The organism is Stenotrophomonas sp. SRS1 (genome assembly GCF_026130205.1).
Taxonomy (GTDB): domain Bacteria; phylum Pseudomonadota; class Gammaproteobacteria; order Xanthomonadales; family Xanthomonadaceae; genus Stenotrophomonas; species Stenotrophomonas rhizophila_B.
Map to the genome: position 1 here is coordinate 112704 of NZ_JAINFD010000005.1, position 55565 is coordinate 168268.

56 protein-coding genes, 5 tRNA genes and 1 pseudogene (2 of these 62 cut by a window edge) are annotated in these 55565 nt (G+C 66.1%); 12 read left to right on the forward strand and 50 right to left on the reverse strand.

Going from position 1 to position 55565, the window contains the following annotated elements; translation table 11 throughout:
- From alaS to rlmE, 14 genes are all read right to left on the reverse strand, one after another.
- Nucleotides 1-1294, reverse strand: partial view of an alanine--tRNA ligase gene (alaS, locus tag K4043_RS17525; RefSeq protein WP_265310082.1) — the beginning only. It extends 1355 nt beyond the left edge of the window; only the first 1294 of its 2649 coding nucleotides appear in the window; it begins with the start codon at nucleotides 1292-1294; its stop codon lies off the left edge, out of view.
- A 107-nt stretch (nucleotides 1295-1401) separates the two neighbouring features.
- The gene (gene recX / locus K4043_RS17530; RefSeq protein ID WP_265310083.1) at nucleotides 1402-1893 is read right to left on the reverse strand and encodes a recombination regulator RecX; all 492 of its coding nucleotides are present in this window, start codon (nucleotides 1891-1893) and stop codon (nucleotides 1402-1404) included.
- Nucleotides 1894-2003: 110 nt separating this feature from the next.
- Nucleotides 2004-3044: a recombinase RecA gene (gene recA / locus K4043_RS17535; RefSeq protein WP_123728917.1), complete on the reverse strand. Its 1041-nt coding sequence runs from the start codon at nucleotides 3042-3044 to the stop codon at nucleotides 2004-2006.
- Nucleotides 3045-3248: 204 nt separating this feature from the next.
- Nucleotides 3249-3899, reverse strand: coding sequence for a transcriptional repressor LexA (gene lexA / locus K4043_RS17540; protein ID WP_121041795.1), 651 nt, complete (start codon nucleotides 3897-3899; stop codon nucleotides 3249-3251).
- 585 nt (nucleotides 3900-4484) lie between these two features.
- On the reverse strand, nucleotides 4485-6164 hold the full coding sequence (gene ubiB / locus K4043_RS17545) for a 2-polyprenylphenol 6-hydroxylase (RefSeq protein WP_259260298.1): 1680 nt from the start codon (nucleotides 6162-6164) through the stop codon (nucleotides 4485-4487).
- A 36-nt stretch (nucleotides 6165-6200) separates the two neighbouring features.
- Nucleotides 6201-6695, reverse strand: a complete 495-nt coding sequence (locus tag K4043_RS17550) for a CinA family protein (RefSeq protein WP_019183317.1) — start codon at nucleotides 6693-6695, stop codon at nucleotides 6201-6203.
- A 173-nt stretch (nucleotides 6696-6868) separates the two neighbouring features.
- Nucleotides 6869-8179, reverse strand: a complete 1311-nt coding sequence (hflX, locus tag K4043_RS17555; RefSeq protein WP_265310084.1) for a ribosome rescue GTPase HflX — start codon at nucleotides 8177-8179, stop codon at nucleotides 6869-6871.
- A gap of 26 nt (nucleotides 8180-8205) precedes the next feature.
- On the reverse strand, nucleotides 8206-8487 hold the full coding sequence (hfq, locus tag K4043_RS17560; protein ID WP_123728913.1) for an RNA chaperone Hfq: 282 nt from the start codon (nucleotides 8485-8487) through the stop codon (nucleotides 8206-8208).
- Between the two features lie 107 nt (nucleotides 8488-8594).
- Nucleotides 8595-9548, reverse strand: a complete 954-nt coding sequence (gene miaA / locus K4043_RS17565; protein WP_265310085.1) for a tRNA (adenosine(37)-N6)-dimethylallyltransferase MiaA — start codon at nucleotides 9546-9548, stop codon at nucleotides 8595-8597.
- Nucleotides 9548-10447: a dihydropteroate synthase gene (gene folP, locus K4043_RS17570; RefSeq protein WP_265310086.1), complete on the reverse strand. Its 900-nt coding sequence runs from the start codon at nucleotides 10445-10447 to the stop codon at nucleotides 9548-9550. Before folP ends, miaA begins: the two co-directional genes overlap by 1 nt.
- A gap of 57 nt (nucleotides 10448-10504) precedes the next feature.
- A complete protein-coding gene (locus K4043_RS17575; protein ID WP_123728911.1) occupies nucleotides 10505-10996 on the reverse strand; it encodes a hypothetical protein in 492 nt (163 codons plus the stop codon).
- A gap of 119 nt (nucleotides 10997-11115) precedes the next feature.
- Nucleotides 11116-11301 (reverse strand): hypothetical protein, encoded by a 186-nt coding sequence (locus tag K4043_RS17580; RefSeq protein ID WP_123728910.1) that lies wholly within the window; start codon nucleotides 11299-11301, stop codon nucleotides 11116-11118.
- A gap of 100 nt (nucleotides 11302-11401) precedes the next feature.
- Nucleotides 11402-13345 carry an ATP-dependent zinc metalloprotease FtsH gene (gene ftsH / locus K4043_RS17585; protein WP_184997060.1) on the reverse strand — a complete coding sequence of 648 codons (1944 nt, stop codon included), beginning with the start codon at nucleotides 13343-13345 and terminating at the stop codon, nucleotides 11402-11404.
- 53 nt (nucleotides 13346-13398) lie between these two features.
- Complete coding sequence (gene rlmE, locus K4043_RS17590; protein WP_123728908.1) at nucleotides 13399-14031, reverse strand: 23S rRNA (uridine(2552)-2'-O)-methyltransferase RlmE; 633 nt, start codon at nucleotides 14029-14031, stop codon at nucleotides 13399-13401.
- A gap of 65 nt (nucleotides 14032-14096) precedes the next feature.
- Here rlmE and yhbY point away from each other — a divergent pair, with 65 nt between their 5' ends.
- Together yhbY and K4043_RS17600 are read left to right on the forward strand one after the other, a co-directional pair.
- The gene (gene yhbY, locus K4043_RS17595; protein WP_123728907.1) at nucleotides 14097-14402 is read left to right on the forward strand and encodes a ribosome assembly RNA-binding protein YhbY; all 306 of its coding nucleotides are present in this window, start codon (nucleotides 14097-14099) and stop codon (nucleotides 14400-14402) included.
- 13 nt (nucleotides 14403-14415) lie between these two features.
- A complete protein-coding gene (locus tag K4043_RS17600) occupies nucleotides 14416-14790 on the forward strand; it encodes an Mth938-like domain-containing protein (protein ID WP_123728906.1) in 375 nt (124 codons plus the stop codon).
- Between the two features lie 52 nt (nucleotides 14791-14842).
- On the opposite strand, the gene K4043_RS17605 is transcribed toward K4043_RS17600, so the two are convergent.
- From K4043_RS17605 to surE, 4 genes are read right to left on the reverse strand one after another with little or no spacing between them, the layout of a single operon-like run.
- Nucleotides 14843-15625: a peptidoglycan DD-metalloendopeptidase family protein gene (locus K4043_RS17605; protein ID WP_265310087.1), complete on the reverse strand. Its 783-nt coding sequence runs from the start codon at nucleotides 15623-15625 to the stop codon at nucleotides 14843-14845.
- Nucleotides 15622-16236, reverse strand: a complete 615-nt coding sequence (locus tag K4043_RS17610; protein ID WP_123728904.1) for a YqaA family protein — start codon at nucleotides 16234-16236, stop codon at nucleotides 15622-15624. Before K4043_RS17610 ends, K4043_RS17605 begins: the two co-directional genes overlap by 4 nt.
- Before the next feature lie 19 nt (nucleotides 16237-16255).
- A complete protein-coding gene (locus K4043_RS17615; protein ID WP_123728903.1) occupies nucleotides 16256-16933 on the reverse strand; it encodes a protein-L-isoaspartate(D-aspartate) O-methyltransferase in 678 nt (225 codons plus the stop codon).
- Nucleotides 16930-17709: a 5'/3'-nucleotidase SurE gene (surE, locus tag K4043_RS17620; RefSeq protein WP_123728902.1), complete on the reverse strand. Its 780-nt coding sequence runs from the start codon at nucleotides 17707-17709 to the stop codon at nucleotides 16930-16932. Before surE ends, K4043_RS17615 begins: the two co-directional genes overlap by 4 nt.
- A 186-nt stretch (nucleotides 17710-17895) precedes the next feature.
- Here surE and K4043_RS17625 point away from each other — a divergent pair, with 186 nt between their 5' ends.
- Nucleotides 17896-18435 carry a Smr/MutS family protein gene (locus tag K4043_RS17625; RefSeq protein WP_123728901.1) on the forward strand — a complete coding sequence of 180 codons (540 nt, stop codon included), beginning with the start codon at nucleotides 17896-17898 and terminating at the stop codon, nucleotides 18433-18435.
- Nucleotides 18436-18464: 29 nt separating this feature from the next.
- Here the strand turns inward: K4043_RS17625 and truD are convergent, their stop codons facing one another.
- The 9 genes from truD to K4043_RS17670 all read right to left on the reverse strand — a co-directional run bounded on the left by truD (nucleotide 18465) and on the right by K4043_RS17670 (nucleotide 26039).
- A complete protein-coding gene (gene truD, locus K4043_RS17630; RefSeq protein WP_265310088.1) occupies nucleotides 18465-19508 on the reverse strand; it encodes a tRNA pseudouridine(13) synthase TruD in 1044 nt (347 codons plus the stop codon).
- Nucleotides 19505-20002, reverse strand: coding sequence for a 2-C-methyl-D-erythritol 2,4-cyclodiphosphate synthase (gene ispF / locus K4043_RS17635; RefSeq protein WP_265310089.1), 498 nt, complete (start codon nucleotides 20000-20002; stop codon nucleotides 19505-19507). Before ispF ends, truD begins: the two co-directional genes overlap by 4 nt.
- 37 nt (nucleotides 20003-20039) lie before the next feature.
- Nucleotides 20040-20738: a 2-C-methyl-D-erythritol 4-phosphate cytidylyltransferase gene (gene ispD, locus K4043_RS17640; protein WP_265310175.1), complete on the reverse strand. Its 699-nt coding sequence runs from the start codon at nucleotides 20736-20738 to the stop codon at nucleotides 20040-20042.
- The gene (gene ftsB, locus K4043_RS17645) at nucleotides 20735-21085 is read right to left on the reverse strand and encodes a cell division protein FtsB (RefSeq protein WP_265310090.1); all 351 of its coding nucleotides are present in this window, start codon (nucleotides 21083-21085) and stop codon (nucleotides 20735-20737) included. Before ftsB ends, ispD begins: the two co-directional genes overlap by 4 nt.
- 4 nt (nucleotides 21086-21089) lie before the next feature.
- On the reverse strand, nucleotides 21090-22376 hold the full coding sequence (gene eno / locus K4043_RS17650) for a phosphopyruvate hydratase (protein ID WP_121041757.1): 1287 nt from the start codon (nucleotides 22374-22376) through the stop codon (nucleotides 21090-21092).
- Nucleotides 22377-22445: 69 nt separating this feature from the next.
- Entirely contained in the window at nucleotides 22446-22862 is a 417-nt protein-coding gene (locus K4043_RS17655) for a hypothetical protein (RefSeq protein ID WP_260232178.1), read from the reverse strand.
- The gene (gene kdsA / locus K4043_RS17660) at nucleotides 22859-23689 is read right to left on the reverse strand and encodes a 3-deoxy-8-phosphooctulonate synthase (RefSeq protein ID WP_088433181.1); all 831 of its coding nucleotides are present in this window, start codon (nucleotides 23687-23689) and stop codon (nucleotides 22859-22861) included. The genes K4043_RS17655 and kdsA overlap by 4 nt, the downstream gene beginning before the upstream one ends.
- A gap of 67 nt (nucleotides 23690-23756) precedes the next feature.
- Complete coding sequence (locus K4043_RS17665; RefSeq protein ID WP_123728895.1) at nucleotides 23757-25421, reverse strand: CTP synthase; 1665 nt, start codon at nucleotides 25419-25421, stop codon at nucleotides 23757-23759.
- A gap of 378 nt (nucleotides 25422-25799) precedes the next feature.
- Entirely contained in the window at nucleotides 25800-26039 is a 240-nt protein-coding gene (locus K4043_RS17670; protein WP_088433184.1) for a hypothetical protein, read from the reverse strand.
- Between the two features lie 163 nt (nucleotides 26040-26202).
- Between K4043_RS17670 and parE the strand changes: the two genes are divergently transcribed.
- Complete coding sequence (gene parE, locus K4043_RS17675; RefSeq protein ID WP_265310091.1) at nucleotides 26203-28092, forward strand: DNA topoisomerase IV subunit B; 1890 nt, start codon at nucleotides 26203-26205, stop codon at nucleotides 28090-28092.
- 127 nt (nucleotides 28093-28219) lie between these two features.
- Entirely contained in the window at nucleotides 28220-28792 is a 573-nt protein-coding gene (locus tag K4043_RS17680) for a GNAT family protein (protein ID WP_265310176.1), read from the forward strand.
- A 105-nt stretch (nucleotides 28793-28897) separates the two neighbouring features.
- Here the strand turns inward: K4043_RS17680 and K4043_RS17685 are convergent, their stop codons facing one another.
- Together K4043_RS17685 and K4043_RS17690 are read right to left on the reverse strand one after the other, a co-directional pair.
- Complete coding sequence (locus tag K4043_RS17685; protein ID WP_176989624.1) at nucleotides 28898-30019, reverse strand: inorganic phosphate transporter; 1122 nt, start codon at nucleotides 30017-30019, stop codon at nucleotides 28898-28900.
- Between the two features lie 13 nt (nucleotides 30020-30032).
- Nucleotides 30033-30659 (reverse strand): DUF47 family protein, encoded by a 627-nt coding sequence (locus K4043_RS17690; protein WP_121041743.1) that lies wholly within the window; start codon nucleotides 30657-30659, stop codon nucleotides 30033-30035.
- 281 nt (nucleotides 30660-30940) lie between these two features.
- On the opposite strand from K4043_RS17690, the gene K4043_RS17695 reads away from it, so the two are divergent.
- Nucleotides 30941-32251 carry a hemolysin family protein gene (locus K4043_RS17695; protein WP_123728891.1) on the forward strand — a complete coding sequence of 437 codons (1311 nt, stop codon included), beginning with the start codon at nucleotides 30941-30943 and terminating at the stop codon, nucleotides 32249-32251.
- Nucleotides 32235-32891 carry an exopolysaccharide biosynthesis protein gene (locus K4043_RS17700; RefSeq protein ID WP_123728890.1) on the forward strand — a complete coding sequence of 219 codons (657 nt, stop codon included), beginning with the start codon at nucleotides 32235-32237 and terminating at the stop codon, nucleotides 32889-32891. Before K4043_RS17695 ends, K4043_RS17700 begins: the two co-directional genes overlap by 17 nt.
- A 76-nt stretch (nucleotides 32892-32967) precedes the next feature.
- On the opposite strand, the gene K4043_RS17705 is transcribed toward K4043_RS17700, so the two are convergent.
- From K4043_RS17705 to K4043_RS17720, 4 genes are all read right to left on the reverse strand, one after another.
- The gene (locus K4043_RS17705) at nucleotides 32968-33477 is read right to left on the reverse strand and encodes a pyridoxamine 5'-phosphate oxidase family protein (RefSeq protein ID WP_265310092.1); all 510 of its coding nucleotides are present in this window, start codon (nucleotides 33475-33477) and stop codon (nucleotides 32968-32970) included.
- Between the two features lie 96 nt (nucleotides 33478-33573).
- Nucleotides 33574-34566: an LLM class flavin-dependent oxidoreductase gene (locus tag K4043_RS17710; RefSeq protein ID WP_265310093.1), complete on the reverse strand. Its 993-nt coding sequence runs from the start codon at nucleotides 34564-34566 to the stop codon at nucleotides 33574-33576.
- A 138-nt stretch (nucleotides 34567-34704) separates the two neighbouring features.
- Nucleotides 34705-35457 carry a sulfurtransferase gene (locus K4043_RS17715; protein ID WP_123728887.1) on the reverse strand — a complete coding sequence of 251 codons (753 nt, stop codon included), beginning with the start codon at nucleotides 35455-35457 and terminating at the stop codon, nucleotides 34705-34707.
- A 49-nt stretch (nucleotides 35458-35506) separates the two neighbouring features.
- Complete coding sequence (locus K4043_RS17720; RefSeq protein ID WP_123728886.1) at nucleotides 35507-35872, reverse strand: DUF6164 family protein; 366 nt, start codon at nucleotides 35870-35872, stop codon at nucleotides 35507-35509.
- A 67-nt stretch (nucleotides 35873-35939) separates the two neighbouring features.
- Between K4043_RS17720 and K4043_RS17725 the strand changes: the two genes are divergently transcribed.
- Nucleotides 35940-36380, forward strand: a complete 441-nt coding sequence (locus K4043_RS17725) for an FKBP-type peptidyl-prolyl cis-trans isomerase (RefSeq protein ID WP_265310094.1) — start codon at nucleotides 35940-35942, stop codon at nucleotides 36378-36380.
- Between the two features lie 10 nt (nucleotides 36381-36390).
- Nucleotides 36391-37638 (forward strand): TIGR03862 family flavoprotein, encoded by a 1248-nt coding sequence (locus tag K4043_RS17730; RefSeq protein WP_265310095.1) that lies wholly within the window; start codon nucleotides 36391-36393, stop codon nucleotides 37636-37638.
- A gap of 107 nt (nucleotides 37639-37745) precedes the next feature.
- Here the strand turns inward: K4043_RS17730 and K4043_RS17735 are convergent, their stop codons facing one another.
- The 9 genes from K4043_RS17735 to K4043_RS17775 all read right to left on the reverse strand — a co-directional run bounded on the left by K4043_RS17735 (nucleotide 37746) and on the right by K4043_RS17775 (nucleotide 48097).
- Nucleotides 37746-38225 (reverse strand): GNAT family N-acetyltransferase, encoded by a 480-nt coding sequence (locus tag K4043_RS17735; RefSeq protein WP_265310096.1) that lies wholly within the window; start codon nucleotides 38223-38225, stop codon nucleotides 37746-37748.
- Nucleotides 38222-39844: an FMN-binding glutamate synthase family protein gene (locus K4043_RS17740; RefSeq protein WP_123728882.1), complete on the reverse strand. Its 1623-nt coding sequence runs from the start codon at nucleotides 39842-39844 to the stop codon at nucleotides 38222-38224. Before K4043_RS17740 ends, K4043_RS17735 begins: the two co-directional genes overlap by 4 nt.
- A 31-nt stretch (nucleotides 39845-39875) precedes the next feature.
- Nucleotides 39876-41162 carry a nucleotide sugar dehydrogenase gene (locus K4043_RS17745; protein WP_123728881.1) on the reverse strand — a complete coding sequence of 429 codons (1287 nt, stop codon included), beginning with the start codon at nucleotides 41160-41162 and terminating at the stop codon, nucleotides 39876-39878.
- Between the two features lie 305 nt (nucleotides 41163-41467).
- Nucleotides 41468-41923 (reverse strand): BLUF domain-containing protein, encoded by a 456-nt coding sequence (locus K4043_RS17750; RefSeq protein ID WP_265310097.1) that lies wholly within the window; start codon nucleotides 41921-41923, stop codon nucleotides 41468-41470.
- A gap of 107 nt (nucleotides 41924-42030) precedes the next feature.
- Nucleotides 42031-43032 (reverse strand): TraB/GumN family protein, encoded by a 1002-nt coding sequence (locus K4043_RS17755; RefSeq protein ID WP_265310098.1) that lies wholly within the window; start codon nucleotides 43030-43032, stop codon nucleotides 42031-42033.
- Nucleotides 43033-43240: 208 nt separating this feature from the next.
- Entirely contained in the window at nucleotides 43241-45490 is a 2250-nt protein-coding gene (locus K4043_RS17760; RefSeq protein WP_265310099.1) for a methyl-accepting chemotaxis protein, read from the reverse strand.
- Nucleotides 45491-46046: 556 nt separating this feature from the next.
- Nucleotides 46047-46133: transfer RNA gene (locus tag K4043_RS17765), tRNA-Leu, on the reverse strand.
- 66 nt (nucleotides 46134-46199) lie between these two features.
- Nucleotides 46200-47609, reverse strand: coding sequence for an oxygen-independent coproporphyrinogen III oxidase (gene hemN, locus K4043_RS17770; RefSeq protein ID WP_265310177.1), 1410 nt, complete (start codon nucleotides 47607-47609; stop codon nucleotides 46200-46202).
- 44 nt (nucleotides 47610-47653) lie between these two features.
- Nucleotides 47654-48097 carry a group III truncated hemoglobin gene (locus tag K4043_RS17775; protein ID WP_265310100.1) on the reverse strand — a complete coding sequence of 148 codons (444 nt, stop codon included), beginning with the start codon at nucleotides 48095-48097 and terminating at the stop codon, nucleotides 47654-47656.
- Between the two features lie 182 nt (nucleotides 48098-48279).
- Between K4043_RS17775 and K4043_RS17780 the strand changes: the two genes are divergently transcribed.
- Both K4043_RS17780 and K4043_RS17785 read left to right on the forward strand, forming a co-directional pair.
- Nucleotides 48280-48573, forward strand: coding sequence for a hypothetical protein (locus K4043_RS17780; RefSeq protein WP_259260261.1), 294 nt, complete (start codon nucleotides 48280-48282; stop codon nucleotides 48571-48573).
- A gap of 68 nt (nucleotides 48574-48641) precedes the next feature.
- Complete coding sequence (locus K4043_RS17785) at nucleotides 48642-49664, forward strand: 4Fe-4S dicluster domain-containing protein (RefSeq protein WP_265310101.1); 1023 nt, start codon at nucleotides 48642-48644, stop codon at nucleotides 49662-49664.
- Nucleotides 49665-49714: 50 nt separating this feature from the next.
- Here the strand turns inward: K4043_RS17785 and K4043_RS17790 are convergent, their stop codons facing one another.
- From K4043_RS17790 to K4043_RS17820, 7 genes and pseudogenes are all read right to left on the reverse strand, one after another.
- Nucleotides 49715-49963 carry a hypothetical protein gene (locus K4043_RS17790; RefSeq protein WP_123728874.1) on the reverse strand — a complete coding sequence of 83 codons (249 nt, stop codon included), beginning with the start codon at nucleotides 49961-49963 and terminating at the stop codon, nucleotides 49715-49717.
- A 209-nt stretch (nucleotides 49964-50172) separates the two neighbouring features.
- Complete coding sequence (locus K4043_RS17795) at nucleotides 50173-50631, reverse strand: BLUF domain-containing protein (RefSeq protein ID WP_123728873.1); 459 nt, start codon at nucleotides 50629-50631, stop codon at nucleotides 50173-50175.
- Nucleotides 50632-50782: 151 nt separating this feature from the next.
- A complete protein-coding gene (locus K4043_RS17800) occupies nucleotides 50783-52840 on the reverse strand; it encodes a PAS domain-containing sensor histidine kinase (RefSeq protein WP_265310102.1) in 2058 nt (685 codons plus the stop codon).
- Nucleotides 52830-54335: pseudogene (locus tag K4043_RS17805) on the reverse strand (ATPase domain-containing protein); the annotation flags it as partial. The pseudogene K4043_RS17805 and the gene K4043_RS17800, both read right to left, overlap by 11 nt.
- Nucleotides 54336-54461: 126 nt before the next feature.
- Nucleotides 54462-54535: transfer RNA gene (locus K4043_RS17810), tRNA-Cys, on the reverse strand.
- Between the two features lie 77 nt (nucleotides 54536-54612).
- Nucleotides 54613-54688: transfer RNA gene (locus K4043_RS17815), tRNA-Gly, on the reverse strand.
- Between the two features lie 146 nt (nucleotides 54689-54834).
- A tRNA-Gly gene (locus K4043_RS17820) sits at nucleotides 54835-54910 on the reverse strand.
- A gap of 204 nt (nucleotides 54911-55114) precedes the next feature.
- Here K4043_RS17820 and K4043_RS17825 point away from each other — a divergent pair.
- The gene (locus K4043_RS17825; RefSeq protein WP_265310103.1) at nucleotides 55115-55468 is read left to right on the forward strand and encodes a hypothetical protein; all 354 of its coding nucleotides are present in this window, start codon (nucleotides 55115-55117) and stop codon (nucleotides 55466-55468) included.
- 90 nt (nucleotides 55469-55558) lie between these two features.
- Here the strand turns inward: K4043_RS17825 and K4043_RS17830 are convergent.
- Nucleotides 55559-55565 (reverse strand) — tRNA-Gly (locus tag K4043_RS17830) (it continues 69 nt past the right edge of the window).

Below are 55565 nucleotides of genomic sequence, written 5' to 3' on the forward strand. Positions count from 1 at the left end.
CCATCGCGGCGTTGAAGGCGACCATGTCCACCGTCATATCGCGTTCGCGGGCGATATCGGCCGTCAGATCGACCGGGAAGCCGTAGGTGTCGTACAGGCGGAACGCATCCGCGCCCGGGATCACGCCGTTGCTCACCTTTGCGGCCACGTCGTCGAAGATCTTCATGCCCGAATCCAGCGTTTCCGCGAAACGCTCTTCTTCGGCCTGCAGGGCGCGCACAACCGTGTCGACCTGCGCCGGCAATTCCGGATAGGCCACGCCCATCTGCTCGACCAGCGTCGGCACCAGCTTGCTGAAGAACGGCTGGCGAACACCGAGCATCCAGCCATGGCGCAGGGCGCGGCGGATGATCCGGCGCAGCACGTAGCCGCGGCCTTCGTTGGATGGCAGTACGCCATCGACGATCAGGAACGAGCAGGCGCGGATGTGATCGGCGATCACGCGCAGCGACTTGTTCTCCAGATCGGCCATGCCGGTCAGTTCGCTGGCCTTGCGGATCAGCGCCTGGAACAGGTCGATTTCGTAATTGGTGTGGACGTGCTGCAGGATCGCGGCCAGACGCTCCAGGCCCATGCCGGTATCCACGCACGGCGCCGGCAGCGGCACCAGCGTGCCATCGGGCTGGCGGTCGAACTGCATGAAGACCAGGTTCCAGATCTCGATGAAGCGATCGCCGTCTTCATCCGGCGAGCCCGGCGGACCACCGGCGATATGGTCGCCATGGTCATAGAAGATCTCGGTACACGGGCCGCACGGGCCGGTCTCGGCCATCTGCCAGAAGTTGTCCGACGCGAACGGTGCCCCCTTGTTGTCGCCGATGCGCACGATCCGCTCTTCCGGAATGCCGATCATGTCGCGCCACAGCGCGTAGGCTTCGTCATCGGTCTGGTACACGGTGACCAGCAGGCGCTCGGCCGGCAGCTTCCAGACCTGGGTCAGCAGCTCCCAGGCCCAGGCGATGGCGTCCTTCTTGAAGTAATCGCCGAACGACCAGTTGCCCAGCATCTCGAAGAAGGTGTGGTGGCGCGCGGTGTAACCGACCTGGTCCAGATCGTTGTGCTTGCCACCGGCGCGCAGGCAGCGCTGGACGTCGGCCGCGCGCACGTAGCTGCGCTTCTCGGCGCCAAGGAACACGTCCTTGAACTGCACCATGCCGGAGTTGGTGAACAACAGGGTCGGATCATTGCCCGGCACCAGCGGCGCCGACGGCACGATCGTGTGGCCTTTGCCCTTGAAGAACTCAAGGAAATCGCTGCGGATCTGGGAGGTAGTGAATTTGACGGATGCGTTCATGGGGGGCTGGCTTTGTGCGGGCCGGTCAGTCCCTGGCACGCAGCCCCAATGGCCGGGTGTCAATTGCAGGACCGCCGAAACCACAAAGGGTATCAGGCCCGGGCCGCTCAGTCCTCAGGGTCGTAACGGGTGGCCTGGCGGATGCTGTCGCCGGGGAACCCCCGGCGGGCCAGAAGATCGGCGGCTTTGCGCCGTGCAGGCAGTTCCTGCGGGCCGGCCTCGCCAAAACGGCGGCAGACCAGGTCGCGAGCGTTCTCGGTCCAATCGCCTTCGAAGGTGTCCATGGCGGCAGCGATCTGGTCGCTGTCCAGGCCATGCGTGCCCAGTTCGGCGCGGATGTGGATCGGGCCGTAGCCGGTGTTGGCCCGGATCCGGACCAGATTCTCGGCAAAGCGGGTGTCATCCTGCCAGCCGGCCTCGGCCAGCTTGCTGACCGCGGCTTCGGCGGCCTCGTTCTCGATGCCGCGGGCCTGCAGTTTGCGGGTCAGCTCTTTACGCGAGTGTTCGCGGCGCACCAGCAGCCCCAACGCCCGCTGGACCGGCGTCTGTTCCTGGACACGGCGCTTGCGCCGGGGTGAGGGGGCTTCGGAGTCTTGCATGGCAGCGGTCCATTACAGTGCGCCGTCCTTGGCGCCATCCCGTCGGGGATTCTTGAAGCTGCAGGACAGGGCGAGCGTCACTGACGGCGCTGCCCTGCCCCGCAGGAAACTCACTCGGCGTCGTCTTCCGCCTCGTCGCCGCCTTCACGCACGGCTTCTTCCGGCTGGAACTTCTCGCGCAGCTCGGCTTCCAGGCGCTGGGCAATCTGCGGGTTGTCGCGCAGGTAGCCGCGGGCGTTGTCCTTGCCTTGGCCGATGCGCTCTTCGCCGTAGCTGTACCAGGCGCCAGCCTTCTCGACCAGCTTGGCTTCCACGCCCATGTCGATCAGTTCGCCTTCGCGGCTGATGCCTTCGCCGTACAGGATCTCGGTGATGACCTGCTTGAACGGGGGCGCCAGCTTGTTCTTGACGACCTTGATCTTGGTCTGGTTACCGATGATCTCGTCGCCCTTCTTGATCGCGCCGATGCGGCGGATGTCCAGGCGGACCGAGGCGTAGAACTTCAGCGCGTTACCACCGGTAGTCACTTCCGGGCTCTGGCCCGGCATCATGACGCCGATCTTGTGGCGCAGCTGGTTGATGAAGACCACCAGGGTGTTGGAGCGCTTGATGTTGCCGGTCAGCTTGCGCAGCGCCTGGCTCATCAGACGGGCCTGCAGGCCCGGCAGCTGGTCGCCCATTTCGCCTTCGATTTCGGCCTTGGGGGTCAGCGCGGCGACCGAGTCGACCACCACGATGTCCACCGAGCTGGAACGCACCAGCATGTCGGCGATTTCCAGCGCCTGCTCACCGGTATCGGGCTGCGAGAGCAGCAGGTCGTCCACGTTGACGCCCAGCTTGGCGGCGTAGATCGGATCCAGCGCGTGCTCGGCATCGATGAAGGCCGCAGTACCGCCCTTCTTCTGGCATTCGGCGATCGCCTGCAGGGTCAGGGTGGTCTTGCCCGAGGATTCCGGACCGTAGATCTCCACGACACGCCCCTTGGGCAGGCCACCGATACCGAGAGCGATATCCAGCATCAGCGAACCGGTGGGGATGACCTCGACCGCTTCGACGACGCGGTCGCCCATGCGCATCACGGCGCCCTTGCCGAACTGCTTTTCGATCTGGCTCAGCGCGGCGGTGAGGGCGCGCTTTTTGTTTTCGTCCATCGGAGTGGTCCTTGCAGAGGTCGTATCGGTGGAGGTGCTGTCTTTGGAAGTCTTCTTGGCCATGGGTTCACTTTAAGGCTGGCGTATCGCACGGGCTGAGATTCTGCCCGGCGTTCGGAAAAAAATTATCGGACATCCGTACCAACCTCAGCAAAACCAGAGATGTGCCACAAAAGACCGCGCGTGATTCAAGGGGGAACAGGGTCAGCGGTTGGGCCGCAGCAACCCGCAATAGAGGCCTTCGATGGCGAAGTCCTGGTCGGGCAGCACTTCGATCGGCTTGTAATCGGGGTTGCGCGGCAGCAGGCGGATCCGGTCCTTGCCCATCTTCAGCAGCTTGACCGTGATCTCGTCATCGATGCGGGCCACCACGATCTGGCCGGAACGCGCGTCGCGGGTGCGGTGCACACCGATCAGGTCGCCGTCGAAGATGCCCTCGTCGATCATCGAGTCGCCCTGCACTTTCAGCAGGTAGTCCGGCGCGGGCGAGAAGAACACCCGGTCGAGCACCACGAAGTCGTCCGAGCCGATATCCGCGCCGATCGGCAGGCCGGCCGCGACCCGGCCCAGCACCGGCAGGCGCAGGACGTGGTCCGGCAGCGCCGAGGCGGGCAGCGATTCGGGCAGGCCGTTCTGCAGCGCCGGTGCCTGGACCAGCCGGATGCCGCGGGCCTGGCCCGGGATGCGACGGATCGCCCCGGCCTGCTCCAGCGCTTCCAGATGGTACTGGGCTGCGCGGACGCCCTTGAAGCCGAACGCACGGGCGATTTCCGTCTGCGACGGCGGTGCGCCATCGGTCTCTATACGCTCGGCGATCAACTGCAGGATCGCCTGCTGGGTATCGGTCAGGTCCATGGTTAGTAGTATTACTACTAACGATGCGGACACGCAAGTGCCCGCAGAGGAAGAGCAGATAGGAGAAGGGTGGTCCACGCCCGACCGAAGCCGTCAGCAATGCTTGTAGCCACCGACCGTTGGTCGGTGACCGCGCGCAGCGCGGCAATGCCTGACGGCGCGGGCGCATGTCGCTTGCGGCCATCTCTCCGGCGTTTAGCCTCTGCCATCTCTTGGGTCAGGCATTCGTGGGGGCCGGATGAGGGGCAGCCACGCATGGCGTGGCTCTACCGGTGGAAGCGGTGACGGACCGGAGCAGACACGCATGGCGTGGCTCTACCCGTGGCAGCGGTGACGGGCCGGAGCAGACACGCATGGCGTGGCTCTACCCGTGGCAGCGGTGACGGGCCGGAGCAGACACGCATGGCGTGGCTCTACCCGTGGCAGCGGTGACGGGCCGGAGCAGACACGCATGGCGTGGCTCTACCCGTGGCAGCGGTGACGGGTCGGTCAGGAAGGAGCGTCCGACCAACGGTCGGACCTACACGGAATCCCCCGCTTGAGCGGGAGATTCCGGGGATCCTTCGGATCCCAGCGGCAAGAACCCTACGGGTTCTTGCCGCTGCGCCAGATCGAAAACAGGATCCACACGCCACAGAAGCCGGCACCGATGAAGCCGGCCACGCCAAGCGCGAGCAGCCAGCGGCTGGAGATGCCACCGACGCTGTGCATGACGATCGAGGAGCCGATGATCAGCGCGGCGGTCACGATGCCCATCACCAGCCGGTTGGCGGCGCGGTTGACCTGGTCGCCGAAGCCCTGCAGCGCGGTGGTTTCGATCTTGAGCTGGAGCCGGCCGCGGCGCGCCATCTGCAGCAGCCTACGCACGTCGCGCGGCAGGTCGCCGACCAGATCCATCACCCCGACCAGGCTGCGCTTGCCGCGCTTGAGCATCGCGCCGGGCGAGTAGCGCTGCCACATCACCCGCTCCAGATACGGACGCGCGGCACTGGCCATGTCGAACTGCGGGTCGAGCTGGCGGCCCATGCCTTCCAGGGTGAGGAAGGTCTTGATCATCAGCGCCAGATCGGCCGGCAGGGTCAGCGCGTACTGGCGCAGCAGCTGGGTGATGTTGCCCAGCATCAGGCCCATGTGCAGGTCTTTCAGCGGCACCCCGCGGTACTGGTCCACGAAGGTGCTGATGTCCTGCTGCAGCCGGGACTCGTCCACCTCCACGCCACCGGCCCAGTCCAGCAGCACGTCGGCCACCTGCTCCGGCTCCTGGGTGACCAGACCATGCAGGAGCTGGGCGACCTGGAAACGGCGCTGCTCGGAGATCGCCCCGACCATGCCGAAATCGATCACGCCGATGCGGCCGTCACGCAGGTAGATGATATTGCCGGGGTGCGGATCGGCGTGGAAGCAGCCGTCCTCCAGCACCATCTTCAGCACGATGCGCGCGCCGGTACGGGCCAGCTGCACGCGGTCCAGACCGGCCGCATCGACACCGGCCAGATCACGGCCGGGGATGCCGTCGACGAAGTCCTGCACGTTGAGGCTTTCGCACGTCCACTGCCAGTGCACGTTGGGAATCAGGATGTCATCGCGGCCCTGGAAGTTGCGCGCGATGCGCTCGGCATTGCGGCATTCGGCGGCAAAATCCAACTCCCGACGCAGTGACACCTGGAACTGCTGTACCACCTCGGCCGGGCGGTAGCGCTGCATGTCGGGCAAGCGCGCTTCGACGATTTCAGCCAGCCGCGCCAGCAGCCGCAGGTCGGCTTCGATCACCTCGCGGATGCCCGGACGACGGATCTTCAGCACCACGGCGGTGCCGTCATGCAGCGTTGCGCGATGCGCCTGTGCCAGCGAGGCGGCGGCCATGGGCGTTTCATCGAGCCACGCGAACACCTCGGTCGCCGGTGCGCCCAGATCGCGTTCGAGCTGATCACGCACCTGTGCGTAGGGCAGCGCAGGCACGGCATTCTGCAGTTCGGAGAACTCGGCGATCCAATCCGGCGGGAACAGATCCACGCGGGTGGCCAGCACCTGGCCCAGTTTGACGAAGGTGGGGCCCAGGTCTTCCATCGCCCGGCGCACGCGCACCGGCGCGGTCATCCGCAGCATCTGCTGGGTGTCGTTCCAGTGCAGCAGCCGACCGGCGCGTTCGAGCACATCGGCCAGGCCGATCCGGCGCACGAGGTCGCCGAAGCCATAGCGGATCAGGACCGACGCGATTTCCTGCAATCGCCCCAGGTCACGCACGGTACCCAGCGTTTCCCACATCGGCCCACTCTCCTGTCAGCACACCCGGTCAGGATGTCACAACAGCGGGAAGATTCCCGTCAGCGCCTGCTGCACGGTCTGCCGCCGTATGGCTTCGCGGTCGCCATCGAACTGGAACAATTGCGCACGGGCATAGCCGCCACGGCCTTTCCAGCCGATCCAGACGCTGCCGACCGGTTTGTCCTCGCTGCCGCCGCCAGGCCCGGCAATGCCGGTCACCGCCACGGCGATGCCGGCGCCGGAATTGATCAGCGCACCGGAGACCATTTCCAGCACGGTCTCGCGGCTGACCGCCCCGAACTGTTCCAGCGTCTGTGCGCGCACGCCGAGCAGGCGTTGTTTGGCTTCGTAGCTGTAGACCACCATGCCGCAATCGAAGAACGCCGAGGAGCCGGCGATATCCGTCATCGCCTTGGCGATCCAGCCGCCACTGCAGCTTTCGGCGGTCACCAGCTGCAGCGAGGCCTGCTGCAGGCGCTGGCCCACGTCACTGGCGAGGGCGCCCAGCTCGGCGTCGGAAGGAACGGTCATGGGGGATCCTGGATCAACGGGGGGACGAACGCCCCCTTGTTTTAGCCGAAATCGCGGGTGATGTCGTGTGTTGGGAGCCGGCCAGCGGCCGGCACTACCATGCGCGAAGCCTCGCCCATTCTCGAAGCCCCGCCGGGACCATCATGGGCGCCGGCCAGTGGCCGGCACACCCCTCACCACTCCGGAAGCTTCTCCGGGAGCATCGCGCGGATCGGTTCGCCGCCCTCGCCGGCCGCCAGCTTCTCGGCCTCGGCGATCGGGATCTCGACCTGGAGCAACCAACCGTCTTCGTCGGTGACTTCGCTGCGCACGACTTCCAGCTGATGCAGGCGCGAACGCAGGCGGCCGGCACTCGGCGGCAACCGCAGCTCGCCGCTGACGTGCTGCAGGCCCAGGCGCTTGCCCAGCACGGACTGCAGCAACGGCAGGCCAACGTTGTCGCGGGCGGAAATCCAGACCCGTTCACGGCGCGCGTTGTCGGGGATGCCGTCCTGACCATCGTGACGCACATCGGCGCCGTCGATGCGGTCGATCTTGTTGAACACCAGCAACTGCGGCAGATCGCCCGCGCCGATCGCGGTCAGCACTTCATCCACCTGTGCGATGCGCTCCTCACGGTGCGGATCGGCGGCATCGACCAGATGCAGCAGGAAGTCCGCTTCGCGGGCTTCGGACAAGGTGGACCGGAACGCGGCCACCAGATCATGCGGCAGGTCGCGCACGAAGCCGACGGTGTCAGCGAGCACGACGCTGCCGCCCGGCAGTGCAATGCGGCGCACGGTCGGGTCCAGCGTGGCGAACAACTGGTCCGCGGCGTAGGCCTCGGCACCCGTCAGCGCGTTGAACAGCGTCGACTTGCCGGCGTTGGTATAGCCCACCAGCGCCACGCGTGGCAGCTCGCTGCGCAGGCGGGCACGGCGCATCTGGGTGCGCTGCACTTCCACCTTTTCCAGCTTCTTCTGCAGCTGCTCGACCCGCTTCTGCAGCAGGCGGCGATCGGTTTCCAGCTGGGTTTCACCCGGGCCGCGCAGGCCGATGGAACCGCCGCGCTGGCGCTCCAGATGGGTCCAGCCGCGGATCAGCCGCGTGGACATGTGGCGCAGCTGCGCCAGCTCCACCTGCAGCTTGCCTTCGTGGCTGCGCGCACGCTGGGCGAAGATGTCCAGGATCAGCCCGGTACGGTCGATCACGCGCCGCTCCAGGAACCGCTCCAGGTTGCGCTCCTGCCCCGGCGACAGCGCGTGGTTGACCAGGATCAGGTCGGCGCCGGTGGCATCGGCCGCCGCCTTGACCTCATCCAGCTTGCCGCTGCCGATCAGGATCGACGGATTGGGCCGATCGATGCGCGCGGTCAGCGTGGCCGCGATGCTGGCCCCGGCGGAGCGGGCCAGATCGGTGAACTCTTCAAGCACGTCATCTTCGAGCCGGCCGGCATGCGGCTGGATCAGGAGTGCGTGTTCGCCTCGCTTGGAACGGTCAAACACGCAGTTCTCCAGAATTTTTCACGCAGTCACTCAACGTCGTCATCACCTTGGACGCCATCGGCGCCATCATTGGATTGCACATAACCACCTCCGGGCCCGACCTTCACGTTGCGCGCCGGCACCACGGTCGAGATGGCGTGCTTGTACACCATCTGGCTCACCGTATTACGCAGCAGCACCACGAACTGGTCGAACGATTCAATCGTTCCCTGCAGCTTGATGCCATTGACCAGATACACCGACACCGGCACACGTTCGCGCCGAAGTGCATTCAGAAACGGATCCTGCAGCGATTGCCCCTTGGACATTGCACACTCCTCATTATTGTTTTTATGGTTTTCCGGCAGTTGCCACGGCCCCCGCCGCCCGCCGGAACCCTTGATGGTACACGGGGTGGGCGGGTGAAGGCGTGGACTCAGCGTGCGACGAAGGTCGACACCGCATCCGCCAGGGAAGCCCTGTCTAGATGGGGATCGAACCAGCGCGCATCAAGCTCCCCGCGCAGCCAGGTCAGCTGGCGCTTGGCGAGCTGGCGGGTGGCCTGGATGCCGCGCTCACGGAAGGCCTCGGCCGTGCCCTGCCCGTCCAGATACTCCCAGGCCTGCCGGTAACCCACCGCCCGCACGGCCGGCAGATCCAGCGGCGCGGCCACCTCGGCCATCGCCGGCAGGGCCCGCAGCGTGCGGACTTCGTCAAGGAACCCGTGGGCCAGCATCGTGTCGAAACGGGTTTCGATGCGCTGGTGCAGCACCGTGCGCTCGCGCGGCGCGAGGATCACTTTGAGCGCCCGTACCGGCAGCCGGTCCACGCCGGGCAGCTTCTGCCATTCGCTGATCGGGGTGCCGGTCAGCCGATGGACTTCCAGCGCCCGCTGGATGCGCTGCGGGTCGGTTGCGTGAATGCGCTTCGCCGCTGCCGGATCGATGCCGGCCAGTTGGGCATGCATCGCCGCCCAGCCCTGCTCGGCCGCCTCGGCGGCAATCCGTGCGCGCACCGCCGGATCGGCTTCGGGCATCGGCGACAGGCCCTGCAGCAGGGCGCGGAAATACAACCCGGTACCACCGGCCAGAATGGGCGTGCGACCGCGCGCGATGATGCCGCGCACAGCCCGTGCCGCGTCGCTGGCGAACTCCGCCGCCGAATAGGTCTGCCACGGGTCGCGCACATCGAGCAGATGGTGCGGCGCCTGCGCGCGCTCGGCCGCATCGGGCTTGGCCGAGCCGATATCCAATCCGCGGTAGACCAGGGCCGAATCGACGCTGACGATTTCGCCGTCGAGCTGCTGGGCCAGCGCGATCGCGGTGGCGGTCTTGCCCGAGGCGGTCGGGCCCATCACCGCGATCGCCAGCGGGCGCTGATCGACGGCCATCAGTCCTCGTCCGGCCAGCGCGGCATCGCCGGGGCCGCCGACACCCGCGGCATCGGCACGGCATCGACCGCGGCCCACACCTTCAAGGCGTCGACCGTGGCGGCGACATCGTGCACGCGCAGCAACATCGCACCACGCTGTGCGGCGATCAGGTGCGCGGCGACGGAACCCGCCACGCGATCACGCGGCTGCTCACGGCCGGTGAGTTCACCGATGCTGCGCTTGCGCGACAGGCCGGCCAGCATCGGCACGCCCAGCTCGAGGAAGCGGTCCGAGCGTGCGAGCAGGATCATGTTGTGTTCGGTGGTCTTGCCGAACCCGAAGCCCAGATCGATGATCAGGTGCTTCTTGGCAACGCCGGCCATCTCGGCCTGGAACATGCGCTCGGTGAGGAAGCGATGCACCTCGGCGACCACGTCATCGTAGTGCGGGGTGTCCTGCATGCTGCCGGGCTCGCCCTGCATGTGCATCAGCACCACCGGCACGCCGAGGTCGGCGGCGGCGTCCAGCGCACCGGGCTGGCGCAGCGCCTGGATGTCATTGATCAGGCCAGCACCGGCGGCGACAGCGGCACGCATCACCTCGGGCTTGAAGGTGTCGATGCTGATCGGCACGGTGGTTTCGCGTGCCAGGCGCTCGATCACCGGGATGACCCGGCGGAGTTCTTCGTCCAGCGGCACCGGCGCACTGCCAGGCCGGGTCGACTCGCCGCCGATATCGAGCAGATCGGCACCCTCGGCTACCAGCTGCAGGCCGTGTGCGACCGCGGCCTCGACGCTGTCGTGGTCACCGCCGTCGGAGAACGAATCCGGGGTGACATTGACGATGCCCATGACCCGCGGGCGATCCAGCCGCAGCAGGCGGCCGCCGCAATCGAGCTGGGGGGAGATATCGAACATGGGCAGATCCACGAAGTACGCCAGCGCGTAGTTTACGCTGGCGCACCGGACCGGCCGTCAGAGGTCGCCGAGGCGGGCCCCATCGACCGGCTTGGCCAGCCAGATCGCCAGATCGTTGCCGATCGCGTTGACGGTGCGTTCAAGCACGTCGCAGGAGCCCTTGAAGCCGGCAAACGCGCCACCGCGCGACACGCGGCGTGCGGTGACCGTGGCCACCTGCTGGCCGTTCTCGAACAGCACGCCGCGCACGGCGGCCGACTTGAAGTGGCCGGTGAACGCATTGCCTGCGCTCTGCGCCTCCACCAGCTCCAGCTTCAACGCGTGTCCACTGCCGGTGTTCACCGGATCACTGCCGAAGACGATGGTGTTGCCATGGGCCGGGGCGCTCTTGCCCAGCGCGGTCGCCAGCTGCGCGCCCATCCGGCACTCGGCCTTGATGTTCTCGGCGATGATCGCCGATTCATTGAACGGCACCGGATCCTGGACGTGGATCTCGGCCGCCATGACCGGCGTGGCACAGCACAGCAGCGCAGCAACGGCTGCGCGCATCGAATGACGCATGAAAATCCCCCTGGAAAGTGTGGCGGCCGATCCCCCGGCCATGCCCCACCGCAGCATGCGGCGCGGGCAAGCGCATCGTGCCCATTGCCGGCCGCGCGCGCAAGCACTCAGCGCTGGCGGCGCTTGCGCTCCACGTAGACGGTCTTGGCGATGCTCATCAGCACGCCGACCGCGATGCCGATGCCGGCGCCGAGCAGGAAGTTGTCGCGGGTCAGGCCGATGGCCACGCCAACGATCGTGGCGATCACCATTTCGGTGGTGTGCGAGACCGGCGGCGGTGGGGGTGCGGACATGGCGACTCCAGAACAGGAACGAAAACGGAGCGTCATTATGACCTGCCGGAAACGACGAAGGCCGGGTTTCCCCGGCCTTCGTCACTTACGTGGGCAACACTCAGATCTGCTCGGCGGGACCGGCGATCGGCGACACGGGACGGGCATCACCGCCCTTGTCGTTGTTGTTGCCGCCATCCTTGTTGCTGGCGGACTTGTCCCAGCCCATCGGCGGCGGCGGATCGCGGCCTTCCATCACGGCGTTGATCTGCGGCGCATCGATGGTCTCGTACTGCAGCAGCAGCTGGGACATCGTGTGCAGCTTGTCCAGGTTGGCGGTCAGCAGCTCGGTGGTACGGGCATAGGCCTTGTCCAGGATGCTGCGGACCACTTCATCGATGCGGCGGGCAGTGTCGTCGGACACGCTCTTGTGCTGCGTCACCGAACGACCGAGGAACACTTCATCGTCCTCTTCGCCGTAGGCGATCGGGCCGAGCTCGTCGGACAGGCCCCACTTGGTGACCATGTTGCGGGCCATCTTGGTGGCGCGCTCAATGTCGTTGGAGGCACCCGTGGTGACCTTGTCGGTGCCGAAGATCAGCTCTTCGGCAACACGGCCGCCGTACAGCGAGCACAGCTGTGATTCGATCGCCACGCGGTTCATCGAGTACTTGTCGCCTTCCGGCAGGTACATCGTCACGCCCAGCGCACGGCCGCGCGGGATGATGGTGACCTTGTAGACGGGATCGTGCTCGGGCACCAGGCGACCGACGATGGCGTGACCGGCTTCGTGATACGCGGTGAGCGTCTTTTCTTCTTCGCTCATCGCCATCGAACGGCGCTCGGCACCCATCAGGATCTTGTCGCGGGCACGATCGAAGTGGTCCATGCGGACTTCCTTCTCACCGCCACGCGCCGCGAACAGCGCCGCTTCGTTGGCCAGGTTGGCCAGGTCCGCACCGGAGAAACCCGGGGTACCGCGCGCGATCACCATCGGCTCGACATCGTCGGCCAGCGGCAGCTTGCGCATGTGCACCTTGAGGATCTGCTCGCGGCCCTTGACGTCCGGCAGGCCGACCACGACCTGGCGGTCGAAACGGCCCGGGCGCAGCAGCGCCGGATCGAGCACGTCCGGACGGTTGGTCGCAGCGATGACGATCACGCCCTCGCCTCCCTCGAAGCCATCCATTTCGACCAGCAGCTGGTTCAGGGTCTGCTCGCGCTCGTCATGACCGCCGCCGAGACCGGCGCCACGGTGGCGACCGACGGCGTCGATTTCATCGATGAAGATGATGCACGGCGCCTGCTTCTTGGCCTGCTCGAACATGTCGCGCACGCGGCTTGCGCCAACGCCGACGAACATTTCCACGAAGTCCGAACCGGAGATCGAGAAGAACGGGACCTTGGCTTCACCGGCGATCGCACGGGCCAGCAGGGTCTTGCCGGTACCCGGCGGGCCGACCATCAGCACGCCGCGGGGGATCTTGCCGCCCAGCTTGGTGAACTTGGTCGGATCGCGCAGGAAGTCGACCAGCTCGCCGACTTCTTCCTTGGCTTCGTCGCAGCCGGCGACGTCGGCGAAGGTGACCTTGATCTGGTCCTCGCCCTGCAGCTTGGCGCGCGACTTGCCGAAGGACATCGCGCCCTTGGCACCGCCGCCACCGCCCTGCATCTGGCGCATGATGAAGATCCAGAAGCCGATGATCAGGATCACCGGGAGGAAGTTCATCAGGATCGCACCCAGCGAGATGCCGCTGGAAGGCGGCGCCTGCTCGAATTCCACTTTCTTGCCGCGCAGCACATTGATCAGGTCGCGATCGTAGGGCGCGGTGATGGTGCTGGTCTGGCCGCTGCGGGTGGTGTAGGTCACATCATTGGCACCGCCGCGCATTTCGCCCAGCACTACTTTCTGGATGTTGCCGCTGTCCACCTGGTCCAGGAACTGCGAGTACGTCGCCCCCTGCGCGCCGGCTCCGCTGCTCTTTGGCGAGAAGCTCTGGAAGACCACCATCAGCACGACGGCGACGACCACCCATAGCAGGAGGTTCTTGGTCAAGTCGTTCATCCTCATTGGCTCCGGTGTTCCTCTAATTCCTGACGCGATTCGTATGGTTGAGCTTACTTGATCTGCGCGCGTTTTCCCTGCCCCAAGGCGTACACCTCGGGCGAGCGCTTGCGGGACGCTTCAGGCTTGCGGATCACCACTTTGTCGTACCGGCGGCGCATTTCGCGCACGTAGTCGTCAAAGCCCACGCCCTGGAACAGCTTGATCAGGAACGCGCCACCGGGCTTGAGATGGTTGTCGGCAAAATCCAACGCCAACTCCGCCAGGTGCATCATCCGCGGTTGGTCCACCGCGTCCATTCCACTCTTATTGGGGGCCATATCCGAGAGCACAAGGTCTACCGGCTGATCCCCCACCATGGCTTCGAACTCCGATAGGACGGCTTGCTCCCTGAAGTCACCGTGAAGGAACTCCACGCCGGCCAGCGGCGGCATCTCCAGGATGTCCAGGGCCAGCACCCGGCCGGTATCCCCGATCTGGCGGCGGACCTGCTGTGACCAGCCGCCCGGGGCGGCGCCCAGGTCGACCACGACCATGTGCGGCTTCAGCAGCCGATCACGCTGCAGCAACTCCTCCAGCTTGTAGGCGGCGCGCGAGCGCATGCCTTCGGCCTGGGCCTTCTTCACGAAGGGGTCGGCGAAGTGCTCTTTCAACCAGCGTTGACTGCTTTTGCTACGGGTTGCCATTGAGATGCGGGTCGGATGGGGAGGTCATGATACCCTGATCGCCCCAGTTAACCGCTTGTTCCTGAATGGCTATCGCCCTGACTTCTTCCCAAACCCGTTTCCTCCGCGGCCACGCGCATGATCTGAAAGCCCTGCTCCAGATCGGCGGCAAGGGGGTGACACCGGCCTTCCTGGCTGAACTGGAAGAGGTGCTGGAGCGCCACGAGCTGATCAAGGTCAAGGTTGCCGCCGAAGACCGCGACGCCCGTGACGCCCTGATCGCCGAGCTGGTCAGTGCCAGCGAGAGCGCGCTGGTGCAGCGTATCGGCCACGTGGCCGTGCTGTACCGCCCGAGCAAGGAACAGCGCCAGATCGTCCTGCCGCGCGGCTGATCCCGGAACGCCCATGCAGCTGAGCCACGAAATCCCCGACTACGCCTACGCCCTGCGTGCCGCCGATGGCCGCAGCGCGAAGGTGAATGACCGGACCCTGGCCGCCAGTTTCATCCTGGCCCCGGACACGCTGATCGAAGCCTGGCCGGTGGCCGATATCGCCCAGCTGACCCCGGAAGACCTGCAGCCGGTGCTGGCGCTGAATCCGGCGCTGGTGGTGCTGGGCACGGGCGACACCCAGGTGTTCCCGCCGGCGGCGGTCATGGCCGCGTGCCTGACCCGCGGGATCGGCCTGGAAGTGATGAACAACCCGGCGGCCGCGCGGACCTTCAACATCCTCGCCAGCGAGGGTCGCAAGGTGGCGGCGGCGTTCATCCTGAAGGGGTGAGATCCGGATTTCCGTTCAGAAAAGGCCGCCCTTGAGGCGGCCTTTTTCGTTCTTACTTCGGCGGCAGGTACAGCAGCGGGTCGACCGGCTTGCCGTTGTAGCGGATCTCGAAGTGCAGCATGTCGCGTGCGGCGCCGGTGCGGCCCATCTCCGCGATCTGCTCGCCGGCCTTCACGCTCTGGCCTTCATTGACCAGGCGCTTGCGGTTGTGGCCATACGCCGACAACCACTGGTCGCTGTGCTTGATGATGATCAACTCACCGAAACCGACCAGGCCGGCACCGGAATACACCACCACGCCAGCGGCCGTCGCGCGCACCGGCTGGCCACTGGTGCCGGCGATGTCCACGCCCTGCTTGGTCGCCTCACCGGCGACGAAACGGCCAACGATCGCGCCGTCCGCGGGCCAGCGCCAGCTGATGTTGCTCTTGATCGCCGTGGTCGGCGACGGGGTTGCAGCCGGCGCGGTGCTGCCCGGGCGCGGCGCGGTGACCACGGTGGTCGGCGCGCGGCCCGGACTGCCACCACTGCCGCCCGGGAACAGCCGCAGCGACTGCCCCGGATAGATCGTGTACGGCTCGGCCAGCCCGTTCCACGCGGCCAGATCGCGCGGGGTGATGTTGTGGATGCGCGCGAGTGCATACAACGTGTCGCCACGACGGACGACAGCGGTCTGGCCGGGCTTGGCCACCGAGGTCTGCGGGGTGCTGTGGGCCACACTGCCGCCCGAGCCCGAAGGCCGCACCACGGTGGCGGTGCCACAGGCGCTCAGCGCCGACACCACCAGCAGCAGCGCGCCGGTGCGCACTCCCTTGCTCAAACGATCAGCACTCATGCGAACTTCGCTCTCCATACAAGCCAGGCCACCAGCACGACCACCAGCGCGGTCGCGATCCAGCCCAGCGGTTCAATCCAACGGCGCAGCGCAGCTTCCGCGCGCGGCCCGCCAATACGAATGACCGCCGCCAGCACGTACACGCGCTTGCCACGGCCGATCAACATGCTCAGGAAATACTGCGGCAACGGCACGCCGACGATACCCGATGCCCATGTGAAGACCTTCATCGGGATCGGCATGAAGCCGCCCAGCACCAGGAAGGTGAACACCGCCCACGGCGACTCGGCCATCTTGGCCTGCACGATGGCGATGCCGCCTTCGATGCTGCCCAGCATGCCCAGCGCGGCAAATACCGGCTTGAGCGCTTCGAAGGCGAAATGGCCCAGCGCATAACCCACCAGCGCACCGGCCATCGAGCCGGTCAGACTGAGGGTGGCGAACCACCAGCCGCGTTTGGGTTGGGCAACGCACATCGGCGCCAGCATCACCTCGGGCATCACCGGGAAGATGATCGCCTCGATGAAACTCAACACGGTGAGATAGGTCGGGGCGCGCTCGTGCGCGGCCCACTTCATTGCCCGCTCGTACAGCGGACCAAAAATCTTCATGACGCAACGCTCCTTGGAATCAGTCCAGCATGCCAGACAGCAACGGCACGAACGTGACCGGTGCCAATACCTGCTGTTCAACACTGCCGTCTTCGCGACGGGTCAACTGGATCAGCGACTGCGCCCCGGGGCCACCGACCGGGGCGACCAAGCGGCCGCCGACGGCGAGCTGTTCGACCAGCGCATCGACCAGCGCCGGTGCGGCCGCGGTCACCACGATCGCATCGTAAGGACCGTGCTCGGCCCAGCCGACACGCCCATCGTCATGCTTGCTGCGGATGTTCATGCCCAGCGCGCGGAAGCGCTTGCGCGCCTGGCGCAGCAGATCGCCGATGCGCTCGACCGTGTACACCTCCAGCCCGATCGCGCCCAGCACGGCGGCCTGGTAACCCGAGCCGGTGCCCACTTCCAGCACCGTCTTCGGCGCGGACTGCAGCACCGCTTCGGTCATGCGCGCCACCACCCACGGTTGCGAAATGGTCTGGCCGTGGCCGATCGGCAGCGCGGTGTCTTCATAAGCGCGCGAGGCCAGCGCTTCATCGATGAACAGATGACGCGGCACCACACGGATCGCATTGAGGGTGGCTTCGTCGGTGATGCCGGCGTCGCGCAGGCGGTCGACCAGACGATCGCGGACACGCTGGGAGGTCATGCCGATACCGACGGCTTCGGGCTGCAGGCGCAGGCGTGGGCTCATGCCGGTCGATCCAGTGCGGCGGTCAGCCCCCCGACCCAGCTGGCCACCTTCTCCAGCGCCTGGTAGCGGGTGAGGTCGACCTGGATCGGGGTGATCGAGATGTAGCCGTTGCGCACGGCATGGAAATCCGTGCCGGGGCCCGAATCCTGCTCGCGCCCGGCGGGGCCTATCCAGAACACCTGGTTGCCGCGCGGGTCGCGCTGGGCGATGCAGCCTTCGGCGCGATGCCGGTTGCCCAGGCGGGTCACTTCAAAACCACGCACCTCGCTCCACGGCAGGTCCGGCACGTTGACGTTGAGGATGGTGTCGGCGGGCAGCGGATCGGCTTTGAGGCGGGTCACGATCTCGACCGCGGCGCGCGCGGCGGTCTCGAAATGGCGCGGCTCGTGGTTGTGCGTCACCAGTGACATCGCCACCGCCGGCAGCCCGAGGAAACGCCCCTCCATCGCCGCCGAAACGGTGCCGGAATAGATGACGTCGTCGCCGAGGTTGGCCGCGTTGTTGATGCCCGACACCACCATGTCCGGCTCGTACTCGAGCATGCCGGTCAAGGCCAGATGCACGCAGTCGGTGGGCGTGCCGGCCACCGAGCAGGTGTAGTGGTCGATGCGCTTCATGCGGATCGGCAGGTCCAGAGTCAGCGAATTGCTGGCACCGGACCGATCACGATCCGGCGCGACCACGGTCACTTCATGACCAGCGTCACGCAATACCGTGGCGAGCATCTTGATGCCCGGTGCATCGACACCGTCGTCGTTGCTGACCAGAATCCGCATCTGCGATTTAACCGCTTGATTTTTCAAGACTTCGATTCCATCACTTCCCACTGTTGGCGGCGGTGGCCCAGCCCCTTCCGGGGAATGACGACCGCGCAAGTGCGTCAGCTATTGTGCCGCAAGCGGACAGATCGTCCTACCCCGATAACGGTAGGCATCGCCCCTCCTGCCCATTAGGCTGTACGCATGTCACATCCTGAAGACGAAGATCCCGCTGCCCTGTTCCGGGCCGCCATCGGCGAGGTCACGCCCCTGCGCAAGGTGGTCACGCCGCCGCCGGCCACGCCGCGGCCGAAGCCGCGCGCGCGGATGGCCGAGCAGGATGAACAGGAGGCGCGCGGGGAGTTCGCCCGGCTGCTGCGCGACAGCAGCCCTCTGGAGGCTGGCGATACGGCGAGCTACCGGCGTGAGAATCTGCCGCCGCGGATGTTCCAGCGGCTCAAGCGCGGCCAGTATTCCGTGCAGGACGAACTGGACCTGCATGGTGCAACCGTGGCCCAGGCCGAGGCGCTGGTCCGGCAGTTCCTGGTGGAAGCGCATGCCCATGAGTACGGCTGCGTGCGCATCATCCACGGCAAGGGGCTGCAGTCCGATGGCGGCGCACCGGTGTTGAAGAATCTGGTCGATCGCCTGCTGCGCCTGCGCAACGATGTGCTGGCCTTTCATTCCGCGCCCGCCGGCCAAGGTGGGACTGGCGCGGTGCTGGTGCTGCTGGCGAACCGGTAGCGCCACCCGCACACCCGCATGGCGTGGCTCTACGCCTCCGGTGCGGCCTGGCTGGCGTCGTCCACCGGACCCAGCTCGTGCAGCACCGCCGTGGCATAGCAGCCCGGCGGCAGCGCGAAGCTCAGTTCCAGCACGTCCGGGGCCAGCCACTGGTGCTGCAGCATGGCCGGACGCAGACGCAGCGCGCGGCGTTCCTGCTTCAGGCGGGCGCTTTCCAGGCCGGCACGCAGTGCAAGCGACTGTTCATCGGCGACAGCGCCCAGCTCCAGCTCCGCGGCGGCACCGGTGCTGCGCAGCTCACCCTCGCCCCACAACGGGCCGCTGGGGTGGATGTCGAAGCGACCGAGGCGATCGGCCAGCAGATCGGTCCACGGCTCCGGGCCGAAGACACTGCGGCTGCCATCGAGCATCCAGACCTCGCCGTCCAGCGGGGTGTCCCAGTTGCCCTGCTCCACGCGCGCCGCCAGCACCTGGTTGAACAGTGCAGAGCGCGCGGCCGAGAGCAGCAGCGAGCGCTGATCGGGCCGCATGCGGCGGCCACCGAACATCGCCAGTGCGGCCGGTACGTTGCCACCATCGCGACCGAAGCGCTGCTCACCGAACCAGTTCGGCAGGCCGCGCGAGGCGATATGGGACAGGCGCTCTTCGATGGCTGCGGCATCGCCGCGCACTTCGCGCAGCACCAGCTTGAAGCGGTTGCCAGCCAGCGCACCGCGCTGCAGCTTGCGGTTGTGCCAGGTCGACTCGACCACCTCGATCTCATCCGAGGCCAGCAGCGCCGGATCCGGCGCCACGCGCTTGGGCAGGTGCACGCTGAAGCGCTGCGTGGTGACCGCGTGGCGATCCTTCATGCCCGCGTAGCTGACCGCCATGTCCGGCAGGCCGGCCCACTTGGCCAGCACCTTGGCCACGTGCACCGTGTTCGCCCCGCGCTTGCGGATCGTCAACAGCAGGTGCTCGCCCTCGCCGCTCGGCTCGAACGCCGGCAGTTCGTCGACCTGGAAATCCTCGGGCGTGGTGCGGATCTTCGCGCTGAGCAGCGGCGCACCGAACGCCAGCGGCAACGGGATCACAGGGCCACCAACAGCACGCTGGCCTGGGCGGCGATGCCCTCGCTGCGGCCGGTGAAGCCCAGCTTCTCGGACGTGGTGGCCTTCACGCTCACGCAGTCCAACGCAATGCCGAGCACGGCAGCGATGCGCTCACGCATGGCCAGCGCGTGCGGACCGACCTTGGGCCGCTCGCAGATCACGGTGATGTCGGTATTGCCGACCTGCCAGCCGCGCTCGCGCAGCAGCCCGTTGCAATGATCCAGCAGGTGCGCGCTGTCCGCGCCCTTCCAGCGCATGTCGGTCGGCGGGAAATGCACGCCGATGTCGCCCAGTGCCAGCGCACCGAGCATCGCATCGCACAGCGCATGCAGGATCACATCGCCGTCGCTGTGCGCGAGCACGCCGCAGCTGTGCGCGACGCGGATACCGCCGAGCATGATGTGGTCGCCCTCGCCGAAGGCATGGACGTCGTAGCCCTGTCCGATGCGGAAGGGAGGAAACTGGGGCGTGGTCATTGCAAGAACCTGCGGTTGGGTGCGGTGCGTGCGGACGTCAGGGGTCGCGACGCGACAACACGAATTCGAAACGGGACAGGTCAGCCGGGGTGGTGACCTTGAAGTTGTCTTCGCTGCCTTCCACCAGCAGCGGGCGCAGCCCCTGGCGCTCCATGGCCATGGCCTCGTCGGTGACCTCCACGCCGGCGTCGGCCGCCTCCTGCAGCGCGCGCGCCAACTGGTAGCGGCGGAACAGCTGCGGGGTCAGCGCACGCCACAGGCGTTCACGCGGCTCGGTGGCATCGATACCGCCGTCATCGCCGGCACGCTTGAGCGTGTCGCGCACGGGCGCGGCCAGGATCGCCCCGACCGGGTCGGCACGGCCGACTTCCAGCAGGCGACCGAGATCGGCAGCGGCCAGGTTCGGGCGTGCGGCGTCGTGCACCAGCACGAAATCATCGGCGCGCACGTCATCGGGCAACGCATGCAGGCCGGCCAGCACCGAGCCGGCGCGTGTCGCACCGCCGATGCAGGTCAGGATGGGTTTGTCCGCCAGTGACTGCCAGCCCGGCCAGTCGGCGTCGTTCTCGGCGACCACCACCATCACCCCGGCCACGACCGGGTGCGAGAGCAGCGCCTCGAGAGTATGGGCCAGCAACACGCGGTCGCCGGCCAGCAGATACTGCTTGGGCGTGGGCCCGCCGAAGCGGGTGCCACGGCCAGCAGCAGGCACCACCGCCCAGATGCCCGCCATCAGGGCACATCCTGGTGCGGCGCATCCGGATCGGTGACGGCCGTCGGCGCACGCGGCGGCGGTACCGGCGCGTCTTCGACCACGCGGTAGAACTTCTCGCCGGGCTTGATCATGCCCAGCTCGCTGCGCGCGCGTTCTTCGATGGCGGCCTCGCCTTCCTTGAGGTCCTTGACCTCCGCAGCGAGCGCATCGTTGCGCTGCTGCAGGCCGGCGTTGTCCCGCTTCTGGTTCTCGACCTGGGCCTCGAGCATCATCACTTCGCCCGAGTTGCCCGGTCCAAACCAGAAGCGGTACTGCAGCCATGCGAGCAGCAGCGCGAGCACCAGCAGCAGCCAGCGCCAGTTGCGCATGGGATCAGCGCTTCAGCGACACGAACGCGTCACGACCGGCGTAACGCGCGCCGGCACCGAGGGCTTCCTCGATACGCAGCAGCTGGTTGTACTTGGCCACGCGATCGCTGCGGCACAGCGAGCCGGTCTTGATCTGGGTGGCGGTGGTGGCCACGGCGATGTCGGCGATGGTGGTGTCTTCGGTTTCGCCCGAACGGTGCGAGACGATCGAGGCGTAGTTGGCCGCGTGCGCCATGGCGATCGCTTCCAGGGTCTCGGTCAGGGTGCCGATCTGGTTGACCTTGATCAGGATCGCGTTGGCGGTGCCGGACTCGATGCCTTCCTTGAAGATCTTCGGATTGGTGACGAACAGATCGTCGCCCACCAGTTGCACCTTGTTGCCGATGCGGTCGGTCAGCAGCTTCCAGCCGGCCCAGTCGTTCTCGGCCAGGCCGTCTTCGATGGTCACGATCGGGTACTGCGCGGCCCAGTCGGCCAGGAAGTCGACGAACTGCTCGGAGGTCAGGCGCTTGTTCTCGCCGACCAGGTTGTACTTGCCGTTCTCGTAGAACTCGCTGGAGGCCACGTCCAGACCCAGCAGCACGTCTTCACCGGCGGTGTAGCCGGCCTTGCCGATGGCTTCCAGGATGGTGTCCAGTGCCTCGACGTTGCTGCGGAAGTCCGGCGCGAAGCCGCCTTCGTCGCCCACCGCCGTGCTCAGGCCATGGCCCTTGAGCACCGACTTGAGCGAATGGAAGATTTCGGTACCGGCACGCAGCGACTCGGAGAACGAGGTGAAGCCGACCGGCAGCACCATGAATTCCTGGAAATCGACGTTGTTGTCGGCATGCGCGCCGCCGTTGATGATGTTCATCATCGGCACCGGCAGGGTGACGTCGCGGCCGTTGGCCAGGTGCTGCCACAGCGCCTGCTTCTTCGAGGCGGCCACGGCGTGGGCATTGGCCAGCGAAACCCCCAGCAGCGCATTCGCGCCCAGGCGGCCCTTGTTCTCGGTGCCATCCAGATCGATCAGGCGGCGGTCGAGGCCCTCCTGGTCGGCGGCATCAAAGCCCTTCAGCGCGGTCGCGATGGTGGTGTTGACGTTGGACACGGCGTTGCGCACGCCCTTGCCCAGGTAACGGGTCTTGTCGCCGTCACGCAGCTCCACGGCTTCCTTGGTGCCGGTCGAGGCACCCGAGGGCACGGCGGCACGACCGAAGGAGCCGTCCTCGAGGATGACTTCGGCTTCCAGCGTGGGGTTGCCACGGCTGTCGAGGATTTCACGGGCGTGGATGCTGCGGATCGTGGTCATAGCGGGCCGGTTACCAGTCAGAGAGGGGAGGCGCCGCCAATGCAGCGCCGAAACAAACATGCCGCGTGATTATCCCTGCACACCCGTCACTTGCCAAATCGGCGTGGGCGCGGACAGCCTGCCAACCACACTGGAGTTGCTCGGAACCAGCGACGGGATCACCAACACCACCAGCAGCAACGCCAGCAATGCCAGCGCGACGCCGCCACCGGCCGGTTGCCGGCGCAGCCGGAACGCCAGCACGCTGGCGATCACACAGGACAGCGCGGCGGTGCCGGTCAGCGACAGCGTCACCAGCAGCATCGGCATCACCGAGCGCAATGCGTTGTCGCCATCGCCGGGCGAACCGACGCTGGCGAACATCAGCACGACCTGCAGGAACACCCCGCACCAGACCGCGATCGCCGCGCCCAGCGCAATCCAGCCCCAGGCCCACCCACGCCAGCCGCGGCGCACCGCGGGTGACGCCGGAACGTCACCCATCATGCGAAGCGCGAGAACCCGTGCTTCTTGGTGACCGCGTCGAGCTCCATCAGGGTTTCCAGCAGCTCTTCCATGCGGTCCAGCGGCCATGCGTTGGGGCCATCGGACAGCGCCTTGGACGGATCCGGGTGGGTCTCGGCGAACAGGCCCGACACACCGACAGCGACCGCCGCACGCGCCAGTACCGGCACGAACTCGCGCTGGCCACCGGAGCTGTTGCCCTGCCCGCCCGGCAGCTGCACCGAATGGGTGGCATCGAACACGACCGGGCAGCCGGTATCGCGCATCACCGACAGCGAGCGCATGTCGCTGACCAGGTTGTTGTAGCCGAAGCTGGCACCGCGCTCGCAGACCATGATGTCCTGGTTGCCGGTGGCCTTGGCCTTCTCCACGACAGGCTTCATGTCCCACGGGGACAGGAACTGACCCTTCTTGATGTTCACCGGCTTGCCGGTCGCGCACACCTTGGTGATGAAGTCGGTCTGTCGCACCAGGAACGCCGGGGTCTGCAGCACGTCCACCACCGAGGCCACTTCGTCCATCGGGGTGTATTCGTGCACGTCGGTCAGCACCGGCACGCCGATCTGCTTCTTCACTTCGGCCAGGACCTTCAGGCCTTCTTCCATGCCCGGACCGCGGAAGGCGGTGCCCGAGGTGCGGTTGGCCTTGTCGAAGCTCGACTTGAAGATGAAGTTGATGCCGAGGCGATCGGTGATTTCCTTCAACTTGCCCGCCACGTCCAGCTGCAGCTGCATCGACTCGATCACACACGGGCCGGCGATCAGGAACAGGGGCTGGTCCAGCCCGACGTCGAATCCACACAGTTTCATGGCATTTCCTTGTTGTCCGGCGAACGCTGGCCAGGCCAGCCGCCGTGGGTGATTAATGAGGCCGCGATCAGGCCGCTGCGTCCTGCGCCAGCTTGCCACCGGCCTTGCGCTCGCGCGCGGCACGGATGAAGCCGATGAACAGCGGGTGGCCCTCGCGCGGCGTGGACAGGAACTCCGGGTGCGCCTGGCAGGCCAGGAACCACGGGTGCTGATCACGCGGCAGTTCGATGACTTCCACCAGAGTGTCATCCATCGATTTGCCGGCGATCACCAGGCCCGCATCTTCCAGCTGGGTGCGGTAGCGGTTGTTGAACTCGTAGCGGTGGCGGTGACGCTCGGAGACCACATCCTTGCCGTACAGCTCGCGGGCCAGCGTGCCCGGCTTCAGGCGCTGCTCCTGCAGGCCCAGGCGCATGGTGCCGCCCAGATCGCTCTTGTCGTCGCGCTTCTCGACATCGCCGGTGGCGGTGCGCCATTCGGTGATCAGGCCGATCACCGGGTTCGGCGACTGGCGATCGTTCTCAGTGCTGTTGGCGCCTTCCAGGCCAGCCACGTGGCGGGCGAAATCGACCACCGCGGCCTGCATGCCGTAGCAGATGCCGAAGTACGGCACATTCTGCTCACGGGCGAACTGCGAGCTCAGCACCTTGCCTTCGAAGCCACGATCGCCGAAGCCGCCCGGCACCAGGATGCCGTCAACGTCCTTGAGTGCGGCCAGGTCGCTGTCTTCCAGCTCCTGCGCTTCGAGCCACTTCAGGTTGACCTTGGTGCGCTGGCGCAGGCCGCCGTGCTTGAGCGCCTCGCCGACCGACTTGTAGGCGTCCTGGTGATCGACATACTTGCCGACCACCGCGATGGTGACCTCGTCCAGCGGGTGCAGCGTGGCATCCACCGCCGCTTCCCACTCGGCCAGATCGACCGGACCGGCCTTGTCGCCGAGCTTGAGCTGGTTGACGACGATGTCGTCCAGACCCTGCGCGTGCAGGCCCATCGGGATGCGGTACAGCACGTCCACGTCCGGCACGCTGATCACGGCGCGCTCGGAGACGTTGGTGAACTGGGCGATCTTGCGGCGCTCCGAATCCGGCACGACCTGCTCGGAACGGCACAGCAGCACGTCCGGCTGGATGCCGATCGAGCGCAGTTCCTTGACCGAGTGCTGGGTCGGCTTGGTCTTCAGTTCGCCAGCGGCGGCGATGTACGGCACCAGGGTCAGGTGCATGAACAGCGCCTTCTCCGGGCCGCGCTCGGTGCGTACCTGGCGGATCGCTTCCAGGAACGGCAGCGACTCGATGTCGCCCACGGTGCCGCCGATCTCCACCAGCGCCACGTCGAAGCCTTCGGTGGCCTCGTCCATGCAGCGGCGGATTTCATCGGTAATGTGCGGGATGACCTGCACGGTGGCGCCCAGGTAGTCGCCGCGGCGCTCCTTGCGGATCACGTTCTCGTAGATGCGGCCGGTGGTGACCGAGTTCTTGCGGCTCAGGCGGGTGCGCACGAAGCGCTCGTAATGGCCCAGGTCCAGATCGGTCTCGGCGCCATCGTCGGTGACATAGACCTCACCGTGCTGGAACGGGCTCATGGTGCCCGGGTCGACGTTGATGTACGGATCGAGCTTCATCATCGTCACCCGCAGGCCGCGGGCCTCGAGGATGGCGGCAAGCGACGCGGCGGCGATGCCTTTGCCGAGCGAGGACACTACGCCGCCGGTTACGAAGATCAAGGGAGTCATGGCTGGGGGTGTCCTGTCAGGAAGGGGGAAACGGCGCCGGCGCGCGGGGCGACGGACGACGTAAAGGGGGAAATCGAAAGGATCCGGCTGGCGGCGGCGTCTTCACGCGCCAGGACCGGGATCAGGGGGGATGCGGTGCGGGAGTGGGTCAGCGACGTCGGGTCAGCCGTGCCGGCCGCTGTCTGGACCGTCACCTCCTGCCTACCCTGCTGGCGATCGCGCACGATCAGGCCAGTCCATTCGCTGATGGATGACACGCACTACTCCCGGAAAGCCATAGTTTACAGATTGACGGCCTCCAGCCCAAGGGGCGGATGACGGTCTTCACATAAAAAACGCCCCGGCCAGGCCGGGGCGTCGGTAATCAGGCAACAGGAATCAGCGCTTCTTCCGCGCTTCTTCTTCCTCTTCCTTCTGCGGGGCCTGCTCGCCCTTGGCCTTCATTTCGGCCGTGGCGGCGGCGCGGCGCTTGGCCTTGGCATCCGCCTCAGCCTGTGCCTTGTCGGCCTGTTCGCCCTGCTGCGGCGTGGGCTGGCCCTGTCCGGCGTTCTGGGCCAGTGCCATGGGCACGGCCACGACGGCGGCGGCGATGGCAACGATGGTCAGCAACTTCTTCATGGGGTGCTCCTCGCGGTATGGCATGGAATGGGGCGCCGGAGGCTCCGGTTTCCCATCCAGCACAGTCTATCGCGCCCCGGTCGGCCGCCCCCTGAACGTGTGGCGTGCAAAAAACCCGTCCAGACCGCAAACTTCGCCGTCGCATTGCGCTTTATGAAGACAGATGAACGCCCGCTATAACGCCGCCGATATTGAAGTCCTGTCCGGCCTGGACCCGGTCAAGCGCCGCCCTGGCATGTACACCGACACCGCGCGCCCGAACCATCTGGCGCAGGAAGTCATCGACAATGCCGTCGACGAAGCCTTGGCCGGACACGCCCACACGGTCGACGTCACGCTGTTCAAGGACGGCAGCTGCGAAGTCAGCGATGACGGCCGTGGCATGCCCGTGGACATCCACCCCGAGGAGAAGATCCCCGGCGTCGAACTGATCCTGACCCGCCTTCACGCGGGCGGCAAGTTCAACAACAAGAACTACACTTTCTCCGGCGGCCTGCATGGCGTTGGTGTCAGCGTGGTCAACGCGTTGTCCACCCTGGTCGAAGTGCACATCAAGCGCGAGGGGAGCGAACACCGCATCACCTTCCGCAACGGCGACCGCGCCACCCCGCTGGAAGTGGTCGGCAGCGTCGGCAAGAAGAACACCGGTACCCGCGTGCGCTTCTGGGCCGACCCGAAGTACTTCGACACACCCAAGTACAACCTGCGTGGGCTGCGCCACCTGCTGCGCGCCAAGGCCGTGCTGTGCCCGGGCCTGACCGTGAAGCTTCACGATGAAGCCACCGGCGAGCAGGACACCTGGTACTACGAGGATGGCCTGAGCGATTACCTCAAGGCCGAACTCGGCGAGCGCGAGATGCTGCCGGCCGACCTGTTCGTGGGTCACCTCAAGAAAGAAAACGAGATCGTGGACTGGGCCCTGGCCTGGATCCCCGAGGGCGAACTGGTCCAGGAAAGCTACGTCAACCTGATCCCGACCGCCCAGCACGGCACCCACGCCAACGGCCTGCGCACCGGCCTGACCGAGGCGCTGCGCGAGTTCTGCGACTTCCGCAACCTGCTGCCGCGTGGCGTCAAGCTGGCCCCGGAAGATGTCTGGGACCGCGTGTCGTTCGTGCTGTCGCTGAAGATGACCGACCCGCAGTTCAGCGGCCAGACCAAGGAACGCCTGTCCTCGCGCCAGGCCGCCGGGTTCGTCGAAGGCGCCGCGCACGATGCCTTCAGCCTGCTGCTCAACCAGAACGTCGCATTGGGCGAGCAGATCGCGCAGCTGGCCATCGAGCGCGCCAGTGCGCGTTTGAAGACCGAAAAGCTGGTGACCCGCAAGAAGGTCACCCAGGGCCCCGCCCTGCCCGGCAAGCTGGCCGACTGCATCAGCCAGGACCTGTCGCGCACCGAGCTGTTCCTGGTCGAAGGCGACTCCGCAGGCGGCAGCGCCAAGCAGGCCCGTGACAAGGACTTCCAGGCGATCCTGCCGCTGCGCGGCAAGATCCTCAACACCTGGGAAGTGTCCTCGGGCAGCGTGCTGGCCTCCGAAGAAGTGCACAACCTGGCCATCGCGATCGGCTGCGACCCGGGCAAGGACGACATCGCCGGCCTGCGTTACGGCAAGGTCGTCATCCTGGCCGACGCCGACTCGGACGGCCTGCACATTGCGACCCTGCTGACCGCGCTGTTCCTCAAGCACTTCCCGGCGCTGGTCGATGCCGGCCACGTGTTCGTGGCGATGCCGCCACTGTTCCGTGTCGACGTGGGCAAGCAGGTGTTCTACGCGCTGGACGAGGAAGAGAAGCGCACGATGCTGGACAAGATCGAGCGCGAGAAGATCAAGGGCCAGATCAGCGTGACCCGCTTCAAGGGCCTGGGTGAAATGAATCCGCAGCAGCTGCGTGAGTCCACCATCCATCCCGATACGCGCCGTCTGGTGCAGCTGACCATCGATGACGGCGAGCAGACCCATTCGCTGATGGACATGCTGCTGGCCAAGAAGCGTGCGAGCGACCGCAAGGGCTGGCTGGAAAAGAAGGGCGATCTGGCTTCACTGGAGGTCTGATCGGCCCCTTGTGATCCTGAAGAAACCCGCCTTCCGGCGGGTTTTTTCTTGGCGCGGGAACACGCCAGGCATGGATGCACGCGGTAGGAGCGGCTACCTTGGCCGCACCACGATCACGGGAACCCGCATGCCGTTCGACCCGACCCTGCAGCTGGAGAGCGAACGCCTGGTGCTGACCCCGATCCGCGCGACAGACGCCCAGGCGTTGTTTGCGATCCAGTCCGACCGTGCGGTAATGCGCTACTGGAACCATCCGGCGTGGACCGACCTCAAACAGGCCTATGTGCAGATCCTCGACGATCTGGCCGCGATCGATGCCGGCACGCAGCTCAAACTGGCGATCCGTGAACGTGCGGACGGGCCGCTGCTGGGGATCGTAGTGGTGTTCGCGATCGACGAAACGTCCAGGCGCGCGGAGATCGGGTATCACCTAGCCCCGTCGGCACAGGGCAAGGGCTACATGCACGAGGCGCTGTCACGGTTCGTGGCGTATCTGTTCGATGTGCTGCGCCTGCGGCGCCTGGAGGCGGAGATCGATCCGCGCAACGTGCCCTCGGCGAAGGTGCTGGAGCGGCTCGGCTTCCTGCGCGAGGGGCTGCTGCGCGAGCGCTGGCGGGTCGCCGGCGAGCTATCCGATTCTGCCGTGTATGGGCTGCTGGCACGGGAGTGGCAGGGGCCAGGAAGCGCAGCCTCGGGATGAGCGCCGCACGAAACACCGCTGGCCATCCCGGCCCATGCTTCCGCCTTGCTCCACGAAAAAGCCCACCTTTCGGCGGGCTTTTCGATGTTCAACCGTGCGGACCGATCAGGCCCAGCCGAACATTTCGAACAGACGCAGGATCAGGTACGCACACCCGCCGGCAGCCGGGATGGTCAGGATCCACGCCCACACGATGCGCTCGATCACGCCGAAGCGCAGCGAGCGCGGGTTCTTGGCGAAGCCCACGCCCATGATCGCGGTGGAGATGCTGTGGGTGGTCGAGACCGGCATGCCGAAGTGCGCCGCCACGGTCAGGATCGTGGCCGAGCTCGTTTCCGCGGCGAAGCCGTGGATCGGATGCAGCTTGACCATCTTGTGGCCCAGGGTCTTGATGATCTTCCAGCCGCCCGACGCGGTACCGGCGGCCATCACCACGGCGCAGGTCAGCACGATCCACATCGCGATGCCGTCACCGGCGCTCGCGTCCGGGTGCATGAAGGCCAGCCAGGACGGCAGGTCGTTCAGTGCACCGGTTGCCTCGGCACCGATCAGGGTCATGGCGATGATGCCCATGGTCTTCTGCGCATCGTTGTGGCCGTGGGCGAAACCCATGTAGGCCGCCGACACGATCTGCGCCTTGCCGAAGAACGCATTGACGATGCGCGGGCGGGCCAGACGGCCCAGGAAGCCACCGATCTTCGCCATGCCCGCGATCATGCCCCACAGCAGCAGCATCACCGCGATGCCGAGCAGGAAGCCGGCGATCGGCGAGGTGATCATCGGCAGGAACACCTTCCACAGCAGGCCCTTGTTCTGGGCCCAGGTGCCGATGCGCTCGGACCAGATCAGGGCATCCCAGTTGTTGTGGGCGGCGGCCAGGCCGGCGCCGCACAGGCCGCCGATCAGGGCGTGCGAGGACGAGGACGGCAGCCCCTTCCACCACGTGATCAGGTTCCAGATGATGCCGCCCAGCAGCGCGCACAGGATCACCTGCGGGGTCACATCGACCACGTTGGTGTTGAGCAGGCCCGAGGCGATGGTCAGCGCGACGGCGGTGCCGGTCAGCGCGCCGATCAAGTTCATGAACGCGGCGAGCATCACCGCCCAGCCGGGCGAGAGCACTTTGGTCGCCACCACGGTGGCGATGGAGTTGGCGGTGTCGTGGAAGCCGTTGATGAACTCGAAAACGAGCGCGGCCAGGATCACCACCAGGACAAGGGTCAGCATGCTGTGGCGTCCGTCAGCTGTTCTTCAAGACGATCTGGTACGCCACCACGCCAGCCTCGCGGCAACGATCGATGGCCTTTTCCAGGATCTCGAAGAATTCCTTGAGCAGGAACATCTGCAGGCTGTCCAGGCGGCCGGAGTAGATGTCGCGGTACAGCTCGAGCATCAGGCGGTCGGCTTCGTTTTCCAGCGAACGCAGCTTCTCGTTGAGCGCGGTCATCCGGTCCAGGTTCATGTGGCGCAGGTCGTTGACCATCTCCACCACCACGCTGGCCGCCTGTTCCAGCATCGCCGCGCGCGGCGCGAAATCGATGTGTTCCAGATGCTGGGTGGCCAGCGAATAGCGATCGGCGAACTTCTCGATCTGCTTGGGAATCTTGTACAGCGCCGAGCCCAGCGCTTCGATGTCTTCGCGCTCGATCGGGGTCATGAAGCTGTCGACCAGCGCCTGGCTGATCTTGTCCGAGGCCGCGCGCTCGCGCAGGCGGGCCAGCTTGAAGGCGTCCAGCGCCGGCTGGCGGTCCGCTTCGCGCAGCATGGAGTGCAGCGCCTTGGAACTGTCCTGGGCGGCCTGGGCAGCCTCGTCCAGCAGGGTATAGAACTGTTTGCCGGAGCCAAAAATGGTCTGCAGAGAGAACATTGAGAAACCTATTCGCCGTCGAGGAAGGACGGCACCGGGCGGAATTATGACGGTTTGATGTCTGTTCCGGGTACTCCCCCCTTCTTCACGCTGGGACGGCCCCGTCTGAACGACTCTGTTTGCACCCCTGCCCCGGCCTTTTGTTAAGATGCGCGGGCACCTTCGGGTGCACTCTATGGACGACGACCCTTACCCCCCGCCGCACCGCCGCGCTTACGCGCCCTCCGGTAGCCGACATCGCTTGAACACGCCCTCCCTGCCACCAACCGGGGAAGCCGCCCGTGTTTGAACTGATTATTGTCCTCGCCCTGATCCTGCTCAACGGCTTCTTCGCCATGTCCGAGATGTCGGTCATGACCTCGCGCAAGAGCCGCCTGAAGCAGATGGCAGGGTCCAGCAAGCGCGCCGAGCGCGCCCTGGCCCTGTCCGAGAAGCCGGAGAGCTTCCTGTCCACGGTCCAGATCGGCATCACCCTGATCGGCATCCTGACCGGTGTGTTCGGCGGTGAGGCGATCGGCCTGGCCATCGCCGAGTGGCTGCACGGCATCGTGCCGGCCTTCGCCTATTCCGCGGAAGTCGGCAAGGCGCTTGCGGTCGCCCTGATCACCTTCCTGACGCTGATCTTCGGCGAACTGGTCCCCAAACGCCTGGCGATCACCCGTTCGGAGGATATCGCCGGGCTGGTGGCGTGGCCGATGGGCTGGCTGTCACGTATCGCCTTCCCGGCGGTGTGGCTGCTCTCGCACAGCACCCGACTGGTGCTGCGCGTGCTGGGCCTGGGCAAGGACGAGGCCGCCTCGGTCACCGAAGAGGAAATCCGCATGCTGGTGGCCGAAAGCCACGAGGCCGGCGTGATCGATGCCCATGAGCGCGACATGATGAACCGCGTCATGCGCCTGGGCGACCGCACCGCCGACAGCCTGATGACCCCCCGCAACCGGATTGCGTGGCTGGATACGCAGGCCGATCCGGAGAAGAACATCGCGACCATGCGCGAGAACGAGTTCTCGCGTTACCCGGTGTTCCGCGACAACGACCAGGACATCGTCGGCGTGCTGGAGGTCAAGAGCCTGGTGACGCGCCTGGTGCGCGATGACCATTCGCTGTTCCAGAACCTGCGCGAGCCGCTGTACGTCTCCGAGTCCACCCATGCGATGAAGCTGCTGGAGATTTTCCGCGAGGAACAGCAGTCGATGGCGCTGGTGGTGGACGAGTACGGCGAGATCCAGGGCCTGGTCACCATCAGCGACCTGATGGGCGCGGTGGTCGGCCGCCTGCAGTCGGTGGAGAACGTGGACGAGGACGCGCTGGTCGTGACCCGTGAGGACGGCTCGTTCCTGGTCGATGGCTCGCTCTCGATTGAAGACCTGCGCGAACTGATGGGCAACGCCGAGCTGCCCGATGCCGATGACGGCGACTACTACACGCTGGCCGGCATGTGCATCCACTATTTCGGCCGCATCCCGCATGCGGGCGAGTACTTCGATTGGGCCGGCTGGCGCATCGAGATCGTCGATCTCGACGGTGCCCGTGTCGACAAGCTGTTGCTGCGCACCCTGAGCGAAGACGAGACCGATGACATCACCGGCTGAGCCGACGCCGCCGGACCCGACGCGGCCCCAGTACCGCAATGAGGGTATCCGTACCCTGCTGGCGATGTTCGACCACGGTGACCCGGAGGAACGGCTGCTGCTGGGCCAGATCCTGCAGGATCTGCAGCAGAGCGCGTTCGGTGTGTTCCTGTTCGTGGCGATCCTGCCGGCCTTCATCCCGATCCCCGGGCTGGGCGGCGCGGTCAGTGGACCGCTGGTGGTGCTGATCGGCGCGCAGATGCTGTGCGGCATGCGCCGGCCCTGGCTGCCCGGCTTCATCCGCAACCGCGGACCCAAGCGCGGCACCATGCATCGGTTCCTGGAGCGCATCGACCGTCCACTGCGGCGGCTGGACCGCCTGCTCAAGCCGCGGATGCCCGGCCTGCTGGTACCGCTGCCCGCGCATGCGTTCAGCGGGCTGCTGCTGATCCTGATCGGCGTCCTGTTGTCGCTGCCGATCCCGCTCACCAACTATCTGTTCGGCTTCCAGCTGCTGCTGTTCGCGCTGGCATTGCTGGAACGCGATGGCGTGCTGATGCTGCTCAACTGGATCGGCGCGGTCGCTGCCATATTGTTCTTCGGCGTCAGTTCGGGGCAGCTGGTGGGCTATACGGTGGATCTGTTCCAGCGCTGGTTCTGAAGTACCGACCAACGGTCGGTACCTGCCGCTGAAGTACCGACCAACGGTCGGTACCTGCCGAATTACCGAGTCGGTCCTACGCGCCGGGTTTGAGATCCACCGTGCCGGTGTCGGACATGGCGCCCGGATCATCGGTCACCGCCGACAGCACGAAGTACAGTGCCTTGCCGAGCAGGCCACCGGGGCCATCCCAGTACTCGGCCGATTCGGCGCTGACATGGATCAGGCGCAGGTTCGGGTCGTCCTTGCCACCGGGGAAAAAGACCTTCATCGCCGGCGACCAGAGTGCATCGATCTTGGCGCGGTCATGGACCACACGCGCGGTGCCCGAGACGGACACATAGGTGTTGCCCGACGGCGAGGCATAGGCCACGTTGACGCGCGGGTTGGCGGTGATCTCCGCGATCTTCGGGCTGTCGGCCCCGGTGGCGAACCACAGGTCGCCATCGAATTCGACTTCCTGCGTACCGAGCGGACGGCTGAACAAGCGGCCGTCCGCGCCGACCGTGGTGAACATCGCGATGTCCACATCGCGGATCAGTTCAGCCAGTTGTTTGATGTGCTGCTGGCGATCGAGTTCGGCCATGAGGTGGCTCCTGTAAGGGGAGCCCCATCACAGCCGATCGGCAGCTACGGCGACGTGAACCGCGCGGTCACACTTTCTTCGCACGCCGCGCCGCTGTCACACCTGCAGTGCGCGCCAAGCCTGCATTGCCAGCCCGAACGAACGTTTGCGCGCGGCGTGATCGTAGATGTTGGCGGTGACCAGCACTTCATCCGGCTTGTGTCGTGCCACGAACGCGGCGAGGCCTTCCTGCACCTGCTGCACGTCACCGACCACCGCACAGGCCAACGCGCTCTGGACGCCGGCCTTTTCGTGCGGCTGCCAGAACGCTTCGATGTCGTCGATCGGCGGCGGGATCAGACCCGGCAGGCCACGACGCAGATTGACGAAGCTCTGCTGCTGGGTGGTGAACAAGCGCTTGGCCTCGGCTTCGGTATCGCTGGCGACCACGTTCAAGCCCAGCACCGCGTACGGCGCCTGCAGATACTGCGAGGCACGGAACTCGCGGCGGTAGACCGCCAGCGCTTCATCCATCGCGTCCGGGGCGAAGTGCGAGGCGAAGGCGAACGGCAGGCCCATCGCCGCTGACAGCCGTGCACTGAACAGGCTGGAGCCGAGCAGCCACACCGGCACCGGGATGCCCGCACCGGGCACGGCGCGCACGGCCTGGCCCTTCTGGGCCGGCTCGAAGTAATGCAGCAGCTCACGCACGTCCTGCGGGAACTGGTCGGCGCTGTCGAAGTAGCGACGCAATGCGCGGGCGGTCGGCTGGTCGGTGCCGGGCGCGCGGCCCAGACCGAGGTCGATGCGGTCCGGGTACAGCGAGGCCAGCGTGCCGAACTGCTCGGCCACCTGCAGCGGCGAGTGATTGGGCAGCATGATGCCGCCGGCACCGACGCGGATACGCTTCGTGCCCCCGGCCACATGGCCGATCAGTACGGCGGTCGCGGCGCTGGCGATGCCGGGCATGTTGTGGTGCTCGGCCAGCCAATAGCGGTGGAAGCCCCACCCTTCGGCGTGCTGGGCCAGGTCCAGCATGTTGGCGAAGGCCTGCGTGGTGTCGCTGCCTTCGCAGACCGGCGCCAGATCAAGAATCGACAGCTGCATCATGAATGCTCATTCCAACCAGGAGATATCCCACTGAGATGGGGCTGGCCGGCCGGTTTGCCACCGCCCACAAGGCGCAGGTGGCAAGACGCTGATTTCCGTCTCGCGACGATTCAGGACAATCCAGGCCGTGAAGACGGCTCAGGCGGCGTCGGCGTCCTGGTCGACCAGCGGCTGCAGGGCCGCATCCAGCGCCACGCGCTCATCGAAGACGAAGCAGCGGCCGTCATAGCCCTCACCGCCCACGGCCTCGAAATAGCCCAGGATGCCGCCGTCCAGCTGCAGGACGTTGTCCATGCCATCGTTGCGCATCCACAGCGCGGCCTTCTCGCAGCGGATGCCGCCGGTGCAGAAGCTGACCACGGTGCTGTCCTTGAGCGCCTCGCGGTGCGGGGCCAGGGCTTCGGGCAGATCGGTGAACTTGGTGATCGGCAGCACCAGTGCGTCCTGGAAGGTGCCGTACTCGATTTCCTGGGTGTTGCGCGTATCCAGCATCACCACCGGCTTGCCGGCGTCGTCGTGCCCTTGGCGCAGCCAGCGCTGCACCGTGGCCGGATCGATCGAGGGTGCGCGCGGGTAGGCCAGCGGCTGGCCATCGTCGATGCGGAAACTGATGATCTCCGGCTTGACCTTGGCCTTGAGCCGGGCGAACGGCTGCATCTGGCTGTAGCTGGTCTTCACGCGCAGCCCGGCAAACCGCGCATCGGCGCGCAGGGCGGCATAGAAGCCGTCGATCTGCGGCTCGGGGCCGGCGAGGAACAGGTTGATGCCCTCGCCCGCCACCAGGATCGTGCCGCGCAGCTGCGCGGCGGTCGCCCGCTCCAGCAGGGTCGCGCACAGCGCGTCCGGGTCGGCGACGGGGGTGAAATGGTAGGCGGCGGTATTGGCGATCATCCCGCCATTTTAGCCGCAGGGCCGGCGCTGCGCCTGACCGGCCCAGGAATCAGCCGCGCAGCAGCACGAACGGCAGCAGCACCAGCGCGGTCGCGACGGCCATGCCGAGCAGCACCGCGACCACGAACACCGGGCGCCGCCGGATCAGGCTGCCGAAGGTCTCGGCGGTGCCGTCGCGCAGCGCGGCCTCACGCTCACCGCGGACGCGCTCGCCGCGTGCCTGCTGGTACTCGCCCATCAGGTCCTTGGCCCGAGGGTGATCGGCGTCGTCGCGGATCCAGATCCCGCCAAAGGAGATTCCCCAGGGGCTGGGCTCGGTGCGGTAGTGGGCGATGCCCGCCTTGTCCAGCAGGGCGGTGACATCCTGGATTTCATCGTCCGCGACATTGCGCAGGTTGAGCAGCAGTTTCGACATGCACCCATGATAGCGCCCGGCGATGCGCTACCCTTGCGTCCCCGTTTTTTGGATCCGGAGCCCGCCCATGCGCCGTCTGCCGCGTTACCTGCTCGCCCCCCTGATGTTGTCGCTGCTGGCCGCCTGCACCCCACCCGGCCCGCCGCCCGGTGGCAGCATCGCACAGTTCGAGAAGATCGATACCCAGCCGGGCACCGGCGCGGAGGCCACGCCCGGCAGCAAGGTCACCGTGCATTACACCGGGTGGATCTATGACGAGCGCACCGCCGACAAGCATGGCGACAAGTTCGACAGCTCGGTCGACCGCGGCGAGCCCTTCACCTTCAACCTCGGCCAGGGCCAGGTCATCAAGGGCTGGGACGAAGGCTTTGCCGGGATGAAGGTGGGCGGCAAGCGCACGCTGATGATTCCGGCCGAGTATGGCTATGGCGCGCGTGGCGCAGGGCCGATCGCACCGAATTCCTCGCTGGTGTTCGATGTCGAACTGCTCGACGTCAAGCCGCGTTGATCCTGCCTGCATGAGTATTGCCCTGAACACCCCACGCCGGGTCGCGATCATCGGCGGCGGCCCCGCTGGCCTGATGGCGGCGGAGACCGTGCGCGCTGCCGGCCACACCGTCGATCTGTACGAAGCCAAGGGGTCGCCCGGCCGCAAGTTCCTGATCGCCGGCAAAGGCGGCCTCAACCTCACCCACTCCGATGCGCGTGAGGTGTTCGTCTCGCGCTACCGCGAGCGCGCGGAGGCAGTAGGTGGCTGGTTGGCCGATTTCGATGGCGAGGCGCTGCGTGCCTGGGCGCTGGCGTTCGGCGTGGACACCTATGTGGGCAGTTCGGGACGGGTCTTCCCGGTCGACCGCAAGGCCGCCCCGCTGCTGCGCGGCTGGGTGCGCCGGCTGAAGGAACAGGGGGTGCGGTTCCACGTCCAGCACCGCTGGACCGGCTGGGATGACGCGGGCGCGCTGCGCTTCGATACCCTCGAGGGCACGACCGCGATCACGGCCGATGCGGTGGTGTTCGCGCTCGGCGGTGGCAGCTGGCCGGAGCTCGGCTCGGATGGTGCGTGGGTGGCACCGATGACCGCCAGCGGCATCGACATCGCCCCGCTGAAGCCGGCCAACTGCGGCTTCGACATCGGCTGGACCCCTTACTTCAGCGAGCGCCAGGCCGGCGCCCCGCTCAAGCCGGTGGTGGCGCACTGGACCAACCTGCAGGGTGAACCGCGCTCGCTGCAGGGCGAATGCGTGATCACCGCGACCGGCATCGAAGGCAGCCTGATCTATGCGCTGTCGGCCGATCTGCGCGACAGCCTGGCACGCGACGGCCGGGTGACCCTGCAGCTGGACCTGCTGCCGGGCCAGACCGAAGCGCAGGTACTGGAGAAGCTGCAGAAGCCGCGCCAAGGCCGCAGCTTCGGCGAAGTCCTGCGCCGCCAGCTGGGCCTGGGTGGCGTGAAGTCGGCCCTGCTGTTCGAGGTATTGGGTCGCGAGGCCGGGCAATTACCGCTGGACCAGATCGCGCATGCGCTCAAACGGCTGCCATTGGCTCTGCAGCGAGCCCGTCCTATCGATGAAGTGATCAGCACCGCCGGTGGCGTGCGGCTGGAGGCGATGGACGCGCAGTTGATGCTGCGCGAGCGCCCCGGCACGTTCTGCGCCGGCGAGATGCTGGACTGGGAAGCACCGACCGGCGGCTATCTGCTGACGGCCTGCTATGCCAGCGGGCTGCGCGCCGGGCGTGGCGTGGTCGCGTGGTTGGCGCAGGCGTGAATCACGCGGTGCCGGCCAGCGGCCGGCACTACCGAGGTAGGGCGCACCGTGGCGTGCCGGACCGCCTGTCAGGACATGCAATCGGTAGTGCCGGCCGCTGGCCGGCATCAGCGCCTGCGCTGCATGCGCACCGACGCGAGCGCTACCCCGCTGGGGTGTGGGTAGCTTTCCTCGCGCAGCGCTTCAAAGCCACAGCGACGATAGAACGGGACCGCATTGAGCGAGGCCGAGAGCACGAGCGGCCGCGCCGGGTCGGCCAGCGCCTGCATGGCCTGCATCACGGTCAGGCCAATGCCACGGCCGCCACAGTCCGGATCGACGAACAACGCATCGATCTCGTTGCCGGCCAGATCGATCACGCCATAGCCCAGCAGCACGCCGTCGATGTCTTCGGCAATCACGCAGCCACCGGCGGCGAGCAGCGCGCGGTAGTGTTGCGGCGGCGGTGAGGCCGACCACGGCGCGATCACCTCCGGCGGATAGGCCACGTTGCACAGCTCACGAACGCAACGCGTGCGCAGCTGCCACAGCCTGTCCGCCTCCTCGGCACGGCCAACGCGCAAGCGCACGTCGCGCGCTGCGGTCATCGCGATTTGCTCGACCGCAGCGCCTGGATGCGCGCTGGCGGCTGGAACGAATCACTGCGCGCATCGGCCCAGTAGTCGTGGAAGACCGCGTGGTCCGGCACTTTGCGCAGCAGCTCGCCCGGGGACAGATAGCGGTACAGCGAGGCCAGTGAGCGGATCTCCACCGGCGAGACGCGGCGCAGGATGTGCTCCGGGCCCAGCTCGGAGGGATCGTTCAAGCCGGCCGCACACAGCAGGTCGCGCAGCGCGCGCAGGGTGTTCTCGTGGTAGCTGTGCACGCGCGTGGCCTTGTCGGCCGCGTCCAGGTGACGCCAGCGATGCGGGTTCTGCGTGGCGATGCCGGTCGGGCATTTATCGCTGTGACAGCTCAGCGACTGGATGCAGCCCAGCGCGAACATGAAGCCACGTCCGGCATTGCACCAGTCCGCGCCCAGCGCGATGGTGCGTGCGATCTCGAAGGCACTGGTGACCTTGCCCGCCGCACCCACCCGGATGCGATCGCGCAGGTCCAGCCCGACCAGGGTGTTGTGCACCAGCAACAGCGCTTCATGCATCGGCACACCCACGTGGTCGATGAACTCGGCCGGCGCCGCACCGGTACCGCCCTCGGCGCCATCCACCACGATGAAATCCGGCAGCAGCCCGGTTTCCTGCATCGCTTTGGCGATACCGAACCACTCCCAGGGATGGCCGATGGCCAGCTTGAACCCGACCGGCTTGCCGCCGGACAGCTCCCGCAGCCGCGCGACGAACTGCAGCAGCTCCACCGGCGTATTGAACGCGCTGTGCCTGGAGGGCGATACGCAATCCACGCCCATCGGCACGCCACGGGTGATCGAGATCTCCTCGCTCACCTTGGCCGCCGGCAGCACGCCGCCGTGGCCTGGCTTGGCGCCCTGCGAGAGCTTGATCTCGATCATCTTGACCTGATCATGGGTGGCGTTGGCGACGAACTTCTCTTCGCTGAAACCACCGGCATCGTCACGGCACCCGAAGTAGCCCGAGCCGATTTCCCAGACCAGGTCGCCGCCCATTTCGCGGTGATACGGCGAGATCGAGCCTTCGCCGGTGTCGTGATAGAAGCTGCCACGGCGCGCGCCTTCGTTGAGGGCGCGGATCGCGTTCGCCGACAACGAGCCGAAGCTCATCGCGGAGATGTTGAACACACTGGCCGAATACGGCTTGGCGCAGTTCGGCCCGATCTGGATGCGGAAATCGTGGTGGCCGATCTCGGTCGGCGCCAGCGAATGGTTGATCCACTCGTAGTCCACCGCATAGGTGCTGCGCAGCGTGCCGAACGGCACCACGTCCATTTCATTCTTGGAGCGCTGGTAGATCAGCGCGCGCTGCTGGCGCGAGAACGGCACGTCTTCCAGATCGCTCTGCACGAAGTACTGGCGGATCTCAGGCCCGATCGATTCCAGTCCGTAGCGGAAGTGCGCCATCACCGGATAATTGCGTCGCAGCGTGCTGCGCTTCTGCAGCAGATCCCAGGTGCCCAGCACGACCAGCAACGCCGTCACGCCGACGCCCCAGTACCAGGCGGGCCAGATCGTGGCCAACCACACGCAGACCGGGAACAACAGGATGGCGAGCAGATACGCGAGATAGCGATGCATGGCTTTCCTCAATCAATAGCTGCCCCCGAGTCTACAGGCGGTCGTCCACCACTTCCCGGGGCCACACGGATTTGACGTCGTACACCACGCCCTGAGGCTTGAGCAGCGCGCGCACCTGCGCCGCATCGAAGGCGCGGAAACGATCATGCGCCACCGCAAGCACCACGGCGTCATAGCCGTCCGGATCGGGCGAGGCGACCCACCGTACATCGGCATCGGCAAGCGCCGCCGGCCCGACCCACGGATCCTGCACGTCCACCTGCGCCCCGGTGGCCTGCAGGCGCTGCGCCAGCTCCAGCGCGCGGCTGTTGCGCAGGTCCGGGCAGTTCTCCTTGAAGGTCACGCCCAGCACCAGGACGCGTGCCTGGGCGATGGCGATGTTGCGCGATGCCAGCAGCGCCAGCACGCGTTGTGCGACGTGCTCGCCGACGCGGTTGTTGACCTGGCGCGCGGTGTGGATGAGATCGGGGTGATACCCCATGCTCTCGGACTTGTGCAGCAGATAGTACGGATCCACCCCGATGCAGTGGCCGCCGACGAGGCCGGGGCGGAACGGCAGGAAGTTCCACTTGCTGCCCGCCGCAGCCAACACGTCCTGGGTATCGATACCAAGCCGATCGAAGATCAGCGCGAGTTCGTTGACCAAGGCAATGTTGACGTCGCGCTGGATGTTTTCGATCACCTTGGCCGCTTCGGCCACGCGGATCGACGGCGCCGGCCAGGTCCCGGCGGTGATGATGCGTTGGTACAGCGCATCCACCACGGCCGCCGCCTCGGGCGTCGAGCCGGAGGTGATCTTGCGGATGTCCGGCAGCCGGCGCTCGCGGTCGCCCGGGTTGATCCGCTCCGGGCTGTAACCGCAGTAGAAATCTTCGTTGAAGCGCAGCCCCGATCCAGCCTCCAGCAAGGGCACGCAGACTTCCTCGGTGGTGCCGGGGTACACGGTGGATTCGTAGATCACCAGATCGCCCGGCGCCAGCAGCCCGGCGATCAGCGTGCTGGCACTGCGCAGGGGCCCCAGATCGGGCTGCTCATGCGCATCGATCGGCGTCGGCACGGTCACGATGTAGACATTGCACTCGGCCAGATCCGAGGGGTCGGCGCTGTAGCGCGCATGCACGGCGGCAGCCAGTTCGGCGGCATCCAGCTCGAGCGTGTGGTCATGCCCACGCTGCAGCTCGGCGACACGCGCCTGGTCGATGTCATAGCCCAGGATCGGCTGCTGCTGGCCAAAGGTCACCGTCAATGGCAGCCCGACGTACCCCAGCCCGATCACACCGATGCGCGGCGTTGCCGATGCGGAAATGGCGCGCGTCATCGCCGCGCTCCATGCAGCGGAACCGGGCCGGCGATCAGGCGGGGCGTCATCAGGGAGGGCTTCATGCGATACAGGCGCCGGGGATACAGGTGTTGCAAGCCTAACGCGCCGGGCGCTGCCCCACAAAGAACAAAGCCGCCGCCCGCGGAGAGTACGGACGACGGCCAAAGGAATGATGGTCCAGCTGCGGTTACTACCCTTTCAGACAGCCTCCAAGGGCAAACCCCGCAAGACTGGTCACAGCTGGTAGACAAAGAATAGGCGGGCAACCGTGATCATTGTGTTACGGCCAACGGTGATTTGCGTTACGAACCCAACGTGACTGCGGCCGGTTCCAACTCGCCTGACACACCGGTCCACGCATCCAGCAGCGCCGCAAATCCGGTGGGCGACGTACCGTCCAGCGACGACCGCAAAGCGAAGCCGTCCCACGGAAGATCGATCAGTCGCGCCAGCGCGTCCGGTTCAACGGCGGCTGACGCCATCGTCCAGCGTGCGAAATGCCGCACATCCACCTTATCGCGGGCCAGCTCACGCAGACCCTGATGGATGCGCGCATTGAGCACGCGCTGGAACACCGAATCCACCCCGTCTTCCGGGCCTTCGAAGTACTGCAGGAAACGACGCCCGTCGAACATCAACACGCCGGTCACGCCGGCCACTTTGTTGAAGCCCATTGCCGCACGCAGAATCTGATCAATGTCAGACGTCTCGATTCCTTCGATAGCGTCGCTGACGTAAGCGACCGCATGCAGCGGCATGAAGGCTTTCCATAGTGAACCGGAACTGACTATGCCATGAAGGCATCGCAGTGGGTAGCCGCAGCGTCAGGCTGCAGTGCCTTCCACCGTCTAGTGTGACTCACTGCTCAATCAGGCGCCTGCACCTCATAGCCCAGCGCGCGCAGCTGCTCCAGGTAGCCGCCTGGAGAGACGAGGGATGAAACAGGGACGGTGGCGAAGGTCACTGCATTGCGCCCCAGCGCATCGCTGGCCATGCCCAGCCACTTGCGCTGTGCCTGAGCGTCCACGTCGGTCAGCCCGCGCCGGCGACCGAACGCGCTGTTGGCGATCGCATCCACGCAGGCCACGTACTGCCCTTCCACGGCCAGACGCTGCAACGCGTCCACATCCCCCACCGACCAGGCGTTGGCGCGCTCGGCCAGCAGCGGCAGCCCGTGCTCGACCACGTCCAACGTGCGGCGGAAGCACTCCAGGTCCTGCAGCGCGGTACCGCGCACTTCCTTGAGCGCTTGCCGGGGGTCGGCGATCTTGATCTCCACCCGGGTCGGCACCGGCTTCAGGCCATGTGCCTTGGCGGCCTTCTCCACCACCTTGGACACCGGCGAGGAACGGCCCAGGCCCACATCCTTGAGCGCGGCGGCATACAACTGTGTGGCCGCCACCAGCGGACGGTCCTTCTCGATGCCGCCATCGCGACCGATATGACGCTGCTTGAGTTGCGCCCAACGCGCGTACAGATCCGGCGGCAGCACCTCGCGCAGTGTTCGCCCGTCCGGATCGCGGGCGGCCTTCAACGCCGAAGGCACCAGCGTCAGCCGGCCGAAGAAGCCGACATCAGCATCCAAGCCCCACCCGGGTGATCCCAGCACCTGCTGCGCACTGCCGATCACGGCCTGCACTTCGTCGGCCCGCCACTCCAGCTTGGCCGGCAGCGGCGACACCGTGCCCAGAATCCACAGCGTGTGGCCGGCGCTGTTGCGGACCTGCCACATGCCCGGGCCGGGCTGCTCGCCGGAGACCACCACCGGGGCCAGATCGATCACGTCCCCCGCCGCGGACGCCGGCGTCGGCGTCGGCGCCTGCGCCTGTGCCTGTGCCTGTGCCGCGCCGCTCAGCAGCAGCGCCATGCTCACCATCAGTGCTGTCCGTGCACGTACCGAGTTCGCCATGTCACTTGTCTTTGTCCGGGATGGGGCGCAGCGTAGGGCGGCGCGCAAAGAAATGCGTAAAGTTTGCGTTGCCCGGCTCACCGCTCCGGCAGCGACAACGAACGAGGGCAGCCCCATGGCTGCCCCCGTCTCATCGCCGCTCACCTTGATCAGGCGAGTTGCCTGCTCAGAACTCGCGCCAGTCACCGTCCACCGTGGCCGCCGGCACCTGCCGCAGCGGGGTCACCGTACTGCTGCCGGCACGCGGCTTGGCGGCCGCGGGCATCGATGCTTTCAGTGGCGAGGCGGCACCACGCGGTGCGGCCATCGGCTGCGTCTGCACGCCGCTCTGGGTTGCCAGGCGGAAGCGCGCCACCGCACCGGTCAGGGCCATGGCCTGCTCCTCCATCGAGCGCGCCGCGGCCGTTGCCTCTTCCACCAGCGCCGCGTTCTGCTGGGTGGTTTCGTCCAGCTGCACCACGGTCTGGCTGACCTGCTCGATGCCGGCCGACTGCTCCTGCGACGCTGCCGAAATCTCGGCCATGATGTCGGTGACTTTCTGCACCGAGGTGACGATCTCGGTCATGGTCACGCCGGCCTTGTCGACCAGGCCCGCACCGATGGCCACTTTGTCCACCGAGTCCTCGATCAGCTCCTTGATCTCCTTGGCCGCGCCGGCCGAGCGCTGCGCCAGCGTGCGCACTTCACTGGCGACCACCGCAAAGCCCCTGCCCTGCTCCCCGGCGCGTGCCGCTTCCACGGCAGCATTCAAGGCCAGGATATTGGTCTGGAACGCGATGCCGTCGATCACCGTGATGATGTCGGCGATCTTCTTCGACGAGGCTTCGATGCCGCGCATCGTGACGACCACGTCCTGCACCACCTGGCCGCCTTCGGAGGCCACCGCACCGGCGCCGATCGCCAGCTGGTTGGCCTGGCGCGCATGCTCGGCGTTCTGCCGAACGGTGGAGGTCAGTTCCTCCATCGAAGCCGCCGTCTCCTCGAGGTTGGCAGCCTGCTGCTCGGTACGCCGCGACAGATCGTTGTTGCCGCTGGCGATCTCCACCGCCGCGGTGTTGATGCTGCCCGCCGCGACCTGGATGCTGCCGATGATGCCGGTCAGCTGGCCGACCGTGGTATTGGCATCGTCGCGCATCCGGGCAAACACGCCCTGGAACTCGCCTTCCATGCGCACGGTGAGGTCGCCCGAAGCAATCGCCTTGAGCAGTTCCGAAAGCTGGCGAAGATTCTCGTCGCTGATCTGCATCATCGTGTTCAGGCGCTCGATCATCACCTTGAACTCGTGATCGAAGGCACCCGCATCGCCTCGCTGGCTGAAATCACCTGCCGCAGCCGCAGAGGCCAACCGGTGGATCTGGCCGTTGATCGCCGCCAGATTCTGTTTGGTGATGGCCATCGCTTCGGTGAAGCGCGCCTTCTCACCGGGCAGCGCTTCCAGGTCCTCGGCCAGATCGCCGACCGCATAGTTGCGCACCACATCAATGATCTTCTGGGTCAGCTCGATACTGCTGCCGACCAGTGCATTGGTGCCCGCAGCGATGCGACCGAAATCACCGGGGAAGGCCGAGGCATCGATACGGTAGGCCAGTTCACCCAGATCATGACGGTGCGCCATGTCCTGCTGTGCTTCGGAGAAGGCGCGCAGACGCTGGGTCATCGCGTCCATGCTGGCGAGCAGCTGCCCGGTTTCATCACGGCTGGTGTTGCCGACCGTGGTATCAAACCGACCGTCGGCGATCGACCGGGAGACATCCATCGCGCGCCGCAACGGCCCCACCAGGCTGCGCGTGATCAACCACGCCAGCAACCCACCCGCTACCAGGGCCACCAAGGCGAAGGTGATCAACAGGCTGCGTGAGGTCTGGATGGATGTGTTGACGATCGCCGCGCTTTCGGCGCTGCGACGCTCCTGCAGCTCCACCGCCGCCTGGATGGCCGCCGAGCGGGCCGCCATCAACGGCTCGGCCTCGCCATAGAGCAGGCCGATCGCCGCCACATCATCATTGGCCGTGGCCCGCTCGATGATCTGGTTGTGCGCTGCCACTGCCGCATTCTGCGCGTCCCCGATGGCCTGCTTGGCCTGCATGCCTTCGGCGTTGTGGGGAATGGCGTCCAGGTCCTCCCGCGCTTTGGCGTAGGCCGCGCGGGTCTGCTGGATGCGCTCCAGAATCGCCGGGCCGTTCTCTTCGCCGTCCAGGATCAGGTCGCGCAGGTTGCGCTCGTTCTGGTAATTGCTGCCGCGCATGGTGGTGAGCAGCGACATCTTTTTGCCGTTCGTCTCAATCTCGCTCACTTGTTGGCCGATCCGGGCGGCCTGGTAAAGCGCCAGCGAGGACGAGGAAATCAGCAGAATCAGAAGAATCCCGAAGCCAACGGCGAGCTTGCTGCCGACACGCATATGTTTGAAGTATTCCATTTCGTTGCATCCGCTATATCGTCACGTTGTGACACCGGAACCCAATGACGGCGGCATGATTGATAGCTTGAGTCAATGACGTAGCGTGGCGACTGCCTCATTCCGTGATCGCATACTGCGAAATTTGCTTATTTTTCAGCGATCTTCGCGAGCGAGACGCCAAAGTTCCGACAGTCTTCGACAGCGTCGATTCCGTGCTGCATAGCAGCAACATGTCGTCGCAGCGACCCAAGCGCCAATCCCCTGGCGGTGTGACGCCCGTCCCCACCCCGATCTGAGACAAAAACATCGACGACATCTCATTTCTGTGACCGAGTACCGGAAATGGGGAGACTGGAAAACAGTCGTTCTGGATGCCGATGACCGCGATGTGGGTAGCCGCCATGCCTTGCAATGACACGTTGCCGCGCGGACATCTACGCAGTGCACTGAAGAAACGCGCGCGGTGGCGTGCCGCCCTGGTGATCGGCAGCCTGGACGACGGAAAGATGTGGCGCTACGCGTCTACGCTGCACTCGCTCGACCCGCCAATGCGGGGAGATGTCACAGCGGCCGTTGGTGCCCGGGGCCGGAATCGAACCGGCATGGGGTTGCCCCCGGCGGATTTTAAGTCCGATGCGTCTACCAGTTTCGCCACCCGGGCAACGGCGGGCATAGGGTGCCTGATCGCGCCCGAATATGGAATGCGCACGCGGCCCGCGCGCGCCGCTCAGATCGCGCGGGAGTAGCGCACCGGCTGGTCAGGACGGGCCAGATACCGATCAAAGCACATCGCCAACAGGCGCAGCAGCGGCCGTCCGTGCGCACTCGCGCGCACCACACCGTGTTCGTATTCGGCCAGGCCGTCGGCCTGCAGGGCCGCCAACGCCGGCAACGCGTCGGCAAAGTAGTGCTCGAACTCCACACCGTGGCGCGCCGCCAATGCGACAGCGTCCACTTCGCCCTGGCACATCAACTGGCCGATCAACTCGGCGCGCAGCACATCATCCTCGTCCAGTTGCAGCCCCCGCCAGACCGGCAACCGGCCGGCATCCACCGCCGCTTCCCACGCCGGCAGTTCCCGTGGATTCTGGCTGTAGGTGCTCCCGATATGGCTGATCGCACTGGCACCGAGGCCGACCAGATCGGTGTCGGCGTGGGTGGTGTACCCCATGAAATTGCGATGCAGCTGCCCGGCACGCTGCGCGCGCGACAGGTCCTCTTCGGGTAGTGCGAAATGGTCCATGCCGATGTACTGATACCCGGCATCGGACAGACGCTGTACCGCCAGGCCCAGCAGCGCCAGTTTCTGCTCGGGGCTGGGCAGCTCCGCATCGGCGATCTGGCGCTGCGCGCGGAACAGATGCGGTAGATGCGCATAGCCATACACCGCCAGGCGATCCGGCCGCTCGCGCAACACCGTCTCCAACGTCTGCGCGAACCCGGCGAGCGTCTGCCTGGGCAAGCCATAGATCAGATCGACATTGACCGACCGCAGCCCGTACTCGCGGCACGCACGCAGGATGTCCAGCGTCGCTTCGACGCCCTGCTCGCGGTTGATCGCTTTCTGTACGTCCGGATCAAAGTCCTGCACGCCGAGGCTGGCGCGGTTGAAGCCAAGCTCGGCAAGCACGGCGATGTCCGCGCGCGTGACAAAGCGCGGATCCAGCTCGATCGAGAAATCGCGCGAGGCAGCCGTGCTGAAATGGAAGCGCCGGCGCAGCCCATCGATCAGCTCGCGCATCTGCGCCGGGGCGAGGAAATTCGGTGTACCGCCGCCGAGGTGCAGCTGGATCACCTCGCGCGCCGGATCAAACTGCGGGGCCATCAGGTCGGCCTCGCTCAGCACGCGTGCCACGTAACCGATGCCCTTGCTGTGGTCGCGGGTGATGACCCGGTTGCAGCCGCAGTAGAAACACGGGCTGCTGCAGTAAGGCACATGCACGTACAGCGACAGCGGCCGGCCCACCTCATTGCTGTCCGCAATCGCCTGACGCAGCGCAGGCTCACCATAGCCGTCATGGAAGTGCGGCGCGGTGGGATAGGAGGTGTAGCGCGGGCCGGGTCGGTCGTGCCGACGCAGCAGCTCGGGATCGAAGTGCCAGGCGAGCCCGGCGGCGGCAGGCGAGAAGGTATCCATGACGCCAGCTTGCGCGTGCATGCGTGCGCGCGCATTGCGTCAGATCAATTCAGGCCCGGGCGTCCCGCCATCGGCAGGCTCGGCCAGCGCAACATCTGGAAGCGACGCCAGAAGGTATCGGCGATCCGCTCGGCGACATCGTCGGCCAGCCGCTGCATCGGCACGTTGTCGCCCTCGGCCGTGGTCTGCCGGAACAACGCCAGCCAGCGGTCGAACAGGTCCCGGTCCAGCTCGTCCATGGCCATGTGCTTGGGCATGGGCGCGCCTTTGAAGCGCCGCGTGCCGCGCAGCATCGCCGACCAGAAGTCGATCAGCTGAGCCAGATGCGCCTCCCAGTCGTGGATCCGCGCCGTGAACACCGGGCCCAGCCGCGGTTCCTCGCGCACCCGCGCGTAGAAGTCGTGCACCAGCCGGGTGACCTCGTCTTCGCTGCACAGGTCAGGTGCGGGGAGCGGCAGCGCGTTGTCGATGGGATCGGGCATGAACATCCTCGGGCGGCAATGCCCAGCATCGGCGGCAGCGCCTGCCGCTGCCTTGATCAGGATCAATGAAGCCGGTGGCGAAGCCTTCTAGTCTGGGCGCTCGACAGGACGTGCGCACCCGCGATTCCGGCCCCCGGTCGGCGCGAAGTATAGCTGCGTCCTGCCCCTTCCTCCTGACCGTGGCCGCAATGAACGACCTGCACGACCCGCCCGACGGCAGCCGCCGACGGCTGATCCAGCAATGGGGCGCCATTCTGTGGCCCAGCTTTGTCGCGGCCGGCCTGGCCAGCGTGGTGTTCTTTGCGTTCGTCGATCCATTGCGCCTGCGCGACATCAGCTTCCCGCAGCATGCGATCAGTCGCGAGCTCGGTTATACGCTCGGCTTCTTCATGTTCTGGGGCGTCACCGCCGCCGCCAGCACCATCACCTGGTATCTGCTGCGCCCGATGCCCGGTGATGATGACGATGTGCCATTGGGCTGAGCATGGCGGATCGTCTGTCACTGCATCTGGTTCCACCACTGCCTCCGCAGCCTGCCCGGCAGCGACGGGTGCTGCGTTGGCGAGCGTGGCTGTCCGCCGTGCTGCTGGCCAGCTTCTATGCGCTGCCGTGGCTGCGCTGGGACGGCCGCCAGGCATTGCTGTTTGATCTGTCGGCACGCCGCTTCGATCTGTTCGGCTGGACGCTGTGGCCGCAGGATGTGGGCGTGCTGCTGGGCTTGATCGCCGTGCTGGCCACCGCGCTGGTGCTGCTGACCAACCTCGCCGGCCGGGTGTGGTGCGGGTATGGATGCCCGCAGACGCTGTGGAGCCGGCTGTTCCGCTGGATTGAGCAAGGCACCACGCGCTGGCTGCCCTCGCCCGGTGCCGCCCGTCTGGCCAGGCACGCGCTGTGGGCACTCGTGGCGGGATGGACCGGCATCACGTTCGTCGGCTTCTTCAGCCCGATGCACAGCCTGGTCGGCAACCTCTGGCCCCTGGCCTGGAGCGGCTGGGAAACGTTCTGGATCGTGTTCTACGCGGCGGCCACCTGGGGCAATGCCGGCTTCCTGCGCGAGCAGGTGTGCCGCGATCTCTGTCCGTATGCGCGCATCCACGGCGCGTTCTGCGACAGCGATACGCCGCGCATGCAGTACCACGCCCGGCGCGGCGAGCCGCGCGGTCCGCGCGTGGCCGGCCTCGGCGGGATCGATGCGCGGGGGCGTGGCCTGCTCGACCCGACCAGTGCGAACGACTACGCCTTCCGTGCCGCGCACGAAGATATCGCGGGGCCGATGCCGCACTTCAGCGCTGATCGCCTCGGCGATTGTCTGGACTGTGGCGCATGCGCCAGCGCGTGCCCGATGGGCCTGGACGTGCGCGCAGGGCCGTACCCGGACTGCATCGGCTGCGGTGCCTGCGTGGAGGCCTGCGATGCGCGTCTGCAGGCCTGGCAGTTCCCGGCGGGGCTGCTGCGCTACGCCAGCGACAACGCCCTGCAGCAGCGCCCTCGCCGCTGGCTGCGGCCGCGCACACTCGCAGCCGCCGGCACCCTGCTGGTGCTGCTGGGTATCGGTGTCCATCACATCGTGTAATGCCGGTGTCCCCAACGCCGCCCTGCCGCTACCCGGTCCCCCGACCGGTCTCAGCGCATGCGGGTGCGGGCACTCCTGGGCGGCACCAACTGCGCACGCCGCACGATGCCGAGCTGTTCGATGACCAGGGCCAGCTCATTGGTGACGCGCGTTCGCGCGGTGCCTTGAGCAGGCGGCACCAACCGCTCGAGCACACGCTGGTAGGTGGACCAGAATTCCGGGCCGCAGCCATGTTTCACGTAACTGGCTTCCAGCTCGGTTCGCACTCCGTCAGCCAAGTCATGTTCGCCGTATTCCATACGACCTCCGTGGGACTTGCTCTGCTTCAGGGACGACAGACACCCTCGGTGATAATGATTCACTTCGGGTTCACTTAAAATTTGCACGGTCTTCGCAGTAAGTCAATTACTGGAACAACCCGCATTCAACTCATGCTGAATTGTTCAGCAAAACCCTGCTTGTGCAATCGCATCATGCGATCGCAGTGATGACAGCACTATGTCAGGCGTTATGTCAGGCGTTCCGTGGCGTCGCCTGCACTGATCGAAGGCTGATGGGGCGCCACAAATCGCAGCAGTCGGTCCATCCCGCTGTGCGCAGGTGGGCCGCCCTGCACCGGATCGGCAAATGCCTGCCAATCGCCGGACGCCAATTGTTCGATCATTGCCGGCTCCACGCCCAGCCAGCGCATGCTCCAATACGGGAAATACCGTTTGGGCACGCGCGCGTGACCCAACGCCACAATTGCTCGGTGGCTGCGCGCCTGCAGCACCCGCTCGTGCACCGCCGATACGCCGTCATCAGGCCCTTCGAAGTACTGCAGGAAACGGCCACCATCGAAGAGAAGCACGCCGGTGACACCCGCCAGGCTGTTGAATCTCACCGCATCATCGACCAGTGCATCGAGTTGTTCGGCGGACAGCGGGCCCGCAACGTCGCTGACATACGCGACTGCGCAGAGGGGCATGGGACAAACTCCAACGGGTGCAAAGTGAATATGCTGGCACTTTCAGGTATATAAATAAAATGCGTTGCCTGAAGCGTTCAGAATCTAACGGGCGATCGCAAGGAACCCCGCCACTTTGTTTCGTCTGCGTGCGCCAGCTCCGGTCCGCAGATTACGGCCGCGATGGTGCCATCGCACTGCGGACCGCCTCGCTGAAGGCATCCAGCAGGAACGGCTTGGCGATCATCGCCATGCCGTTGTCGAGAAAGGCGGACCGCTCCTGAGCTTTCTCCGCATAGCCGGTCATGAACAATACCGGCAACGTCGGGCGGGATTGGCGCGCGATCTCTGCCAACTGGCGGCCATTGAGCCCCGGCAGTCCGACGTCGGTGATCAACAGATCGATCTTCTTCGATGAAGCAAGGATGGGAATGGCGCCATCGGCGTCCTCCACCACCTCGGCCGTGTAGCCCAGGTCTTCAAGCACCACCGTGACCAGCATCCGCACCTGCTCATCGTCCTCCACCACCAGGATCGACTGACCCGCACCCAGCGATACCGGCTGCACAGAGGCCACCTCTTCATCGGTGGCGGCGTCGTGCACCACAGGCATATACAGCGACACCGTGGTGCCCTGCCCCGGCGTGGAATCCACGGTGATGTGACCGCCGGACTGCTGCATGAAGCCGTAGATCATCGACATGCCCAACCCCGTTCCCTTGCCGATCGGCTTGGTGGTGAAGAACGGCTCGAAGATCCGTTCGACCACTTCGGGCGGCATACCGGTGCCGGAGTCGGACACGGCGACGACGGCATACTCACCCGCCGGCACCGCAAGAAGCTGGTGTTCTGCAACGTGCACGTGCGAGGTCCGCAGGATCAGCTCACCGCCATCGGGCATCGCGTCGCGTGCATTGATGGCCAGGTTGAGCAGCGCGCTCTCGAACTGGTTGCTGTCCAGATGGGCGCGCAACGGCGTGTCGCTGAGTACGGTGCGGATGCGGATCGTCTCGCCCAGTGTGCTGCGCAGCAGATGCTGCGTAGAGCCGACCAGCTCGTTGAGATCGACCGTTCTGGAATCCAGCGACTGCCGGCGGGAGAAGGCCAGCAGCCGCTGGGTCAAGGCGGCTGCACGCTGGCTGGAAGCGGTGGCCGCGTCCAGGAAACGTTCCAGGCCATCCATCCGTCCCATCTCCAGGCGCATGCGCACGATATCCAGCGAGGACAGGATGCCGGTCAACATGTTGTTGAAGTCGTGCGCGATTCCGCCGGTGAGTTGTCCGATCGCGTCCATTTTCTGCGACTGACGCAGGGCTGCTTCGCTGGCTTCGCGTGCGGCCATCTGGCGCTCCAGCTCGGCGGTGCGCTCGGCTACCATCGCTTCCAGATCCTGCGCGTGCTGCTGGCTGGTCTCCAGGGCGAGTTTGGACGCGGTGATATCGGTCACGAACACATGGAAGCCGTCGGGCTCGCCTGCGCTGTTGAAGCGCGGCGAGTAGCGGATTTCACTGTCGCGCCGGCGGCCGTCACTGAAGGGCCAATTGACCTCGAAGACGATGTGTTCGCCCGCCATCGCACGATCGATCATCGGCCGGCGCGTCGCCCATACTTCTTCGCCGAATACCTCCGGCACGCGCTTGCCGATCACCTCCGAGACGGGACGCTCGAACCAGGATTCATACGCCTTGTTCGCAAAGCGATACTGGAGATCGCGGTCGATGAAAGCGATCAGGACCGGCATCGCGTCGGCGACCAGGCGCAGTTCGGCTTCGCTGCGCTCCAGGGCTGCACGGCTGTCGGCCAGCGCCCGCATCTGATCACGGACCAGGAACTGCTTGTCGCGCGCACGCAGTGCACTGAGCACGGAACTGAGCAGCGAACTGCGACCCAGCGGGCGATCCAGCTCGATGGTGTTGATCGCCAGTTGCAGGTCGGGGTCGGCCAGCGGCCGCTTTTTCGAGCGAGGCGACCGCAGCAGGATGAACGGTATGTCCGACCAGGACGGCTGCCGGGCCAGTGGCGCCAGCAACGCACCTGCGCCCTTGGCGACCGCCTCCTCGGTCATCACCACCGCGCCCACGTCATCATCGAGCGCATCGGCCAACCGCGACAGGCTGTCCTGGATCGTGGTCCTCAGGCCGGAGGCGTTGAGCACGGTGGCGATGCTCTGCGCATCACGACCAAACGGCGCAAAGATGTGGACCACGCCGGAAACGGAGTCACTGCGCACTGGTGTGGCCCAGCAGGTGCGCCGTGTTGCCGACGAACTCTGGCGTGCCGGTCAGGATTCCCTTGAACTCATTGAGTGGCGCACTGAGCGAAATGCCCTTGCCGTCGATCTTCAGCTCGCGGATCGTGTTCTCGTGCGCACCGCCGCGATTCTTGATGACCGAGATCGCCTTGCGGATGCGCCCCTGCGATTCGAAGAAGCGGAACAGCACGACCGAATCGGCGATGTAGGAAACGTTGAGGTTGCCGGTCGACATGGTGCCAACCAACCCGTGTTGCGGATTGATCAGAATGGTCGCCACGCCCTTCTGGTTGAGATACGAGAGCATCTCGTGCAGCTGGAGCATGAGCTGCTTCTCCTGCGGCATCGCCGTGACGTAGCCGTTGAGGCTGTCGATCACCAGCAGCCGGCACTGACGCTCCTCGACCGCACGCCGCATGTTCCAGGCGAACTCACCTGGCGAAATTTCGGCCGGATCGACCTGCTGGATTTCCAGCAGACCCGACTCCAAGTGTTTGCTGAGATCGATGTCCAGCGATTCCGCGCGCGCCAGCAGGGTACCGATGCGCTCATCGAACTCGAAGATGCAGCAGTGCTCACCGCGCTCGCAGGCGGCCCAGACATACTGAAGCGCCACGTTGGTCTTGCCACTGCCGGCGGGGCCGGTGAGCAGGGTGCTGGTGCCCCGCAGCGGCCCGCCACCGAGCAGGCTGTCGATCTCGGCCACCCCGCTGCTGATGGGCGTACCGACGAACTTGGCATGGTGGTCCGAAGCAACCAACCGCGGGAAGACCTCCAGGCCGCCTTCGCGGATGGTCATGTCGTGATAGCCGGCCGTGAAATTCACCCCACGCAGTTTCTGCACATGCATGCGGCGCCGCGCGGGACCAAAATCCAGCGTCAGGCGTTCCAGGGACACCACGCCGTGGCAGAGGCTGTGCAACTGGCCATCGCGCTCTTCACCGGTGGCGGTCATGTCGTCTACCAGTACGACCGTTGCACTCTTCGGGGCGAAGAACTGCTTGAGCGACAGAATCTGGCGACGGTACCGCAGCGGATCCTGCGACAGCAGCCGCAACTCGGACAGCGAATCGAACACCACCCGGTGCGGCTTGATGCGCTCGACCTCGCCCAGGATCAGCTTGACCGTCTCGTCCAGCTCCACCTCCCAGGAGTGCAGCACGGACTGCATGCGGCCGTCGCCCAGCGCTTCTTCCGCCGAGGCCAGCTCGAACAGGTCCAGCCCATCCAGGGACCAGCCGTGCGCATTGGCAACTTCGCGCAGCTCGTCAGCCGTCTCGGAGAGCGTGATGTACAGGCAGCGCTCCCCCTTGCTCAGGCCATGCAGCAGAAACTGCAGGGACAGCGTGGTCTTGCCCGATCCCGGCGGCCCCTCGAGCAGGTAAAGCCGCCCCTGGGGAAAGCCTCCGCCAAGAATGCTGTCGAGCCCTTCGATCCCGGTTGCTACGCGCGCTTTTTGTGTCTGCATAAGGCTGCCAAAGTGGACGGCCGCAGCATACGAAGCCCGTTGTGTAGGCCCTGTCGGCTATGGCCTCCGAAACTGAATGGAGGCCCACAACGCACAAAGCCCGCTTTCGCGGGCTCTGGGCTACTTTCTATTTGGAGGCCTGGGTCGGAATTGAACCGGCGTACGCGGATTTGCAGTCCGCTGCATGACCACTCTGCCACCAGGCCGGTGACCCTACGATCATCGAAGGCATGTTGCGTGCCCCGATAAAACAAGACCCCGAGAACGGGGCCTGGTCAGGATTTGGAGCGGGAAACGAGACTCGAACTCGCGACCTCAACCTTGGCAAGGTTGCGCTCTACCAACTGAGCTATTCCCGCAAAATCAAGCGTGTATGTTACCGAAACCACTCGAAACACACCAGCTTTTTCACACTTTTTTTCACATCCCGGCCGATGCGTCCGGACCGGATGCCCGCGTGCCATCGCGGAGAAAAACAAGGCCCCAAGGGGGCCTTGTCGAAATCTGGAGCGGGAAACGAGACTCGAACTCGCGACCTCAACCTTGGCAAGGTTGCGCTCTACCAACTGAGCTATTCCCGCAGACTTTCGCTTGCCCCGACGGCACCGCACCCTGAGGCGCTGGAGGCTGTCGGCCCCTCGACCTGCGTCGAAGGAGCGCTATTCTGTCGGAATTCCTTCACGTCGTCAACATCCTTTTCGCACCCTGTCAGTGCGCTGCCGCATCACGCCCAACGGCCCGCGGCGGCACCAGCTCAGCCCCTCGCTCCCTGTGAATTCGCCGCCATGCCACACCATTTCCGCATCGCCCGCTTTGCCATCGCCGGTGCCCTCTTCGCGATCGCAGCCTTCGCTGTCGTCGGCACGACCACCCCCGCCTTATCCAACGCCTGGCTGATGCTGACCGACAGAAGCAACATCCTTCCTGCTGAATCGTCGATCGTGTCGTTCGAACCCTACGTCATCAACCAGGGCTCATCGAACTACTGGCTGTACGGCAAAGACCGCACGAACTACTACCACTTCGCACATACGGAGCAGGCGCTCTACGTGTACGTGCCGGTCAGCAATACATGCCCCGGGTTCGATCAGCGGAACATCCACACCTGGTGCAACGTCCGGATCGGGAAGCGCCACTGACCGTCGAAGCACACAAACGAAAAAAGCGACCCGGAAGGTCGCTTTTTTCGTTGCATCGCATCGGGACGAATCACGATGGAATGCGGTATCTGGAGCG

Coding starts and splice junctions, on each gene's coding strand:
- K4043_RS17760 (WP_265310099.1), bottom strand. CDS start 45,490: ATGGAATACTTCAAACATATGCGTGTCGGCAGCAAGCTCGCCGTTGGC.
- rlmE (WP_123728908.1), bottom strand. CDS start 14,031: ATGGCAACCCGTAGCAAAAGCAGTCAACGCTGGTTGAAAGAGCACTTC.
- K4043_RS17745 (WP_123728881.1), bottom strand. CDS start 41,162: ATGACGCGCGCCATTTCCGCATCGGCAACGCCGCGCATCGGTGTGATC.
- K4043_RS17655 (WP_260232178.1), bottom strand. CDS start 22,862: ATGATGGGTGACGTTCCGGCGTCACCCGCGGTGCGCCGCGGCTGGCGT.
- folP (WP_265310086.1), bottom strand. CDS start 10,447: ATGTTCGATATCTCCCCCCAGCTCGATTGCGGCGGCCGCCTGCTGCGG.
- recX (WP_265310083.1), bottom strand. CDS start 1,893: ATGCAAGACTCCGAAGCCCCCTCACCCCGGCGCAAGCGCCGTGTCCAG.
- K4043_RS17580 (WP_123728910.1), bottom strand. CDS start 11,301: ATGTCCGCACCCCCACCGCCGCCGGTCTCGCACACCACCGAAATGGTG.
- K4043_RS17775 (WP_265310100.1), bottom strand. CDS start 48,097: ATGTTCATGCCCGATCCCATCGACAACGCGCTGCCGCTCCCCGCACCT.
- K4043_RS17605 (WP_265310087.1), bottom strand. CDS start 15,625: ATGAGTGCTGATCGTTTGAGCAAGGGAGTGCGCACCGGCGCGCTGCTG.
- hfq (WP_123728913.1), bottom strand. CDS start 8,487: ATGTCCAAGGGGCAATCGCTGCAGGATCCGTTTCTGAATGCACTTCGG.
- eno (WP_121041757.1), bottom strand. CDS start 22,376: ATGACCACGATCCGCAGCATCCACGCCCGTGAAATCCTCGACAGCCGT.
- ftsH (WP_184997060.1), bottom strand. CDS start 13,345: ATGAACGACTTGACCAAGAACCTCCTGCTATGGGTGGTCGTCGCCGTC.
- K4043_RS17825 (WP_265310103.1), top strand. CDS start 55,115: ATGCCACACCATTTCCGCATCGCCCGCTTTGCCATCGCCGGTGCCCTC.
- K4043_RS17730 (WP_265310095.1), top strand. CDS start 36,391: ATGAGTATTGCCCTGAACACCCCACGCCGGGTCGCGATCATCGGCGGC.
- K4043_RS17665 (WP_123728895.1), bottom strand. CDS start 25,421: ATGACTCCCTTGATCTTCGTAACCGGCGGCGTAGTGTCCTCGCTCGGC.
- K4043_RS17625 (WP_123728901.1), top strand. CDS start 17,896: ATGTCACATCCTGAAGACGAAGATCCCGCTGCCCTGTTCCGGGCCGCC.
- recA (WP_123728917.1), bottom strand. CDS start 3,044: ATGGACGAAAACAAAAAGCGCGCCCTCACCGCCGCGCTGAGCCAGATC.
- K4043_RS17600 (WP_123728906.1), top strand. CDS start 14,416: ATGCAGCTGAGCCACGAAATCCCCGACTACGCCTACGCCCTGCGTGCC.
- K4043_RS17575 (WP_123728911.1), bottom strand. CDS start 10,996: ATGCGCGCAGCCGTTGCTGCGCTGCTGTGCTGTGCCACGCCGGTCATG.
- K4043_RS17685 (WP_176989624.1), bottom strand. CDS start 30,019: ATGCTGACCCTTGTCCTGGTGGTGATCCTGGCCGCGCTCGTTTTCGAG.
- K4043_RS17700 (WP_123728890.1), top strand. CDS start 32,235: ATGACATCACCGGCTGAGCCGACGCCGCCGGACCCGACGCGGCCCCAG.
- K4043_RS17725 (WP_265310094.1), top strand. CDS start 35,940: ATGCGCCGTCTGCCGCGTTACCTGCTCGCCCCCCTGATGTTGTCGCTG.
- K4043_RS17790 (WP_123728874.1), bottom strand. CDS start 49,963: ATGGAATACGGCGAACATGACTTGGCTGACGGAGTGCGAACCGAGCTG.
- K4043_RS17615 (WP_123728903.1), bottom strand. CDS start 16,933: ATGAGCCCACGCCTGCGCCTGCAGCCCGAAGCCGTCGGTATCGGCATG.
- K4043_RS17705 (WP_265310092.1), bottom strand. CDS start 33,477: ATGGCCGAACTCGATCGCCAGCAGCACATCAAACAACTGGCTGAACTG.
- K4043_RS17750 (WP_265310097.1), bottom strand. CDS start 41,923: ATGCCGCTGCATGCGGTCGCTTACGTCAGCGACGCTATCGAAGGAATC.
- K4043_RS17670 (WP_088433184.1), bottom strand. CDS start 26,039: ATGAAGAAGTTGCTGACCATCGTTGCCATCGCCGCCGCCGTCGTGGCC.
- K4043_RS17680 (WP_265310176.1), top strand. CDS start 28,220: ATGCCGTTCGACCCGACCCTGCAGCTGGAGAGCGAACGCCTGGTGCTG.
- surE (WP_123728902.1), bottom strand. CDS start 17,709: ATGCGGATTCTGGTCAGCAACGACGACGGTGTCGATGCACCGGGCATC.
- K4043_RS17610 (WP_123728904.1), bottom strand. CDS start 16,236: ATGAAGATTTTTGGTCCGCTGTACGAGCGGGCAATGAAGTGGGCCGCG.
- lexA (WP_121041795.1), bottom strand. CDS start 3,899: ATGGACCTGACCGATACCCAGCAGGCGATCCTGCAGTTGATCGCCGAG.
- ubiB (WP_259260298.1), bottom strand. CDS start 6,164: ATGTGGGAAACGCTGGGTACCGTGCGTGACCTGGGGCGATTGCAGGAA.
- K4043_RS17710 (WP_265310093.1), bottom strand. CDS start 34,566: ATGATGCAGCTGTCGATTCTTGATCTGGCGCCGGTCTGCGAAGGCAGC.
- parE (WP_265310091.1), top strand. CDS start 26,203: ATGAACGCCCGCTATAACGCCGCCGATATTGAAGTCCTGTCCGGCCTG.
- K4043_RS17735 (WP_265310096.1), bottom strand. CDS start 38,225: ATGACCGCAGCGCGCGACGTGCGCTTGCGCGTTGGCCGTGCCGAGGAG.
- hemN (WP_265310177.1), bottom strand. CDS start 47,609: ATGGATACCTTCTCGCCTGCCGCCGCCGGGCTCGCCTGGCACTTCGAT.
- K4043_RS17715 (WP_123728887.1), bottom strand. CDS start 35,457: ATGATCGCCAATACCGCCGCCTACCATTTCACCCCCGTCGCCGACCCG.
- K4043_RS17550 (WP_019183317.1), bottom strand. CDS start 6,695: ATGACCGTTCCTTCCGACGCCGAGCTGGGCGCCCTCGCCAGTGACGTG.
- K4043_RS17740 (WP_123728882.1), bottom strand. CDS start 39,844: ATGCATCGCTATCTCGCGTATCTGCTCGCCATCCTGTTGTTCCCGGTC.
- ispF (WP_265310089.1), bottom strand. CDS start 20,002: ATGACCACGCCCCAGTTTCCTCCCTTCCGCATCGGACAGGGCTACGAC.
- K4043_RS17795 (WP_123728873.1), bottom strand. CDS start 50,631: ATGCCCCTCTGCGCAGTCGCGTATGTCAGCGACGTTGCGGGCCCGCTG.
- miaA (WP_265310085.1), bottom strand. CDS start 9,548: ATGGCCGTCGATCAGCGCCCGCTGGCGATCGCGGTGATGGGCCCGACC.
- K4043_RS17755 (WP_265310098.1), bottom strand. CDS start 43,032: ATGGCGCTGCTGCTGAGCGGCGCGGCACAGGCACAGGCACAGGCGCAG.
- K4043_RS17720 (WP_123728886.1), bottom strand. CDS start 35,872: ATGTCGAAACTGCTGCTCAACCTGCGCAATGTCGCGGACGATGAAATC.
- yhbY (WP_123728907.1), top strand. CDS start 14,097: ATGGCTATCGCCCTGACTTCTTCCCAAACCCGTTTCCTCCGCGGCCAC.
- K4043_RS17690 (WP_121041743.1), bottom strand. CDS start 30,659: ATGTTCTCTCTGCAGACCATTTTTGGCTCCGGCAAACAGTTCTATACC.
- K4043_RS17780 (WP_259260261.1), top strand. CDS start 48,280: ATGAACGACCTGCACGACCCGCCCGACGGCAGCCGCCGACGGCTGATC.
- ftsB (WP_265310090.1), bottom strand. CDS start 21,085: ATGCGCAACTGGCGCTGGCTGCTGCTGGTGCTCGCGCTGCTGCTCGCA.
- kdsA (WP_088433181.1), bottom strand. CDS start 23,689: ATGAAACTGTGTGGATTCGACGTCGGGCTGGACCAGCCCCTGTTCCTG.